This window comes from Trabulsiella odontotermitis (assembly GCF_001297775.1).
GTDB classification, from domain to species: Bacteria; Pseudomonadota; Gammaproteobacteria; order Enterobacterales; family Enterobacteriaceae; genus Trabulsiella; species Trabulsiella odontotermitis.
The window spans coordinates 1-57,671 of the sequence record NZ_LIFX01000011.1 but is presented as its reverse complement, the minus strand read 5'-3'; the positions used below and the strand labels follow the sequence as shown (position 1 = coordinate 57,671).

Below are 57,671 nucleotides of genomic sequence, written 5' to 3'. Positions count from 1 at the left end.
CGCCTCTTTCAATGAATATTCAAAGATATTATTGATTTGCGTACCGTAGCCGCGCGCGCGGGTGACCACGCCTTCGTCTTCCAGCGTCTGCATCGCCTTGCGCACGGTAATGCGCGATACCCCGGTCAACTGGCTGAGATCACGCTCGCCAGGCAGGATATTGCCGTGTTCAAGCCAGCCGCTGCGAACCGCATTTTTCACCGTTTCGGCAAACTTCAGATACAACGGCATATTGTCGGCAGCGGCGATGCGCTCATTCAGTTGCTCAATAAGACGGGTATGCGCTTGTTCCATCGACTCTTTTCCTGGCAGTGGTCTCCTGCCAGTATACTACCACCACGCATGAAAGTGATGCACTGGACCAATTCCATGCCCCACTTCCAGCGAATCCGCCTGCGCCAGCGCGGCTGACAGCCACGCTTTCGCCTCCGGCACGGTCTCCAGCCAGTTATTATGACGCGGGCGCAGCGCCGCCAGCGCCGCCGACAACGTGCAGCCGGTGCCGTGAGTATTTTTCGTCGGAACGCGCGGGGTGGTAAACCGCTGCTCGCCTGCGGCGGTAAACAACCAGTCCGGGCTTTCGGCGTCATCCAGATGCCCGCCCTTCATCAGTACCGCCTCGCAGCCCAGCGCCCGGAGCGCGCGTCCCTGTTCGAGCATTTCCCGCTCGTTCTGCGCATGCGGCGCATCCAGCAGCGCAGCCGCTTCCGGCAGATTCGGCGTGATCAGCGACACCTGCGGAAGAAGATGTTTGCGCAGGCTCTCGACCGCCGACGGCGACAGCAGTGGATCGCCACTTTTCGCCAGCATGACGGTATCGAGCACCACATTCTGAATGCGGTAGCGTTGCAGTCGCTCCGCCACCGCTTCGACGATATCCGTCTCCGCCAGCATGCCAATTTTGGTGGTGTCGATGCGCACATCGCTGAACACTGAATCGAGTTGTGCGGCGACAAAATCCGGTTCAATACGATAAACCGACTGCACGCCGAGAGTATTTTGCGCCACCAGTGCGGTGATCACCGCGCAGCCATACGCGCCGAGCGCCGAAAAGGTTTTCAGATCAGCCTGAATACCTGCACCGCCCGTCGGGTCTGTTCCGGCAATGGTCAGAGCATTAATACGTTTCATTTCTGTGCCTCCCCGCTAAGCGCGTACAGCGCATCAAGGAATGCGGGTTCGAATGCCCCCGGCCCGTTGCCGTTTCGCGCAGCCATCTCGCCTGCCTGTTTCATGACGCCACAAGCAGCAGCGACGTTGACCAGCCGATCGCCCGGCAAGGAACAGAACGCAGCGACCACCGCCGACAGCGCGCAACCGGTGCCGACCACGCGAGTCATCAACGGAGAACCACCCGCCACCGCAAGGGTTCGCTCGCCGTCGGTGACATAATCCGTTTCCCCGGTTACAGCAACAATCGCCCCACTCTGCTGCGCCAGTTTCTGCGCGGCCGGGACAGCGGCGGTAGCCGTGTCGGTGGTATCGACGCCGCGCCCTCCCCGGCTCATTCCGGCAAGCGCCATGATTTCAGAGGCGTTACCGCGAATGGCGGCAGGTTGCAAATGTAAACTTTGCTGGCAAAAGCGGGTACGCAGCGACAACGCGCCGACGGCGACCGGATCCAGCGTCCAGGGTTTTCCCGCCTTCACTGCGCTACCGATCGCCGCCTGCATCGCTGTGGCGCGATCTGTCGTTAAAGTACCGACGTTTATCAACAACGCATCGGCGACAGCCGCAAACTCGGCGGCTTCATCAGGATCAATCACCATCGCCGGTGACGCACCGAGCGCCAGCAGAACGTTAGCGGTAAACGTCTGAACAACGTCGTTGGTCATGCAATGCACGAGCGGAGAACGGGTGCGGAACGAATGTAAGGACTGCGCGATGTGCGCCGGACTAAGCAGGTCAGATGGCATGGTATGCTCCTGCCAGGTTGTGAAGAAGCGATGACCGGGCAGGTCTCTGACTTCCCTACGCTGGCATTATCCAGATCAGGTGGTACGGGTCTTTCTCAGCCTTCACCGTGTGAAGGGCACCCCGAGTCATTAAAAATCCATTTCAGGATAATGCCCGCAGGCGGTCTTGTAAACGCCAAACGCGGGACAGCAAAAATAAGAAAAGGCCACCGCAGTGCCCTTTTCTCAGTTCAGTGCGCGACATTATTGCGGGAGCTTATACGCCTGACGAGCTAACAGCTTCCACGCGCCAGCGCTGTCTTTTTTCATGACCAGCATCACCCCGATTTTCACTTCACCCGGCTTACCGCTGTCGTTGGTTTTGGCTTCCAGAATATGACGGACAATCGCAACGTCGCCATCAACCTGGACGGTCTGATCGTTCAGATTCAACGTCTTAAACTGTGATTTGCCGGTGACGATAGCATCTACAAATTCAGCATTGTTTTGGATAACACCGCTGGAATGTCCATAGCTCAGGGAAGGCAAACCAACCTTTTCGAGGCTGGATTTTTGCCCACTGAGCATAGCAAGACGCATGTTTTCCACGGCATCATTCACCGCTTTCACATCCGCGCTTTGTGCAAAACAGGTGCTGCTTAACAACAGTAATGCCGTACACATTAGTTTCTTCATTGTTATCTCCTGTGATTTTCACGGGTACTTATTTTTTGTATGAATAGTCAGACTTGATAGTATTTTTATGGAATATGTTTTTACTAAAAGAGAAACGATGTTTTATTGAGGTGCATCACAGGCTGTGAAAATTCTCAGCCTGGGTCGCAGTCAATGGAGTACGTCAACCACCTGACCGTGGATACTGGCGGTGATTGTTGACGGCTCTGCGGGGTGTATACTTCGCTGGTGGCTGTCGGCGAAACTGAACAGTTTATTTCCCAACCTGCCGCCCGGGACGCTGCCGGGTTCCTCGTCATGACGGTGCTGTGATGCTGCCGGAGAAGTTCAGAGAAATCCGGTTATTCATCGCGTTTATGTTCAACCTGGTTACAATTTTTCCTGAACATATTATTCTCTGATTCCATTAAGATAATCTTTCCCCTGCTCACGCCTGTGATTTTGCGGGGCTGGTACCAGACTGATTTTGTGGAGAAATAATGGGTAAGTGTAGATTGCTGTTTCTCAGCGCATTGCTGGCAGTGGCGGGTGCAAGCTGGGCCGCACCGGCAACGGTAGCGACCTCAGGCCTGCAAAAATATGAACTCGATGGATTCATCGCCGATTTTACCCATTTCAAAATCGGTGACACCGTGCCTGAATTGTATCGCACTGATGAATACAAGATTAAACAGTGGCAGTTGCGTAACCTGCCAGCACCGGATGCGGGAACGTACTGGACTTACATGGGTGAGAACTACGTGCTGGTTTCGGAAGCGGACGGCAAAATCCTGAAAGCCTACGACGGCGATATCTTCTACCACCGCTAACAGACAGGTGCTACGCCACACGCGTAGCACCCTCTGACATTACACCGCGCGGAACGCAATCTCGCTCGGGATCACTTCGCCCATCCAGTACAGCTGCGAGGCCACACGGCCAGCCAGCTGACGATAAGATGCAGTAAATTCACTCTCCGGGCGGCTGACCACGGTCGGGGTGCCGCGATCGAGATCTTCACGCAGACTGATATGCAGCGGCATCTGGCCGAGCAATTCAGTGTGATACTGCTGCGCCAGTTTCTCTGCGCCACCGGTGCCGAAAATCGGCTCATGATGACCGCAGTTGCTGCAGATATGCATGCTCATGTTTTCGACAATCCCCAGCACCGGCAGATCCACTTTCTCGAACATCACAATGCCTTTTTTGGCGTCGATCAGCGCTACGTCCTGCGGCGTCGTTACCACGACAGCACCAGTAACCGGGATATTCTGCGCCAGCGTCAGCTGGATATCGCCGGTGCCTGGCGGCATATCCAGCACCAGATAGTCCAGATCCGGCCACAGGGTCTCCTGCAGCATCTGCAACAGCGCTTTGCTGGCCATCGGGCCGCGCCACACCATGGCGTTGTCGTCAGTGACCAGATAACCGATAGAGTTAGTCGCCAGACCAAATTTCATGATTGGTGCCATGTGAGTGCCGTCCGGCGACGTCGGGCGCTGGTCTTCCGCACCTAACATCATCGGTACCGACGGACCGTAAATGTCGGCGTCCAGAATACCAACCTTCGCCCCTTCGGCTGCCAGCGCCAGCGCCAGGTTTACCGCCGTGGAGGATTTCCCCACGCCGCCTTTACCGGAGCTGATGGCAATAATATTTTTCACGCCGTTGACGCCCGGCTGATTCTTCACGCGTTTCATCGTGGCGATGCTGTGCGACAGCTTCCAGTCGATCGCTTTCGCGCCAGTGATGCGCAGCAGTTCAGCGCTGCACTGGTCTTTCAGCGCTTCAAACGCACTCTGCCAGACAAACGGCATCTGAATTTCGATATGCACAACGTCGTCCAGCAGGGCGACATGATGCAACGCCTTCAGCGTCGTCAGGTTGTGCTTCAGGGTTGGGTGCTGAAAATTGGCCAGCGTCCCGGCGACCATTGCACGCAGGCGCTCCGGGGAAGTGGCCTGGGATTGTGAACTCATCCCGACTCCTTTGTTCTTGTGAGTAAACGCGTTAATCAACAAGTTTACCTGAAAGGCTCAGGTTTGTGCTTACTTAATAATGACCCTTTTGGTAATATCGAAAGCCCTTTTCACTATCAAAGAAGTAATATCCACTATGACTCATGTCGCGAAAAAAATTCTGGTAACGTGCGCGCTGCCGTACGCCAACGGCTCAATCCACCTCGGCCACATGCTGGAGCATATCCAGGCTGATGTCTGGGTCCGTTACCAGCGAATGCGCGGCCACGAGGTTAACTTCATCTGCGCGGACGATGCTCACGGCACGCCAATCATGCTGAAAGCGCAGCAACTGGGGATCACCCCGGAGCAGATGATTACCGAAATGAGTCAGGAGCATCAGACCGATTTTGCTGGCTTTGATATCAGCTACAACAACTATCACTCCACACACAGCGACGAAAACCGCGAGCTGTCGGAGCTGATTTACACGCGTCTGAAAGAGAACGGTTTTATTAAAAACCGCACCATTTCTCAGCTCTACGATCCGGAAAAAGGCATGTTCCTGCCGGACCGTTTTGTGAAAGGCACCTGCCCGAGATGTAAATCGCCGGATCAGTACGGCGATAACTGCGAAGTGTGCGGCGCGACTTACAGCCCGACTGAGCTTATCGATCCGAAATCGGTGGTCTCCGGCGCGACGCCAGTGATGCGTGAATCTGAACACTTCTTCTTCGACCTGCCGTCGTTCAGCGAAATGCTGCAGGCATGGACCCGCAGCGGCGCGCTGCAGGAGCAGGTGGCGAACAAAATGCAGGAGTGGTTTGAATCCGGCCTGCAACAGTGGGATATCTCCCGCGATGCGCCGTACTTCGGTTTTGAAATTCCCAACGCGCCTGGCAAATATTTCTACGTCTGGCTGGATGCGCCGATCGGCTATATGGGCTCCTTCAAGAACCTGTGCGACAAGCGCGGCGACACCACCAGCTTCGACGAATACTGGAAGAAAGATTCCGACGCCGAACTGTATCACTTCATCGGCAAAGATATCGTTTACTTCCACAGCCTGTTCTGGCCTGCGATGCTGGAAGGCAGCGGTTTCCGCAAGCCGACCAACCTGTTCGTTCACGGCTATGTGACGGTGAACGGCGCGAAGATGTCGAAATCACGCGGCACCTTCATTAAGGCCAGCACCTGGCTGAACCATTTTGATGCCGACAGTCTGCGCTATTACTACACGGCGAAACTTTCTTCTCGCATCGACGATATCGACCTGAACCTGGAAGATTTCGTGCAGCGCGTGAATGCTGACATCGTCAACAAAGTGGTTAACCTGGCGTCCCGTAACGCGGGCTTTATCGCCAAACGTTTCGACGGCGTGCTGGCGGCTGAACTGGCTGATCCGGCGCTATATCAGACTTTCGTTGACGCTGCTGACACCATCGCGGAAGCGTGGGAAAGCCGTGAATTCGGCAAAGCGATCCGTGAGATCATGGCGCTGGCCGATGTCGCCAACCGCTACGTTGATGAACAGGCACCGTGGGTGGTGGCGAAGCAGGAAGGCCGCGATGCCGATCTGCAGGCTATCTGCACCATGGGTCTGAACATGTTCCGTGTGCTGATGACCTGGCTGAAGCCGGTACTGCCGTCACTGACTGAGCGCGCCGAAGCGTTCCTCAACACCGAACTGACCTGGGACGCTATCCAGCAGCCGTTACTCAGTCACAAGGTCAACGCCTTCAAAGCGCTGTATAACCGCATTGAGATGAAGCAGGTGGAAGCACTGGTAGAAGCTTCGAAAGAAGAGGTGAAAGCCGCTGCCGCTCCGGTTACCGGCCCGCTGGCGGACGATCCGATTCAGGAAACCATCACTTTTGATGATTTCGCGAAAGTGGATATGCGTATCGCGTTGATTGAAAACGCGGAATTCGTTGACGGCTCTGACAAGCTGCTGCGTCTGACGCTGGATCTCGGCGGCGAGAAACGTAACGTCTTCTCCGGCATTCGTTCCGCGTACCCGGACCCGCAGGCGCTGATTGGTCGTCTGACGGTAATGGTCGCTAACCTGGCGCCGCGTAAAATGCGCTTTGGCATCTCTGAAGGGATGGTGATGGCCGCCGGTCCTGGCGGGAAAGACATCTTCCTGTTAAGCCCGGACAGCGGTGCGCAGCCAGGCCAGCAGGTCAAATAACCATCACACTTCGGGCAACGCAACGTTGCCCGATTTATTTCTCGTCTGCTCTCACCAGTAGCGTCAGCACTTCATAATGTGCGGTATGCGGAAACATATCGAACAACTGCACGCGCGCAACGCGATACCCCGGAAGATGGCGGAAATCACTGACCATCGTCTGCGCATTACAACTCGAATAGATGATATATGACGGTGCCATCTGGCTCAGGTAGTCGCACAGCGCTTTACCCGTGCCGCGACGCGGCGGATTGACCAGCACCAGATCGGGAATATCGCCCTGCCCGGTTGCAAAACGCGTGGAGTCGAGCGCCTGAAAATGCAGGTTTTGCAATCCCAGTTCCGCGGCAGACTGTTTCGCGCAGGCAATGGCTTCTGGCGAAATTTCAATGCCGGTTAAGGTCATTTCCGGCGTCGCGCAGTGCAGACCAAAACCGCCGACGCCGCAGAACAAATCCCACATATGCTGAACCGGCAGTTGCCGTACCCAGTCGCGGGCGGTGGCATACAATTGGCTCGCCACCGTCGGGTTGGTCTGGAAAAAGCTTTGCGGACGGATCCACAGAGGGACACCATTAAACATCTCCGCCAGCGCCTGCTGCTCCGTGAAGAAGATCTCCTGCTCTCCTTCCAGGATTGCCATATGCACCGGCTGGATATTTGCGGTGATGACCTTAAGCTGCGGTAATTGCGCCTGTAGAGACGGTAACGCCGCGCGTAATTGCTCCAGTTTGCTTTCCGAACGCAATACAAAACGCAGCATCATGCCGCCATCGCGCTGGCTTTCGGTCAGCAACAGATACTTCAGCTCGCCGCGTTTACGGGCGACGTTATAGGGCGTCAGCCCTGCGCGGGCAATAAACGGTTTGAGGGCGGCAAACACCGGGTAAAACGAGGCCGGATAGAGCGGACAGGTGGTCAGATCTTCCGGCGTGCCGTCGCGGTGCAGCATGCCGAGCAGCGGTTTTTCCACGCTGCCACTGACCACCATTTTGGCTTTATTACGAAACCCCTGCTCCGGGCCGCTGACCGGCGCGCACCACTCTGTCACCGGCATGGACGCCAGCAAATGGCGAAGATCATCCATTTTTGCCGTGAGTTGTTCACTGATCGGCTGCGCTATCCACTGACAGGAGCGACAATGACCGGCATCATAGAGTGCGCACTGCATACAAAGGCCTTAATACATTCAGGGGCGGGGATTGTATCACCGTTATTGTAAGCGGAAAAACCGACGGCTGGCGGAGGGGATAAAAAGCAGAAACAGCACCAGAATATCAGGAAGTTTTTGCATCATCAGCGAGCGTAAAATTTCCCGTTTTGAGCCACCGGCGATACTGAAAAGTTCCGGATAACCGTAACCGAGCGACGACGCCCAGAGATAACCGGTGGCGATAACTTGCGTCAGCAGATATACCCAGCGCGCCCAGTTGCGCCCTTTCACCAGCGAGAAAGCGCAGTAAATTTCGATAAATACCAGCACCAGGCTACTGAGGAAAACCAGCGTCAGGCTCCACGTCTGCACGCTGCGGTGGATAAAATCCATGATGCCGCGCACACCGAGCAGGTTAAAGATCATCAGTAAATCCAGCGCCCGGATCAGGATAATGGCGAGCGCCGCCACCTGCACAATGGCAGGGACGTTCATGCGGGCATGCGACTGACGTGTTTTGGTAAAAAATCCCACAGCTTACTTCCCTGAAAACTGTGCCGCGACAGGCGCGGCACTTTCGCGGAGGAAATAGTAAATCCTTCAGCCACGTCTTGCACGCTGGATATCGCGCACCCGCTGCTTTTCTGCGCGAGCCATTAAATACCAGGCGATTAAACCCACAATCCCCACCACACCGAGGATCAGCGTCGCCAGGGCGTTAATCTCCGGGTTAACCCCCATGCGCACGCTGGAGAACACCAGCATCGGCAATGTGGTGGCGCCCGGACCAGAAACGAAACTCGCAATCACCAGATCGTCGAGCGACAGCGTAAACGCCAGCAGCCAGCCGGAAATCACTGCGGGCATAATCATCGGCAGCGTAATGATGAAAAAGACTTTCAGCGGCGTGGCGCCAAGATCCATCGCCGCCTCTTCAATGGAGCGATCCAGTTCACGCAGGCGCGAGGAGATCACCACCGCGACATACGCCGTACAGAACGTGACGTGCGCCAGCCAGATGGTCAGCATACCGCGCTCTGACGGCCAGCCGATGGCGTGCCCGAGGGCGACGAACAGCAGCAACAACGACAGACCGGTGATCACGTCCGGCATGACCAGCGGCGCGGTGATCATAAAAGCAAAGCCGTTGGAGCCGCGAAAACGCCCGAAGCGCACCATAACCACGGCGGCAATGGTGCCGAGGATCGCCGCCATGGTCGCCGCCAGCGCGGCAATAGTCAGGCTCAGCCCCACCGCGCTCATCATGGCGTCGTCATGAAACAGCTCGCTGTACCAGCGCGTGGACCAGCCCGCCCACACCGTCACCAGTTTTGAACTGTTGAAGGAGTAGATCACCAGCATCAGCATCGGCGCATACAGAAAAGTAAACCCGAGCACCAGAATAAAAATACGCCACGGGGAGCGCACTACTGGCAGATTGTTCATCCGTGTTCTCCCATCTGTTTTTGCTGATGTTTGTGGAACCACATGATCGGCACAATCAGCAGCAGCAACATGATAATCGCCACTGCGGACGCTACCGGCCAGTCACGGTTATTGAAGAATTCCTGCCACAGCACGCGACCAATCATGATGCTGTCCGGCCCCCCGAGCAGTTCCGGGATCACGAATTCCCCGACCGCCGGAATGAACACCAGCATCGAACCGGCAATGATGCCGCCCTTCGTTAGCGGCACAATCACGCTGAAGAAGGTTTTCAGCGGCCGCGCGCCGAGATCGAGCGACGCTTCCACCAGTGAGTAGTCGATACGGGTCAGCGCGGTGTAAATCGGCAGCACCATAAACGGTAGATAGGCATAGACAATCCCGATATACACCGCGAGGTTGGTGTGCAGGATCGTCAACGGCTGGTCGATAATGCCTGCCCACATCAGGAAATTATTCAGCACACCGTTGTTTTTCAGGATCCCCATCCAGGCATACACGCGGATCAAAAATGAGGTCCACGACGGTAAAATCACCAGTAGCAGCAGGATATTGCGCGTGGATGGTCTGCTGTGCGCTACCGCCCAGGCCAGCGGATAACCCAGCAGCAGGCAGCAGAACGTAGAGATCGCCGCCACCTGCAACGACTGCAGGTACGCTTCAAAATAGAGCGGGTCATCGGTCAGTTGCAGGAAGTTGCCGATATTCAGCGTCAGCGAGAGCTGATCGTCCGCCCACTCAATAAGATCGGTGTACGGCGGAATCGCCCGCGCCATCTCGGCGAGGCTGATTTTGAACACGATCAGGAATGGCAGTAAAAACAGTAGAATAAGCCAGATGTACGGCAGCGCAATCACCAGTTTGCGGCCATGCCGCATCTGCATACGCGCCAGCCACGGTGCAAAGCCCGTCGGTTTTACGGCGCTAACGGGTGGTTCTAATGTACTCATCGCCCCTCCTTACACCGTCAGGACCACACAGCTGTCGGCATCCCAGCACAGCCGCACTTCATCGCCCCATGTCGGCAGACCTTTACGGTAGCGATGGGCATTCTGCAGCTGGGCGCTGAGCATCTGACCACTTTTGAGGCGCACGTGATAAATGGAGAGATCGCCGAGATAGGCGATGTGCACCACTTCGCCGACGGCAAAGTTGTAGCCGTCCGCGGGCGGCTCTTCGCAGAGCATGATTTTTTCCGGGCGCAACGCGACGTACACCGGTACGTTGTCGACCACGGAAGCATCCGGGTCGACCTTCAGCGGATGTACCAGCCCCGGCGAGTCAATCACCAGACCATCGTCCTGGCGATCTTTCAGCAGCCCTTCAAAGACATTCACCGAGCCAATAAACTCTGCGCTGTAGCGGGTGGTCGGATGCTCATAAATCTCTTCCGGCTCACCAATCTGCACAAACTTGCCACGGTTCATGATGGCGATACGCCCGGCCATGGTCATCGCCTCTTCCTGGTCGTGAGTCACCATGACGCAGGTCACACCAACGCGCTCAAGAATATCCACCACTTCGAGTTGCATCCGGTCACGCAGTTTTTTATCCAGTGCGCCCATCGGTTCGTCGAGCAGCAGCAGTTTTGGCCGTTTCGCCAGGCTGCGCGCCAGCGCCACGCGCTGACGTTGCCCGCCAGAAAGCTGGTGCGGTTTGCGTCTGGCAAACTCCTGCATATGCACCAGCGTGAGCATCTCCTGCACCCGACTGGTGATTTCCGCTTTCGGCAGTTTGTCCTGCTTCAGGCCAAACGCGATGTTTTGCTCCACCGTCATGTGCGGAAACAGCGCGTAGGACTGAAACATCATGTTGATCGGTCGCTGGTAAGGCGGCACGCTGGAGAGATCGACACCGTCGAGCACAATCTGCCCGGCAGTAGGATGTTCAAACCCGGCCAGCATACGCAGCAGCGTGGATTTCCCGCAGCCGGAGGGGCCGAGCAGGGCAAAAATTTCGCCTTTATAGATGGTCAGGCTGACGTCATCAACGGCATGTTGTCCGTCGAAGGATTTCGTCAGGTTGCGGATTTCCAGCAGCGGGGTCAGCGCTTTGCGGGTTTTCGCCTGTGGGCGGGGGGTCGCGTCGTTCAATCGGGTGCTCTCCGGCAAAAAAACAAGCATCAGTATGGACCGGTGCCATACAAAGTCTTTGTAGTGCAGGCGCACCGTTGTGGTGCGCCTGCTGCCGGGCAATGGAGCCTGCCCGGCGGGTAAAACTGTCGAAACGCGCTAATTACTTCCCGCTTTTGACTTTCGTCCATGCACGGGTACGTACGCGGTCAATCTTCGGATCCTGGACTTTCAGGGTGAACAGTTTGGCCTGTACATCCGCTGGCGGGTAAATGCCAGGGTTGTTACGAACCTCTTCGCTCACCAGCGCCGTCGCCTCTTTATTGACGTTGGCGTAGTAAACATGGTCAGAGATATGCGCGATCACGTCCGGACGCAGCAGGTAGTTCAGGAACTGGTAAGCTTCGTCTTTGTTTTTCGCATCCGCTGGCATCGCGAACACGTCAAAGAATGCCAGCGCCCCTTCTTTCGGGATGGAATAAGAAATATTCACACCGTTTTTCGCTTCTTTTGCACGGTTCGCCGCCTGCCATACGTCGCCCGCCCAGCCGATAGCCACGCAGATATCGCCGTTGGCCAGGTCGTTGATGTATTGCGAAGAGTGGAAGTAGCGAATATTCGGACGCAGCTTCAGCAGCAGTTCCGTCGCCGGGCCGGTGTAGTCATCCGCTTTGGTGCTGTTCGGATCTTTGCCAAGGTAGTTCAGCACAGTGGCAAACACCTCTTCTGGCGCATCGAGGAAGGAAACGCCGCAGCTTTTCAGTTTTTCCAGGTTTTCCGGTTTCAGGACCAGATCCCAGCTGTTCAGCGGGGCATCCGCGCCCAGCGCGGCTTTGACTTTATCGACGTTATAGCCAATACCGGTGGTCGCCCACATATACGGCATCGCGTATTTGTTATCCGGATCGTGACGCGCGATAAGCTTCAGCAGTTCCGGATCGAGGTTTTTCCAGTTTGGCAGTTTACTCTTGTCGAGCGGCTGGAATACACCCGCCGCAAGCTGGCGTTCAAGGAAGCTGGCAGACGGAACGACCAGGTCAAACCCGGTACTGCCCGCCATCAGTTTGCCTTCCAGTACTTCGTTGGAATCAAATACGTCGTAAACAACTTTAATTCCGGTTTCTTTTTCGAAATTCGCCACCGTATCCGGCGCGATATAGTCAGACCAGTTGTAGACATGCAGGGTTTTCTGTTCAGCCGCGAGCGAACCAGCAGACACGGCCATCAGTGCACCCGTCACCAGACCGGTTAACCATTTCTTACTAAAAGCGGTCATATCTCTTTCCTTCTCAACGATTGTTAATAAATGAACCAAAATATTTGAGCCTGGAAGCATGCAAAAACCATGCATATTTTGTCATTGTGTACAGAAAAGGAGAGACGGCGCTCCCCTGCGGTTACAGCTCGCTTTCGGCGTAATCCCACCATTATTAATGGGATAACACCGGGGCATCGCAAGAATAACTGTAGCCAGGGTTGCAGGCTATAGCTCAGATTAAAAAACGCCTTTTATCAATTTTTTTATGCAAGATCACTCTATTCGATAGAGCTAACGCGGCGGAATGGTGGTGAATAATTCTTTAATGAAAGGTTAAACGCAGAATAATCAAACAAAACAGGCAGCCGCGCTGGCAGCGACTGCGCTTATCTGAGGGGGGATCAGTGAAGAAAATGGTACTGGATCTCTTCTTTTGGCAGATCTTCTTCTTCCGGTTTGTAGAGCAACTGATGCGCTGAAGCCTCAAGGATCACCATCGAAATCTGCTCTTCGCTCTGACGGACAAACCAGGCGAATTGCTCAAGCGACACCCCGGCACCGGCGGATAAAGACTGGCAAACCACCAGTTTCGGCAGATTATCATCCTGAATATCCAGGAACGCTTTGATGGTCAGCGAACTGGCATTGATGGAAGAAAGATCGGCGGAGAGTGTCAGCAGTGCGGAAGGCTTCACTTCGGCAAGCGCGGAAAAGAGAATGACATCATCGAGAAGATCGATTTTGGCATCGAAAATGCCGTCAAAATTTTGCATATGCGGCAGGTGCAACGCCTGACAGGTATCGCATTCGAAAAAGTTTATGCCGAGTTCATCGAGCCACTGACGTAACGTGTCAAGACCCGGAACGACGAGTGAAGCCATATGCCTGAGACCTTTAGCTGAGAAATAACGGGGCACATATTACGCATAAAGTCTGACATATACTATGAAAGCCGTCGAAAATGACACTATCCGCCAGTTTTCAGACAAAATCCCGGCTGCGCGTGGCGTTCAAGCCATTGAATCATACGCCCGGCGATATCAATACCGGTGGTTTTCTCAATGCCTTCCAGCCCCGGCGATGCATTGACTTCCATCACCAGCGGTCCGCGTGATGCGCGCAGAATATCGACGCCCGCCACATCCAGACCGAGTGTCTGCGCGGCTTTGATGGCAATCTCCCGCTCGCGCGGCGTAATGTTGGCAATCGTCGCCACCCCACCACGATGCAGATTCGAGCGAAAATCACCGTCTTTTGCCCGGCGTTCAATAGCGGCGACCACATCATTGCCCACCACCAGACAGCGGATATCACGCCCTTTCGCCTCCTGGATATACTCCTGCACCAGAATATGCGCGTTAAGCCCGCGAAACGCGTCAATGACGCTTTCTGCCGCCTGGCGTGTTTCCGCCAGCACCACGCCAATTCCCTGCGTCCCTTCGACCAGTTTGACCACCAGCGGCGCGCCGCCAACCATGTCAATGAGATCGCTGGTGTCGTCCGGGGAATGGGCGATGCCGGTCACCGGCAGGTCAATTCCCTGACGCGCCAGCAGTTGCAACGAACGCAGTTTGTCGCGCGCACGCATGATCGCCACGGATTCATTCAGCGGATAGCTACCGAGCATTTCAAACTGGCGTAGCGCCGCCGTGCCGTAATAGGTAATGGCGGAACCAATACGCGGAATGACCGCATCGAAATGAGGTAGCTGGCGGCCTTTGTAATGAATAGAAGACGCCGCCGGATTGATATTCATATAGCAGGAGAGCGGATCGAGGATCTCGACCAGGTGGCCGCGCTGCATGGCGGCCTCCCGCAGGCGTTTACAGGACCAGAGCGTTCCGTCCCGGGACAATATGGCAATCTTCATCCTGCACCTCTTCTGACATCTGAAAAAGACCTGGGGAAAGTGGGCGTATCATACACTTAGTCAGGCGCAGGCTGAACGGGATTTTAGCGTATCGCCCAACCCTGTTTATGTAAGTAATCAAGGATAAACGGACGCGTTTCCTTAATGACGGTGCGGCGAATATGATCGCTCCAGGTATCCCGGCGTGCATTGCTGTCGCGCGTCAGATAGTAGCGGGCCATTTCCTCGTCATATTGCGCCAGAATCTGTTCATCGACGGGCTGATATTCATTTTCATGCACCAGCATCGCCGCAGGCATTCGCGGTTTCAGTCCGGGGTCGTCCGCGGGCCAGCCGAGGCACAGACCAAACAGCGGCAGCACATGTTTTGGCACTTTCAGCGCCTCGCCCACCGCTTCAATGTTGTTTCGAATGCCACCGATGAAAACGCCGCCCAGTCCTAACGACTCTGCCGCCGCCATCGCGTTCTGCCCCATCATCGCGGTATCCACCGCGCCAAGCAGCAACTGTTCCGCCCTCCCCAGACTGGCATCAGGGCAGATTTGCAACAGGCGATTAAAATCGGCGCAAAATACCCAAAACTCCGCCGCCTGCGCCACATGTTGCTGGCCGCCGGTGAGCGTGACGAACTGTGCGCGTAAATCCGGGTCGGTCACACGAATAATCGAACTGCACTGCAGAAAACTGGAGCTGGAAGCCGCCTGCGCGCTGGCAATTATGGCGTTGCGTTGCGCCTCGCTGATGGGCTTATCCGTAAAATGGCGGATGGATCGGTGGTTGCGCAGCAGATCAATAGTCGGCGTCATCACGTTTTTTCCTTTCAGAATGTGAAGAAGGGGTTTTGTCGCCCTGCATCAGTTGTGGCGCAATACCCTGCGCCAGTTTCCAGAACAGTGCGAAAGCCGCCGGAAGCATCAAAAAAATACCCGCGAAAATCATCACCACCGCCGCCATCTGGCTGGCAAATGGCGCAGGCAGGCTGATGTACTGATTCAGCGACAGCCACGCCAGGGCGAGTAATATCATCCCTGCCGCTTCGAGGATCAGGACGCTTTTCGGTAACGCGCCGAGCGATTTCATGGACGTTCTCCGGCAGACTCTTTTCAGATGAGAATAACAAGAGTCATTATCAATACAAACCCTAAGCAATCGAAACGACAGGTAAAACCTTCTTTCCCTCGCACGCCGCTGGCGTCATCATAAGCGCTATTCGCCGTCAGGCTTTAGGTTAAGGAGAGAAACAATGTTTGCTGTTATTTTTGGTCGTCCGGGTTGCCCTTACTGTGTTCGCGCAAAAGAACTGGCTGAAAAACTGACCACCGAGCGTGACGATTTCAACTACCGTTATGTTGATATTCATGCGGAAGGGATCACCAAAGCCGATCTGGAAAAAACCGTCGGTAAACCGGTCGAAACCGTACCGCAGATTTTTGTCGATCAGACGCACATCGGTGGTTGCACGGATTTTGAAGCGTGGGCGAAAGAGAATCTCGGTCTGTTCGCGTAACGTTTTATTGACGCCCCGCCGGGGGCGTCAACGATCACTGCGTTTGTTTCCCAGCAGACTACAGATAAACAGCCCGCACAGCGCCCCCAGCGCGCACCAGAACACCGCACTGAATAACCATGCCAGTTCCTGCCAGAAAGACCGTTGCGTCGCCAGATACAAACGCATCAGCAGTAAACATAACGGCATTGCCAGAATCGCGCCCAGCACCGGAAATACAACGCTTCCCCTGACGGAAATAATACTCGCCAGCGCCCCAGGGATGAGGAAAAAGAGTAAACCCAGTTCAGAATTTCCGGACGCAGAAAACGCGCCTTTCATATGCAAAGAAACTGAAAAGCAGACCACAATAAAAAGTAAGAAACAGCAGGCCACGCCTACCCAGCCATGTACAGACTTCAAAGAATCCTCCTGACAGCATCTCTATCAAACTCATGATTTGCCCCGAAAGGCCCCCAGTCAGATAAAGCATTCAGGCATTCCATGCCAATAAGCGCTTACACGTATAAAAACGATTGTGACTAGCCGTAGCATCGCGGAACGATTAAACTAACGGGCTTAATTTGATGGTTATTACCGCTTCAGGAAAAGCGCATTTTCCCTTTCAGATTCCAGGGAAACCTTAGCCCAAATAACCATTTCTTTCAACAACTTACTAGTAAACAAGAAGTTAGCTTCCGTGAATATAAACGTCGCAGATTTGTTAAATGGGAATTACATCCTGTTATTATTTGTGGTACTGGCGCTCGGTCTTTGTCTCGGAAAATTGCGTCTGGGCCCGGTCCAACTTGGTAATTCCATTGGCGTTTTAGTGGTCTCCCTCTTATTAGGTCAACAGCATTTCAGCATTAACACTGACGCATTAAATCTGGGCTTTATGCTGTTTATTTTTTGTGTAGGCGTGGAAGCCGGACCTAACTTTTTCTCTATTTTTTTTCGCGACGGTAAGAATTATCTGATGCTGGCGCTGGTCATGGTCGGTAGCGCGCTCATCATTGCGTTAGCGCTCGGAAAACTGTTTGGCTGGGATATTGGCCTGACGGCCGGTATGCTTGCCGGTTCGATGACCTCCACGCCGGTGCTGGTCGGCGCGGGCGATACGCTTCGTCATTCCGGCATGACCGGAACGCAACTCAACTCGGCGCTTGACCATCTGAGCCTCGGCTACGCCCTGACCTATCTGATTGGGCTGGTGAGCCTGATTGTTGGCGCGCGTTATCTGCCGAAACTGCAGCACCAGGATCTGCAAACCAGCGCGCAGCAAATCGCCCGCGAGCGCGGTCTCGATACCGACATCAACCGCAAAGTGTACCTGCCGGTCATTCGCGCCTATCGCGTCGGCCCTGAGCTGGTGGCCTGGGCTGATGGCAAAAACCTGCGCGAGCTGGGTATCTATCGCCAGACGGGTTGCTACATTGAGCGCATTCGCCGCAACGGTATTCTCGCCACGCCAGACGGCGACGCGGTATTGCAACTGGGTGATGAAATCGCGCTGGTGGGTTACCCGGACGCCCATTCCCGCCTTGATCCGAGCTTCCGTAACGGCAAAGAAGTGTTCGACCGTGACCTGCTGGACATGCGCATCGTGACGGAAGAGATTGTGGTGAAAAACCATAACGCCGTCGGTCGCCGCCTGGCGCAATTAAAACTGACTGACCACGGTTGCTTTCTCAACCGCGTGATCCGCAGCCAGATTGAAATGCCGATAGACGACAACGTGGTGCTCAACAAAGGCGACGTTTTACAGGTCAGCGGCGACACGCGTCGTGTGAAAACCATCGCCGATCGCATCGGGTTTATCTCGATTCACAGCCAGGTCACCGATCTGCTCGCCTTCTGCGCTTTCTTTATCATCGGCCTGATGATCGGCATGATCTCCTTCCAGTTCAGCACCTTTAGCTTTGGCGTCGGCAATGCCGCCGGACTGCTGTTCGCCGGGATCATGCTTGGCTTCCTGCGAGCCAACCATCCGACCTTTGGCTATATTCCACAGGGCGCGCTGAACATGGTGAAAGAGTTCGGTCTGATGGTATTTATGGCAGGCGTGGGCCTGAGCGCGGGCAGCGGCCTGACCCACAGCCTCGGCGCGGTCGGCGGGCAAATGCTGATCGCCGGATTGATCGTCAGCCTGGTGCCAGTGGTGATTTGCTTCCTGTTCGGGGCATACGTTTTACGAATGAACCGCGCACTGTTGTTCGGCGCGATGATGGGCGCCCGCACCTGTGCTCCGGCGATGGAAATCATCAGTGATACGGCACGCAGCAACATCCCGGCGCTGGGCTATGCAGGCACCTACGCAATAGCCAACGTACTGCTGACGCTGGCGGGCACGCTCATCATCATTATCTGGCCGGCATTAGGATAAAACTGAAGTTTGCAAGCAGAAGAAAAAATTTATGTGAACTACAGAACTTTTTTATCGGACATCAGTCATAAGTAATGCCACTGCTTTTCTTTGATGTCCCCATTTTGTGGAGCCCATCAACCCCGCCGTTTCGGTTCAAGGTTGATGGGTTTTTTCTTTTCTGCCCCCCTTCTGAACCACGACAGCCCTGCCCGCTTTCTGCTACTGTGTCGGGTATCTTTTTTATCAGGCGTTATGGGATGACGACACAACACTCGCGCAAAGCCCTGCGGTTACGCATGTGGGCACTGTTTACTTTGTTTTTCCTTCCTGGCTTATTGATGGCCTCCTGGGCAACCCGCACTCCGGCGATTCGCGACGTGTTATCCGTTTCCACGGCTGAAATGGGCGTTGTGCTGTTTGGCCTTTCGGTCGGGTCAATGAGCGGTATTCTCTGTTCCGCATGGCTGGTCAAACGCTACGGCACACGCAACGTCATTCGTGCCACCATGTCCTGCGCTGTGCTGGGCATTATTATTCTGAGCGTTGCGCTGTGGCTTGCCTCGCCACTGGTGTTTGCTCTCGGTCTGTGCGTTTTTGGCGGCAGTTTTGGCGCGGCGGAAGTGGCGATTAACGTTGAAGGCGCTACCGTTGAGCGTGAAATGAATAAAACCGTGCTGCCGATGATGCACGGGTTTTACAGTTTCGGCACCCTGGTCGGCGCCGGGATCGGCATGATGGTGACCGGTTTTGGCGTTCCGGCCAGCATCCATATTTTACTGGCGGGGCTGGTAGGAATTGCGCCGATTGTCATCGCCATCCGCGCGATCCCTGACGGCAACGGCCGCAACTCCACAGAAGAAGCGCATCAGCAGCAAAAAGGCGTGCCGTTTTATCGCGATGTCCAGTTGATGCTGATCGGCGTGGTAGTGCTGGCGATGGCGTTTGCCGAAGGCTCCGCCAACGACTGGCTGCCGCTGCTGATGGTCGATGGTCACGGTTTCAGCCCCACCTCCGGCTCCCTGATTTACGCGGGTTTTACGCTCGGCATGACGGTCGGGCGCTTCACCGGCGGCTGGTTTATTGACCGCTACAGTCGCGTGGCGGTGGTTCGCGCCAGCGCCATGATGGGCGCGCTGGGCATTGCATTGATTATTTTCGTCGACAGCGCCTGGGTGGCCGGGGTTTCCGTGGTGCTCTGGGGGCTCGGCGCCTCGCTGGGCTTCCCGCTCACCATTTCTGCGGCCAGCGACACCGGCCCGGATGCCCCGACGCGCGTCAGCGTGGTGGCGACCACTGGCTACCTGGCGTTTCTGGTCGGCCCGCCGCTGCTCGGCTTCCTCGGCGAACACTACGGCCTGCGCAGCGCCATGCTGGTCGTCCTGATGCTGGTACTGATTGCCGCACTGGTGGCGCGTGCGGTGGCGAAACCTGATGCTGAACCTGTCATGGAGAAAAATTGATGAGCGTAAAACTGATTGCGGTCGATATGGACGGCACCTTTCTGAACGATGCAAAAACCTATAACCGTGAGCGGTTTCTGCAGCAGTACCAGCGCATGAAGCAACAGGGCATTCGCTTTGTCGTCGCCAGCGGCAACCAGTATTACCAGTTAAAATCGTTCTTTCCGGAGATTGCCGCAGAGATTGCCTTTGTCGCCGAAAATGGCGGCTGGGTGGTGAATGCCGGAGAAGATGTCTACAACAGTGACCTGCCGAAAGCCCATTTCGATCAGGTGGTGCGCTACCTGCAAACGCTGTCAGATATTGAAATCATCGCCTGCGGGAAAAACAGCGCTTATACCCTGCGTAAATACGATGATGATTTCGTCACCATGGCCGCGCGCTATTACCATCGTCTGGAGCGGGTGGACGATTTCAGCAACATCGACGATACCTTCCTCAAGTTCGGTCTGAACATCAATGACAGTATGGTGCCTGAAATGCAGGCGCTTCTGCACGAGGAGCTGGGCGATGTCATGACCGCAGTCACCACCGGCCACGGCAGCATTGATTTGATCATCCCAGGTATTCATAAAGCCAACGGGTTGCGGCTGTTGCAGGCGCAATGGGGCATTGAGGATAAACACGTGCTGGCGTTCGGCGACAGCGGTAACGATCTCGAAATGCTGCGTCAGGCGGGTTACGGTTTTGCAATGGCCAACGCCTCGCCTGCGGTGAAAGCGGTCGCCCGTTTCGAAGCGCCGCATAACAACGATGAAGGCGTGCTGAACGTCATTGAAAAGGCGCTCAATCAGGACGCGCCGTTTCGTTAAATATCACCCCTCGCGTGAGGCGCCGACGGTTTTATCTTTCAGGAAATAAACCGTCAGCGCCAGCCACAGCACACCGTTCAGCAGGTTGAAAACGCTGAACAGACCGTTGCCCCCCCACAGATACGCGTATTTGCTGACTTCAATGCCGACGGTAAAAATCAGCATCTGCAACATCCCCATCGCCGCGGAAACCGTGCCTTTACTGATGTCGCTGGCAAACAGCGTCAGACGTACCAGACCGGCGTTCGCAATGCCGATGCCAAACGCGTAGAAACTGAGCCCGGCCGTCATCCACAAATACGCATGGCTGGACACCACCGTCGCAGCCGCCGCCAGCACCAGTCCCGCCATAATCGGCCAGGTGCCCATCAGGATCAGCGCCCGCACGGTTCTGCGCGACGTCAACCGCGCCAGCACCAGGTTGCCGATAATCAGCGCGCCAAAAATCGGCACCTGCAACAGACCATATTCATAGGTGCTGGCCTTCTCGCCGCTGATAATAATGATCGGCGACTGGGCGATCCACGCCAGCAACGGCAGGCTGACAAACCCTATCGCCAGCGACCCGGCAACAAAGCGCCGGTTTTTCAGCACCGCTCCGTAATCCTGCCCCAGATCCTTCAGTGAGAGTTTTTCACCGAGCCGCGTGGCGGTTTCCGGCATCGCTCGCTGTAAGCCAACGAAAGCGATACCGGCCAGCAGCGCAAAGAGCACAAACATGGTCTCCCACGGCGCGACATGAACCCACGCCGCGCCCACCAGCGGCCCCAGCAGTGGCGCAATCAGTGCGACGTTCGCCATCAGGGCGGTGATTTTGATACACACCGCCTCCTCAAACGACTCCTGTATCGCGGCATACCCTACCGCGCCAATAAAGCACAGACTGATCCCCTGCAGAAAGCGCAGGAAAGTGAATTGTTCAATATTCTGCGCCAGCAAGGTGGCGAGGCAGGTGATGACAAACCACACTACGCCGGTCAGCATCACCGGACGGCGGCCAACCCGGTCCGACAGCGGCCCTAACAGCCATTGTAAAAACATGCCTCCTGCCAGATAGGCGGTCATCGACGTCGGCACCCATTCGATACCCGCCTGATACTGCTCCACCACCGCGAGCATGCCCGGTTGGATCATGTCATTGCCGATATAGGTGGAGAATTCATAGAGCACGAGACAGAGAGGAAACAGTAATGCCTGGCGACCCAGACGCTTACCGGAAAGCGAATGATTTTGCATACCTACTCTTATTCAATAAAAATCGCGCAAAGTGTAATGAAATCCCTGGCAAGGGGATACTACATTGTGGTCGACGGAGACGATTTTTACCTTTTTTCATTCGTTTAAGGTTTGCTTAAGTATCGATTCATATACTTCCAGCTACAGGTCAACCAGTCTCGGATTGTTCGTAAACTGCGGACAACTAAGACAATGTGAATTTACCGCTACGGTCACCGCTTTTAAGGTGAAAGCGTATGACATCCGTCTGGCGCGGCATAATTTGCCCCACTGCAATGAGTCTGGAAAGTATGCTGGAAAATATCAACTACACCTTGTTTTCACTTATTAACGCCACGCCCGCTTCACCGTCATGGTTAATTTCGCTGGCGATTTTTGTCGCTAAAGATCTGATCAGCATCGTGCCGCTGATGGCGGTCGCGCTCTGGTTATGGGGACCGCGCGCTCAGGTCAGCGAACAGCGCAAACTGGTGATCAAAATCGCGCTGGCGATGCTATTCAGCATGACGCTCTCCTGGCTTGTCGGCCATCTCTTCCCCCATGAAAGACCGTTTGTCGAGGGCGTTGGCTACAACTTCCTGCATCATGCGCCGGATGACTCTTTCCCGAGCGATCACGGTACGGTGATCTTTACGTTTGCGCTGGCCTTCCTGTTCTGGCATCGCCTGTGGTCTGGCGTCATCCTGATGCTCACCGCCATCGCGATCGCATGGTCGCGCGTTTACCTCGGCGTACACTGGCCGATGGATATGCTGGGCGGCTTGCTGACCGGCATGATCGGTTGTCTGATGGCGCAAATGCTCTGGCAGCGTGTCGGACACGCGATCTATCAGCGGCTGCAACAGCTCTACCGCTTATGTTTTTCTGTGCCCATCCGCAAAGGCTGGGTGCGTGACTAACCCCCGTCACACAGGTAATATTATCCCCGACGCCCTGCCGATGCAGGGCGCGTTTTATCTGGCGGGGACATATGGAAACACGGCGGGACGAGCGGGTTGGCCAACTGATTCAGGCGTTAAAGCGTAGCGATAAGCTTCATCTCAAAGAAGCGGCGGCATTGCTTGGCGTTTCAGAAATGACGATTCGTCGCGATCTCAACAGCCACAGCGGGCCGGTTGTGCTGCTCGGCGGCTACATTGTGCTGGAGCCCCGCAGCGCCAGCCATTATCTGCTGAGCGATCAAAAATCCCGTCTGGTGGAGGAAAAACGCCGCGCCGCCCGCCATGCTGCCACACTGCTGGAGGCGCATCAGATGGCGTTTTTCGACTGCGGCACCACCACGCCGTGGGTGATTGAAGCCATCGATAACGACCTTCCCTTCACCGGCGTCTGCTACTCGCTGAATACCTTTCTGGCGTTACAGGAAAAACCGCACTGCCGGGTGATTCTCTGCGGCGGTGAATTTCACGCCAGCAACGCCATTTTCAAACCGCTCGATGTTCACGACACTCTCACCCATCTCTGCCCGGATATCGCGTTTTATTCGGCGGCGGGTGTGCATGCGGTTCAGGGGGCGACCTGTTTTAATCTGGAAGAGCTGGCGGTAAAACACTGGGCGATGCGCCAGTCACGCCGTCATGTACTGGTGGTTGATCACAGTAAATTTGGCAAAGTGCGCCCGGCACGAATGGGCGATGTGAAGACTTTCGATACGATTGCCAGCGACACCCGTCCTGATGACGATCTGGTGGCGCTGGCGAAAACGCACAACATTACGTTGCTGTACTGACCACGATGATCAGAACCAGCCGCCAAACCATTGGTGGAATTTCAGCAGTACGAAATCCACGATGCGGCTGAAGAACCCGCCCTCTTTCACTTCTTCCATCACAATCAGCGGACGCTGCTCAATGGTTTTATCGTTGAGTTTAAAGTCGATGGTGCCGACGACCTGTCCTTTGCTCAGCGGTGCAGTCAGTTGCGGTTGCGTCAGCGTATAGCTGGCCTTCAGGTTTTTCAGTTGCCCTTTCGGAATGGTGATCGAGCCTGCTTCACCGGCGCCGAGTCTGGCCTCGTTGCTGTCGCCATACCAGACGCGCTGTTCGATAAACGTGGCGTCGGGTTTAATCGGCGTCACGGTTTCATAGAAGCGGAATCCCCACGTCAGCAGTTTTTCGGATTCATTAAAACGGATCCGGTCGGTTTTGGTGCCAAGCACGACGGCAATCAGGCGCATATCCCCTTGTGTGGCTGAGGACACCAGATTATATCCCGCCCCGGCGGTGGTACCGGTTTTTACGCCATCAGCGTTCAGGCTGGCGTTCCATAGCAGGCGGTTACGGTTCGGCTGGCGGATTTTATTGAACGTGAACTCTTTTTCTTTGTGGATGGCATACTCGTCCGGCACGTCATGGATCATCGCTTTGGTCAGCAGCGCCATGTCACGGGCGGTACTGAACTGACCCGGCGCGTCAAGGCCGTGCACGGTTTTAAAGGTAGTTTTGGTCAGTCCAAGCTTCTGCGCGTAGCTGTTCATCAGGCCGACGAAGGAGTCCTGACTACCGGCGACGTAATCAGCAATCGCAATACTGGCGTCGTTACCGGACTGAATAATCACCCCTTTATTCAAATCTTCTACCGAGACCTGATCGCCCGGTTTGAGGAACATCACCGACGATCCGCGCAACGCCGGATTGCCCGTCGCCCAGGCATCTCTGCCTACCGTCACGCTGTCCGTGAGTTTGATTTTGCCTGCCTTCAGCGCCTGACCCACCACATAGCTGGTCATGATTTTTGTCAGGCTGGCGGGATCGAGTTGTTCATCCGCGTTCCCTTCCGTCAGCACTTTACCGCTGGCGTAATCCATCAGGATCCACGCTCGCGCATCAACAGTGGGTGCGGCGGGCGCTTGTTCCGCCGCCTGCAGAGAAGGCACAACGAGGAGTAAAAGTGCAGAGCCTGCTGCCAGGCCGCGAAGAGAAAATGCATCACGTGTCATAAGAGCCACCCAAGTATCCATTCCAAAAAAGCGCCAATACGCACCAAATGGTGAGTAATAACGTAGAAATGACCGCAAAGAAACAGTGAGTTGGTAAAGTTTTTAAAGTTTACGCAATAACTCGCCACCGTGCCGAAAACTCAGTGTTTTTTTTGATCACGATTGCTTACCGCCTGACTTTCGCTCAACATGTCTGACCATCATCACCTGAATGCAACATCACGAAAGCAGGAGTTTTTTATGATAACGCTGTGGGGCAGAAACAACTCGACGAACGTCAAAAAAGTTCGCTGGACGCTGGAAGAACTCGGGCTACCTTACGATCAGATCCTGGCAGGGATGGAGTTCGGTATTAACCATGATGCGAGCTACCTGGCAATGAACCCGAACGGTCTGGTGCCGCTGTTGCGTGATGACAGCACCGATCTGCTGCTGTGGGAATCCAATACCATCGTGCGTTACCTGCTGGCGCAATATGGTCAGGGAACGCTGTGGGTGGAATCGCCGGTGCAGCGCGCGCAGGGTGAAAAATGGATGGACTGGGCGAACGGCACGCTCTCTCCGGCGCATCGCGTGATCCTGATGGGGCTGGTGAGAACACCGCCAGAACAACGGAATATGGCGGCGATCAACGCGGGTATCGCTGATTGCGAGCCGCTGTTCGCCATGCTGGATAACGAACTGGCGACGCATCGCTGGCTCTCGGGCGATGCATTTGGCGCAGGTGACATCGCCGTCGCGCCGTTTGTCTATAACCTGCTGCAGACGGTGGAAACCTGGCAGCCGCGCCCTCACCTGCAACGCTGGTACAAACAACTGACTGAGCGCCCGGCCTTCCAGAATGTTATCGCCATTCCGGTCACCTGATTAACGCTGCGGGCTGACTTTCAGCAACTCGCCGTCGGACTCATCGGTTAAGACATACAGATAACCATCGGGTCCGACGCGCACGTCACGAATACGCTGCTGGCGATCCCCCAGAATACGCCCGTCTTCGGTAACCTTTTTACCGTCAACGCTCAGCACAATCACATCTTCGTCCTTCAGGGCGCCAATAAACAGTTTCCGCTGCCACTGCGGGAAGGTCTTCGCGTTGTAGAACGCCATTCCACTCACCGCCGGGGATTTTTCCCACCAGAACAGCGGCTGTTCCGTACCAGCCACCTGCTTGCCCTTCGCTTCCGGGATGGGCAATCCGCTGTAGTTAATGCCGTACGTCGCCAGCGGCCAGCCATAGTTTTTGCCCTTCTCCGGGATATTAATTTCATCACCGCCGCGCGGCCCGTGCTCGTTAAGCCAGACGGTATTACTCCACGGATTCAGCGCCATGCCCTGCGGATTGCGGATCCCATACGACCAGATTTCCGGCCGCGCCCCCGCCTTGCCAATAAAGGGATTATCTGTTGGGACTTTGCCCTGATCCGTCAGACGCACGACTTTACCCTGGAGTTTGTCCAGATCCTGCGCTGTCGGACGCTGATTATTTTCACCGAGGCCGATAAACAGATAGCCTTTGCCATCAAACACCAGCCGCCCGCCAAAATGGTTGCCGGTGGAGAGTTTTGGCATCTGGCGGAACACCACCTGAAACCCCTCCAGCCGTTTGAGGTCGTCACTGAGGCGGCCATACCCCACGGCAGTTCCCGCTTTTCCATCATCACCCACCTCGGCGTAACTCAACCAGACCCGGCGCGATGTGGCGAAATCCGGCGCCAGTACCACATCAAACAGCCCGCCCTGCCCGTTATTCCAGACCCGCGGCACACCGGTGATGGGATCAGACAGCCCCTTATCCGGTTGCCAGTGACGTAACTGCCCACCACGCAGCGTGATAAGCATGCCGTTATTATCCGGCAAAAACACCAGCGACCAGGGGTGATCGAGCTTGCGCTGCAATACCTCTACGTTCACCTCCGCGGCATGCGCAGAAGCCATCAGCATCGCAGACAGTAATAGCGTGGGAACAGTAAGGCGCATGGCAGGCTCCTTTAATCGACTCTGAAATAAGGGTAGCCAGCACGAACAGGCATGACGGGATTTTTACAAAAACTTAAGCTGGTTGTGCGATCGGACACTCATAGACACGAATAAAAAACCCTCGCCTTTATTAATATGGTGGGGATCACATTTTAATTTATCGCAAATTTATACGGTATTTTCTAAACAGAGAGTCATTATTTTTATTAAAAAACCACTAATAATCACAGGAGTGAAATCATTCTATGTCTGTCTATGATTTGCGTCGTGAATATCTTAACCCAAAAGAATTTGAAAATATTACCTCTCCAAATATAACTCATAGAATTATTGATAGAGATTATCAAATAATTGAAGAGCACGGCCCAACAAACCATATTGACAATTTTCATTTTGCATTTAAAAACCCCTTATACAGCCCTCCTCCTCATTCGCTATTCCACCAACATAGAATGGATGGTATCTACAAACTTGTGAGATATGGTGATATTGTAATGACAACAAGAGAGAAAAGAACTCGTATTACGCATCCTTTTTTTATAGCAGAAAACTCAGAATTATTTTGCGTTGATGATTTCATGTATGACCGATTATATATAGATAAAATCCTTCATTATTTTAGGATATCCGTCTTAAGATCGGGAAAACCCAAACCAACAAGGAGTTCTTATATCCCTGTAACGAAGGAATATGGTCCAGGTTACTGGAAAACCATAGATAATGACTACCTTTTCTTTCATAATCTTGGCGTTATGGCAATAAACAGAGCGACAAGTATGGGTGATGAAGGTAGACTTTTCATGTCTGAGGGTAAAGACTTCGCTAATACTCTCAGGAGTAAAATTCAGGTATGGTCACCTTTTCCTCAGTATTTAACTGACGATAATATAAAAATCGTCTCAGAGAGATCTGTGATTCGACGCTATGGCGAAGAACGAAGCACTATGCAACGATACCTGGAAAGTGATGATGCATGGACCGTATCAGGTTCTTCATGGCAATGGATTCCTGGAGTAAAAGATGAAGATTATGAATTCAAAAAATAAACAATTTCTGTTCTGGGGCGTTATGGATGCCCTGGCTTTTCTGTCGTATTGCTTCTTTTCACTGGCGAGACACAGGATCCCTTTTATTTCTGACATCCGTGAGGTCATCGCTACCGTTGACATGGTTACTGGAGGTGATAGCGCCAGCACTCTGCTTATCGGTTATTTTATCTGCGAACTGCTGATGCTCGTTTCTTTGCTTGCCTCTGCGTATTTATTCTTATCTAAAAAATCAGCAGCAATTCCTTTTGCTTTTGTTCAGGAAATTCTGCGATTCATCACGATGAAATGTTCCATCGCCATTTTCCCGATAGTGTTAACCGTGACGGGGTTTTCGGTGCTCGCCGTTAATGTGGGCCTGTTCTTACTGTCAGAAGCGATAAAAATCGGTTCGTTGATTTATTGCAGGAAAAAACAGTCTGCAGAACACACAGCGTCATAAGGCAGGGGGAGCCTCGCTCCCCCTGATTTCAGACATGTGCGTGTGAAGATACGGCATCCAGTTTCTGGATACTTGATGTCAGTGTTTCAAGACAGCGTTCAAGCGTCTCTACGTTAACAGTGATGTATAACGGGCAATCCCGGTGCCCGGTCATCAGGCAAATCGCGGCGGACGCGACCGCCTCCCCCGCCTGACGCAGCGCGTCTCGCTCTTCTCGCGTCAGGGACTTCCTGAGTGGTACGACTTCGTTGATCATTTCCTTACACAGTTCGAACAGATTTTCACGTAGATGATCATTTTCGCTGACTGACATGTATCCTTTCGCCTTTCTCAATTGCAGATAGGCATCGAGGTCGATACGCGCATTGATGAGTTTTTTCATCATGTTACGTTTCAGTCTGCCAACGCTCATGCTCTTTTCCTCCTCTGTTGCCCCCTGATACCGTTATAGTATGGTCATTTTTTGTACAGAATGATGAGCGAAGTCAATGTTTGCGGTTTTTCTTAACATCCTTTACAAAGTTACAACACCCGGAGGATTCCCCCGGGCGAAGCAGAATGGTTACGATTTCAGCGCATGGTGGATGGAATCGAGGATCGGCTGATAACCGGTGCAACGGCAGATATTCCCTTCCAGCACATCGTTGAGTTGTTCATCCGTCGGCTGTGGTGTTTTCTCCAGCAGGGCCGTCGCGCTGACCAGCACGCCGGGCGTACAAAACCCACACTGAACGCCGCCTTTTTCGACAAAGGCAGTCTGGAGTTTTTGCGTGATGGGGTTATCGTTCAGCCCTTCGAGGGTGGTGATTTCCGCGTCATCGCACTGGGCGGCCAGTACGAGGCAGGAGCAGACCGCGTTACCATTCATGATCACGGTACAGGCACCGCATTCTCCGATGGAGCAGCCCTCTTTGGTCGCCGTCAGCCGGAAGGTATCGCGGACCAGATCCAACAGCCGCATGTTCCCTTCTACTTTCGCTTCGACTAGTTTGCCGTTGACCTTCACTTTAATTGTGCTCATAGCTTTGTCCCTTCTGCAGGGCGCCCCGCGCCCTGTTTCCTGTGATAACGTTATTTGCTCAGCGATGTTTGTACTTCCGCCATCATGTCGCGGAACATATTGATAAAGACCGGCTGTTTGTAGGCCGCCGACCAGCGTTTGCCGATGGCGGCATCGATCAGTTTTTCCAGCACCTCGCAGGCGCTGTCGATGGTTTCGCTGTCCAGACGATGTCCCAGCAGACACCGTTCCACATCCAGCAGTCGCTGCGGTTTGCTGAACAACGCGCCATCCACCAGACGGCAGTAGTTCACCACACCGTTGTCGTCGTACTGCATCAGCGCGCTCAGGCTCTGGCGGGTAATGTTCAGGGCATTGCGTCGCCCAAGCTGATGATAAAAGCCACGTGCATCCGGCCTGGCGGGTGGCGGCAGGATCACCTTCGTCAGCAGCTCGTCAGGCTGGCGCTGGGTTTTATATCCCGACAGCAAAAATTCCCCCAGTGACAGGTTGCGCACAGCATAGCGGGAGCGCAGTTCGATGCGCGCATCGTAGAGAATGGCGGGTGGAATGGAGTCTCCGCACGGTGCGGCGTTGACGATGTTGCCGCCAATGGTGGCGCGGTTACGAATTTGGTGCGAGCCCACGGTGTGGCATGCTTCAACCAGCAATGGATAACGCGAGCGCAGCAGCGGATGCTCCGTGATGCGGTTGAAAGTCACTGCCGCGCCGATCGTCACTTCATGGGTGAGTGGATCTTCGCTGATGGCGGTCAGTTCCTCCAGATGCGAAATATCCACCAGCTTCATCGGTCGGGTCTGCAACCGCCCCTGCACGATGACATCCGTCCCGCCCGCAATGGCGCTGACACCATCGTCAGCCAGCAACGTCAGTGCGTCTTCCAGACTCTGTGGGCGACTTACCGTTACGTCGGTCAGGCGCAATACCTGTTTTTTATTCTCGTGCTCAATCATCAGCTCACTCTGGCGCGCCGGTTTTTTCAGGTTATAGCTGAGAATGACCTGCTCCAGCGTCAGGGGTAGTTTATTGAAGCGGGTTTCAAGGGCGAAACTCACTGCGTTGTTGATGGCGGCGGCAGCCAGTTCGGTGGCCGGTTCGCCGATCCCTTTCGCGCCCAGCGGCCCGGCAATATCCGGGTTTTCGACACCGATGACTGTAATTCGTGGGATATCTTTGATGGTCGGCAGCAGATAGCTGTCGAAGTTTTCTGATTTGACCTGGCCGTGCTCAATGTTGAAATCTTCCAGCAGTGCATAGCCAAACCCTTGCGCAACCCCGCCGCAGACCTGGCCTTCAAAGCCGACCGGGTTCAGCACATGCCCGACATCGTGGGCGGCTGTCACGTGCAGGAGATCGGTTTTTCCGGTACTGGTGTTCACTCTCACTTCCGCCACCTGGCAGCCATACACCCAGGTGAAATACGGGCTGCCGCAGCCTTTTTCTTCATCCCAGTGGATTGGCGGCGGCACGTACCAGCCATATTCGGTCAGGCTGACGCTCGCCCATTTGGTCTGATTGACCGCGGCTTTGAAATCCAGACGGCGGCTCTGATCATGCTTATTGATGATAAAACCGTCCTGCCAGAGGGTATCGGCAAGCACGGTCGTGCCGATGCTCTCACCGGTAACATTCAGAATGCGCTGCTTAATTTTCTCCGCCGCGTCGAGGATCGCCCCGCCGCCAACCATGGTGCCGCGTGTGGCCGCCGTCGAACCACCATCGCCGATCACTGACGTCGGTGGTTCGCTGAAATGGATTTCCTCCATGGCGATGCCAAACGCCTCCGCCGCAATCAGCGACATGGTGGTCTGTAGCCCCTGGCCGTTTTCCGACACAGAGGTGGAGATATTCACGCTGCCGTCTTCGTTGACCTGAATCAGCGCCGTGGAGGTGTCGACGCCTTCCGCGCCAATGGAGCAGCCGCGATAGCTCAGCGCGAGGCCGATACCGTAGCGATACACACCGCCCTGTTGATTGAGTTCGCGATAATGCTGGCGTTTTGCCATGAATTCTGAGGAAGCGGTAGCTTTTTCCAGCACTTCCAGCGCTGATACGGTGTGCTTATCGAACACCTGCCCGGTCACCGAGGCGTCGCCCTGCCGCAGAGCGTTTATTTCCCGTAGCGCCACCGGCGACAGGTTCAGTTGTTCGGCAATGTCATCCATAAAAGATTCATGGGCGTAGACCACCTGCGGCGAACCAAAGCCACGCATCGCCGAGGTATAGCTGTTATTGGTATACACCGCCGTCACGTCGATATGGACGTTGGGGATATTGTACGGCCCGGCGGCCTGCACGGAGGAACGCCAGGTGACGAACGGCGACGAGGCCGCGTAACCGCCGCTGTCGGCCAGAATGTCGATTTTCATCGCCACAATCCGCCCGGCGTCATCCAGCCCCGCTTTGTACTTCATTTTATAAGGATGGCGCTTGCAGCTCTCGATGATCGACTGCTCACGATTGTAGGTAAACTTGACCGGGCACCCGGTCAGGCGGGTCAGCAGCGCCGAGCGACAGGCGAGATGATCGATAATATCGTCCTTACCGCCAAACGATCCGCCCATGACCGCACGCTTGATGTTGATCTGGCTTTGCGGGCAGCCCATAAATTTGGCGACGAAACCGCGAACGCGATGCGGGTTCTGAATCGAACCGGAAATAATCAGGCTGCCGTCGGTCGGGTCAAGCCAGGTAAGGATCACTTCCGGTTCGATGTAGGCATGTTCCTGAAAACCGACTTCATAGTCGCGCTCAAACACGTGTGTCGCCTGCGCGAATCCCTCGTCAATATTGCCTTTGAGGGTGTGATGATGAGCGGCGATGTTATCGCTACGATCGGGATGGATAAGGCGGGCTCCGGGTGCCAGCGCCGCCTCCACATCGGTTAATGGCGCATAGGGTGTGTAGCGCACGCGAATTTTGTCCGCCGCTTCGCAGGCGGCAGCGTAGCTGGTGGCGGCAACCACCGCAATCACGTCGCCGTGGAACACCACTTCATCCTTGACGATGGGCAGGTAATCTTTAACGATAACACCCACCACCGGCGTGCCGGGGATATCCTGCCAGGTGGCGATTTTAACCACCCCGTCCACCGCCAGCGCATCGCTGAGATCGAGCTGGTCGATTTTTCCGGCCGGGATATCCGCATAGCGGCACACGCCGTATAACATGCCCGGCAGGGTGATATCATCACCGTAAATCGCCGTCCCTTTTACTTTCGCGAGTCCATCCACACGTCCTTGCGACGCTGAACGTAAGGCACACATAGTCTTCCCCTTTTCACTGTCCGTTGTTGATGTTCGGGTTACATTGATTTCGTTTGACTTTCATCTTTCTGTACTTTTCGCAGCAGCAACCACATCCGCACCGTTCTGACCGCCACGCGCCGCGCAGCTGTGCTGGAAGGTAATAAGTCGGGTTCGTGGTTGTCATGCTGATGCGTATGGAGCAGCGGCAGACCTTTTCCGTTCAGCGTCAGGTTTGCCAGAATGGCGATGACCGTGCCGATGGTAATGCCGCTGTGAAGAAACATTTTCAACATTGGCGGGAACTGATCGAACAGGTGCGGCACCAGTACCGGCATCAGCCCAAGGCCAATGGTCAGGGCCACCACCATGCCGTTATTGTTATCGCGGTAATTGACGCTCCCCAGCGTGCGAATGCCCGCCACCACTACCATGCCGAACATCACCACGCCCGCGCCGCCCAACACTGGCTTGGGGATCACCACCACCAGCGCCGCCATTTTCGAGAACATGCCCATCAGCATTAAAATCACGCCGGAGACCGCGACGACGAAGCGGCTGCGCACTCCCGTCAGACCAATCAGCCCGACGTTCTGAGCGAACGCCGCATAAGGAAACAGGTTGAAAAGCCCGGCGATAGTGGTGGTCAGACCGCAGGCGGTTAAGCCGTTACGCAGCGTTTCGGCACTGGCTTTTTTACCGACGATGTCACCGGTCGCCATAATTGAGGACATGGTTTCCAGCATCACCACCACCATCGTCACTGACAGCAGAGCGACAGGAATAAGATGAAATTCAGGTTTCGCCATCCGCATGACGTGCGGGAAGCTGAGCCACGACGTGGACGCAACGAGGTGGAAATCGATCGATTTAAACAACCACCAGATAAAGCTGCCGGAGATTAAGCCGATCAGCACAGCGATGTTTTTTATCATCCCGGAGCCGAAGGTATAGACGTTCAGAATGATGAAAAGCGTTATCGCGGCAACGGCCAGCGACGTCAGATCACCGAACGCCGCCTGCCCGCTGCCGCTTTCGCCAATCCAGTTTCCTGCCACCGGCATGATCGACAGGCCAATTAAGGTCACGATGGAGCCCATTACCACTTTCGGGAAAAAACGGACCAGGCGGCTAATCCACGGGGCGCATATCAGCGTGAAGAGACCCGCGCAGATCACCGCGCCGGAAACCCCGCCGATACCATACTCCTTGCCAATTAAAATCATCGGCACCAGTGCAGCAAAGGTGCAGCCCTGAACCAGCGGCAACCGGCAGCCCAGCCAGCGACCGATGCCCAGCGCCTGAATGATGGTGGCGGCGCCACAGATAAATAAGTCCGCGCTGATTAATAAGATGATTTGTTCCACCGGCAACCCCACGGCATTGCCGACCACCAGCGGAACGGCAACCGCACCGGCGTACATCACTAAAACATGTTGCAGGCCATAGAGGAACATTTGCCCGACAGGGAGGATTTCATCGACAGGTGAGGAAGAGGAAGCTGAGAGTCCACGACGGCTTAACGCTGATTCATTCATAAAACATCTTTCCTTTTACGGCCAGAATTGCTCATTCCAGGAGACAATCGGGGTGCCAGAATATGGCTGAAGTACGCAATAAAGATGCAAACCAGAAGAGCTATGCGTGATGTGTGCCAACATTGGCCGGGCGAGGGTTATCGATGAATTAACGTGACGGGTTTCATAAAAAAACGCACCAGACGATCTTGCAGGCTCAGAATTAACAGCCAGTAATTTGAATAAAAACGAGAGTTGATAATGATAAATTATCACATTGAGAGAATTACGCTGTCAGATGAGACAGAATGTCAGCGCCAGGCCTGATACAGAGACTGACGACAATCTCCAGTACAATTTCTCCCCCGATCTCTGTAGAATCGCTGCCCTGACCATTCCAATAATTGAATAATTTTTGAGCTATGAGCAATGTAACGCAGCAACCTAAAATTGGTTTTATCTCATTAGGCTGCCCGAAAAATCTGGTTGATTCCGAGCGCATCCTCACCGAATTGCGTACCGAAGGGTACGATGTGGTTCCCCGTTACGACGATGCCGACATGGTTATCGTGAATACCTGTGGTTTTATCGACAGCGCAGTCCAGGAGTCGCTGGAAGTCATTGGCGAAGCACTGAACGAAAACGGTAAAGTTATCGTCACCGGTTGTCTCGGGGCGAAGGAAAATCAGATCCGTGAAGTGCACCCGAAAGTGCTGGAAATTACCGGCCCGCACAGCTACGAGCAGGTGCTTGAGCATGTACATCATTATGTGCCGAAGCCGCAGCATAACCCGTTCACCAGCCTGGTGCCGGAACAGGGTGTGAAGCTGACGCCGCGTCACTATGCTTACTTAAAAATTTCCGAAGGCTGCAACCATCGCTGTACCTTCTGCATTATTCCGTCCATGCGTGGCGATCTCGACAGCCGCCCGATTGGCGATGTGCTGGCAGAAGCCAAACGCCTTGTCGATGCGGGTGTGAAAGAGCTGCTGGTGATCTCCCAGGACACTTCCGCCTATGGCGTTGACGTAAAACACCGCACCGGTTTTTACAACGGTGAGCCGGTCAAAACCAGCATGGTCAGCCTGTGTGAGCAACTGGCGAAACTGGGCGTCTGGGTGCGTCTGCACTATGTCTATCCGTACCCGCACGTTGACGATGTGATCCCGCTGATGGCGGAAGGCAAAATTCTGCCGTATCTGGATATCCCGCTGCAGCACGCCAGCCCGCGCATTCTCAAACTGATGAAGCGCCCGGGTTCGGTCGATCGCCAGTTAGCGCGCATCAAGCAGTGGCGTGAAATCTGCCCTGAGCTGACGCTGCGTTCGACCTTCATCGTGGGCTTCCCTGGCGAAACCGAAGAAGATTTCCAGATGCTGCTCGACTTCCTGAAAGAAGCGCGTCTGGATCGCGTTGGTTGCTTCAAGTACAGCCCGGTCGACGGCGCTACCGCCAACGAACTGCCGGATCAGGTACCGGAAGAGATCAAAGAGGAGCGCTGGAACCGTTTCATGCAGCTTCAGCAGCAGATTTCTGCCGACCGTCTGCAGGAGAAAGTGGGTCGCGAAATCATGGTGATGATCGATGAAGTCGATGAAGAAGGCGCGATTGGCCGCAGCATGGCGGATGCCCCGGAAATCGACGGCGCGGTCTATCTGAACGGTGAAACGAAAGTGAAGCCGGGCGATGTGGTTCGCGTGAAAGTCGAAAACGCGGACGAATATGATCTGTGGGGTAGCCGGGTTTAATTATCCTGATTGCCACACCCGCTCTTGTAGCCCCGGTAAGCGCAGCGCCACCGGGGAATTTCCCAAAGCCTACCCTTTTATTTTCGGATCCAGCGCATCGCGCAGTCCGTCACCCAGCAGGTTAAACGCCAGTACCGTCAGGAAAATCGCAATCGCCGGGAAAATCGCCACGTGCGGCGCGATCACCATATCGGCACGCGCTTCATTGAGCATCGCCCCCCATTCCGGTGTTGGCGGCTGCGCACCCAGCCCGAGGAAAGAGAGGCTGGCGGCGGAGATTATCGACACGCCAATACGCATGGTGAAAAAGACCACAATTGACGACACGGTGCCCGGCAGAATATGGCGGAACAGAATGGTGCTGTCGCTGGCGCCAATACTGCGGGCGGACTCAATAAACGTCTGCTGTTTGAGCACCAGCGTGTTACCGCGCACCAGGCGGGCAAACGCCGGGATCGAGAAGATAGCCACGGCGATAATTACATTTGCCATCCCGCTGCCCATCACCGCGACGACTGCGATCGCCAGCAGAATGCCGGGGAAAGCGAACAGCACGTCACAGATGCGCATGATGATGCGATCCCACCAGCCTTCGTAATACCCGGCCAGCAGCCCCAGCACAATGCCAATTACCGCACCCGCCAGCACCGCAAACACCCCGGCGGCGAGCGAGATCCGCGCGCCAAGCAGCACCCGGCTGAAAATATCACGGCCGAGCGAGTCAACGCCAAGCCAGTGGATCATCGACGGTCCCTCGTTCAGCCGGTCATAGTCAAAGTAGTTTTCCGCATCAAACGGCGCTATCCACGGTGCCGCCACCGCCACGATGATCAGCAGCAGCACAAACACCCCTGCAGCCAGCGCGATGGGCTGACGGCGGAAGCGTCGCCAGAACTCAAGCCACGGTGTACGCACCTGACCGGGTTTGACCGTCGGCATGGCGTCTAATACGGCCTGTCGTCGCCAGTTTAACAATCTCACCTTATTTGTACCTGATCGCCGGGTTAATGGCCGCGTAGAGCACATCCACCACTAAGTTGATAAGAATAAACTCCAGGGAAAACAGCAGCACTTCGGCCTGAATGACCGGATAATCACGCATTTCAACGGAATCCACCAGCAAACGCCCCAGCCCCGGCCAGTTAAAGACTTTCTCCACCACGATAGAGCCGCCGAGCAGGAAACCAAACTGCAGGCCCATCATCGTCACCACCGGGATCATGGCGTTACGCAAACCGTGTTTGAGCACCACCAGCGTTTCACTCACCCCTTTAGCCCGCGCCGTGCGCATGTAATCTTCGTTAAGCACATCCACAAACGACGCGCGGGTGAAACGCGCCATCACCGAAGCCACTGCCGCGCCAAGGGTGATGGAAGGCAGAATGTAGTGTCGCCAGCTGTCTGCACCGACGGTGGGCAACCAGCCCAGCTCGACGGAGAAGACTTGCATCAGCAGCATGCCCAGCGCAAACGCCGGAAACGAAATGCCGGTCACCGCCAGCGCCATGCCGAGCCGGTCAGGCCAGCGATTGCGCCACACCGCCGCCGCGATGCCCATCGCCATACCGAAGATCACCGCCCACACCATGCTGGCGATGGTCAGCCACAGCGTCGGCAGAAAGCGGCTGGCGATCTCTTCCGACACCGGACGCCGCGACACCATCGAGTGGCCGAAATCGCCCTGCAATACGTTAACGATGTAATCGAAGAACTGAATATGCAGCGGCTGATCGAGCCCCAGTTGTTGCCGCACCAGCGCGATAACCTCCGCGTCCGCCTCGGGACCGGCGATTAACCGCGCCGGGTCTCCGGGTAGCAGGTGGACGAACAGGAACACCAGCACGGCCACAATCAGCAGCGTGGGGATCAGTCCGAACAACCGTTTGATCACATAATTGAGCATTACTTCAGGTCGGCCTCGTCAAAGCTGAATCCGGTATCCGGCATGATGTAAAACCCGGTCAGATTTTTGCTGTGCGCGGAGACCAGTTTTTCGACCACCAGCGGCACCCACGGCGACTCTTTCCAGACGATATCCTGCGCGTCTTTGTACAGACGGGCTTTCTCTTTCGCGTCGTTGGTTTTCAGCGCGTCGGTCAGATCGCTGTCCACCTGCTTGTTGCTGTAAAACGCGGTGTTGAACAGCGTCGGCGGCCAGTTCTGCGAGGCGAACAGCGGTGACAGCGCCCAGTCGGCTTCACCGGTCGAGGCCGACCAGCCGGTGTAGAACATCCTCACTCCGCTCTCTTTCTGCCCTTTGCCTTCCACTTCCGCCGCGCGCTGCCCGGCGTCCATCGCTGTCACCTGCGCTTTGATACCGACTTGCGCCAGTTGCTGCTGGGTAAACTGCAACACCTTCTGCGCCGTGCTGTGATTGTGCGACGACCACAGCGTGGTGCTGAAACCGTCAGGATATCCGGCTTCCTTCAGCAGTGCTTTTGCTTTAGCTGGATCGTACGGCCATGGCTGATAATGCTGAGCGTAAGCAATCGACGGCGGCACGATGCCGGTCGCCGGGGTGGCGTATCCGGCAAACGCCACTTTCACCAGCGCCTGACGGTTAATGGCGTAGTTGATCGCCTCACGCACTTTCGGGTTGTCGAACGGCTTCTGCGTGACGTTCATGCTGATGTAGCGCTGCATGATGGACGGGCTGGCGACCAGCTCCAGCTTGCTGTTTTTCCCGAGGATCGCCGCCTGCTCATAAGGGATCGGGAAGGCGAACTGCGCTTCTCCGGTCTGCAACATCGCCGCGCGGGTATTGTTATCCACCACCGGACGCCAGGTGATGGTGTCGAGTTTCGGCAACCCCTGTTGCCAGTAACCGGCGAATTTCTTCACTTTCACGAAATCGGTCTGGTTCCAGGTGTCCAGTTGATACGGGCCGGTCCCCACCGGGTGGAAACCAATCTCTTTGCCGTATTTTTTCAGCGCTGCCGGGGAGATCATCGCCGTCGCCGGATGCGCCAGGATATTGATAAACGCAGAGAACGGCGACTTGAGGGTGATTTTCACCGTGGTGGGATCAACCACTTCCGTCTTGTCGATATTTTTGTACAGGTTATAGCGCTTCAGATGGTTGGCCGGGTCGCTGGCACGGTCGAGGTTTGCTTTCACGGCGTCAGCGTTAAAGTCGGTGCCGTCCTGAAACTTCACCCCCTGACGGAGTTTGAGGGTATAGACCAGACCATCATCGGAAACGGTATAACTCTCCGCCAGCACGTTCTGCAGTTTCATGTCCTTATCAAGGCCAAACAGCCCCTGATAGAAGGATTTCGCCACGGCCTGAGACAGGGTGTCGTTGGCATCGTAGGGATCTAACGTGGTGAAATTAGAGCCTACCGCCACCACGACATCTTTCTGTGCAAAGGCGGGCGCGGCTGCCAGGGCAGAGACAACACCCAGCGCCAGCAGCCACTTACCTGAAATTCGTTGTGTCATCTCACTCTCCTGATAATCCCTGCTTAATTAACGCGCCAGGGCGTTTGCCGCCGGATCGCGGGCGACAAAATGGCCCGGTGCGACCTGTTGCAGCGGTACGCTGACGCTCTGTTCTCCCCGCTTGTAAATGTTCCCCGGCATCTCATCCGACAGCAGCACGCGCTGCGGAGGACGATGTGCCGGATCGGCCACCGGAACGGCGGCCATCAGTTTGCGGGTGTAAGGGTGTTGCGGGTTTTCAAAGACGGCGCGCCGGGGACCCATCTCAACGATCCGCCCCCTGTACATCACCGCCACGCGATGGCTGATACGTTCGACCACCGCCATATCATGGGTAATAAATAAAAACGCGATGCCCATTTCACGCTGCAGGTCGAGCAACAGATTGATGATCTGCGCGCGAATGGAAACGTCGAGTGCGGAAACCGACTCATCGGCCACCACCACTTTCGGGTTCAGCGCCAGCGCGCGGGCAATGCAGATACGTTGCCGCTGCCCGCCGGAAAACTCATGAGGATAGCGCCAGGCATGTTCCGCCTTCAGCCCGACGCGCTCCAGCAGCCAGGTGACACGGCGTCGCGCGGCGTCACCGTCCAGCAGACCATGCACCAGCAAAGGCTCCATAATCGAATACCCGACCGTCTGGCGCGGATCGAGCGACGCGTAGGGGTCCTGAAAAATGAACTGGATGTCGCGGCGCAGCGCCTGCAGTTTGCCGGGAGAGAGCTTATCCACACGCTGCCCCTGGAAGGTGATGGTGCCGCTCTGCGCCTCAACCAGCCGCAACAGCGCGCGCCCGGTGGTCGATTTCCCGCAGCCGGATTCGCCCACCAGTGACAGCGTCTCACCCGGCCATAAATCAAAACTGACTTTTTCCACCGCATGCACTTCGCGGGTCACACGGTTGAGAATGCCGCTACGCAGCGGGAAGCGCGCGACCAGATCACGCACCTGCAAAATGGGCTCACCGGCCACTACCGTGTCCTGCTCCGGTTCAGGACGGGTAAACGGCGTGACTTCTGCCACCAGCGGGAAACGTCGCGGCAAATCGCTGCCGCGCATCTCGCCAAGCCGCGGTACGGCAGCCAGCAGTGACTGCGTGTACGGGTGCTGCGGCGCACTGAAAATCTGCGTCACGCTGCCCGTTTCCACCGCCTCGCCGTCGTGCATCACCAGCACCCGATCGGCGATATCGGCCACTACGCCCATATCGTGGGTGATAAAAATCACCCCCATCGCCATCTCTTTTTGCAGCACGGCGATCAACTGTAAGATCTGCGCCTGGATGGTGACATCAAGCGCCGTGGTCGGTTCATCGGCGATCAGCACCGCCGGGCGACAGGAGAGCGCCATGGCGATCATCACCCGCTGGCGCATGCCGCCGGAAAGCTGATGCGGGTAGCGCGACAGCATCGATTGCGCTTCCGGAATGCGCACCCGGTCGAGCATTTTTCGCGCTTCCGCCATCGCCTTGTCGCGGCTGAGTCCCTGATGCAAACGGATCGATTCGGCAATCTGCTCACCGATGGTAAATACCGGGTTGAGCGAGGTCATGGGCTCCTGAAAAATCATCGCGATATCGGCACCACGCACGTGACGCATCTGCGCCGCACTCTGCCCGCCCAGTTCAATCACCCGCTGATTACGACGGCGCAACAGCAGACGGTCGCTGTGCATCTCACCGCCCGCCTGTTCTATCAGCCGCAACAACGACAGCGCGGTAACCGATTTGCCCGAGCCGGATTCACCGACGATCGCCAGCGTCTCGCCGCGCCCGAGCGTAAACGACAGGTTTCGGACGGCAGGCACCGGTTGCTGTTCATGGGTAAACGCGACATTAAGGTTGTCGACCACCAGCACATCGTTGGGATCTATCTCTCGACTGTGAGGCAAACTGGCTCCTTACTCACTGTAGATACCGACATTCGGCGCATCACCGGCAAACGCAAACGCGCGATACATACCCTCGCTGTTGAAGGGCAGCGCAACGTTGCCTTCGCGATCGATAGCGATCAACCCACCGCTGCCACCGAGCGCCGGTAATTTTTCGCAGATCACCCGTTCGCAGGCTTCCTGCAGGCTCAGCCCGGCGTACTCCATCAGCGCCGAAATATCGTAGGCCGCCAGGGTGCGCATAAACACTTCACCGGTACCGGTGCAGGAGACCGCGACACTGGCGTTATTGGCGTAACATCCGGCGCCGACAATGGGCGTATCGCCCACGCGGCCCGGCAGTTTGTTGGTCATTCCACCGGTGGAAGTAGCCGCCGCCAGATTGCCCATTGCATCGAGCGCCACGGCACCAACAGTGCCCATTTTGCTGCGTTCATCAAGCGGGGCCACGTCATGGTCGAGCCGGGTTTCGCCCACTTCACGCGCCTGTAAAAGCTGTTCGTAACGTTCCGGGGTCGAAAACAGGCTGTTTTCCACCTGTTCCATCCCCTGCGACGCGGCAAACTGCTCGGCGCCATCGCCAATCAGCAGCACATGCGGGCTGCGCTCCAGCACCAGTCGCGCCGCCAGAATCGGGTTGCGCAGATGTTTTACCCCCGCCACCGCGCCCGCCTGCAACAAATTACCGTCCATAATGCAGGCATCCATTTCGTGCTGTTCAGCCGAGGTAAATACCGCGCCGGTGCCGGCATTAAATAACGGGCACTCCTCCAGCAAACGGACGGCTTCAGTGACCACATCCAGCGCGCTGGCACCCGACTCCAGCATCTGCTGCCCTTTTTCAACAATGGCCGACAGCGCTGCAACGTACTGCAGCTCCCGCTCCGGAGAAAGTTGCCCACGAGAAATTGCGCCTGCGCCACCGTGAATGGCGATCACCGCTTTACTCATTTCTTCGCCTTGTGATGAATTGAACTGCTTTTCCTATACATATCATTAGACTGTCGTCTTGCTTATCTCTTTTTTGAATATAGAAAGCGCTGCCGATGCTGTAAAGGCTACACCTCATGTGGCATACAGCGCATTGCCCTTTTCTGCCATAATGGACGCCATCGAAATTTCAGCAGGAGTTACCCATGGATTTTACCGCCGGACTGATGCCGCTTGAAACTGCCCTGTCGCAAATGCTTTCCCCCCTCACGCCGCTCACCGCGTCGGAATCTGTGCCGCTGGTACAGGCGTTTGGCCGGGTGATGGCAAGCGACGTGGTGTCGCCGCTGGACGTACCGGGCTTTGATAACTCCGCGATGGACGGGTATGCGGTCAGGCTGGCGGATGTGCAACGTGGTGTGCCGTTACCCGTCGCCGGAAAAGCCTTTGCCGGGCAGCCGTTGCAGGGTGAATGGCCTGCGGGCACCTGCATTCGCATTATGACCGGCGCACCGGTGCCTGTTGGTTGCGATGCGGTGGTGATGCAGGAAGAGACCGAACACACCGATGCGGGCGTGCGGTTTACAGCGCCAGTCAAAGCCGGGCAGAACATTCGCTATCGTGGTGAGGATATCGCGATGGGCGCGACGGTGTTCCCGGCGGGCACCAGACTCAGCGTGGCGGAACTGCCGGTACTGTCGTCACTGGGGATCCCGGAGGTCAGTGTCGTACGCAAAATCCGCGTGGCGCTGTTTTCTACAGGCGATGAATTGCAGTTACCGGGCCAGCCGCTGGGCGACGGGCAAATCTATGACACCAACCGCCTGGCGGTACATCTGATGCTGGAGCAGCTTGGTTGCGAGGTGATTAACCTCGGCATTGTGCGCGACGATCCTGAGCAGTTGCGCCAGACGTTTATCACGGCCGACAGCCAGGCTGACGTGGTGATAAGCTCCGGCGGCGTGTCAGTGGGCGAAGCGGATTACACCAAAGCCATCCTTGAAGAACTGGGCGAAATCAGCTTCTGGAAACTGGCGATCAAGCCGGGCAAACCGTTCGCTTTCGGCAAGCTGAAAAGCAGCTGGTTCTGCGGCCTGCCGGGCAACCCGGTCTCTGCCGCGCTCACCTTTTACCAGTTAGTGCAGCCGTTACTGGCGGCGCTGAGCGGCAGCCATGCCCCGGCCTTCCCGCCACGTCAGCGCGTGCGCACCACCACGCGGCTGAAAAAAACGCCGGGTCGCCTCGATTTTCAGCGCGGCGTGCTTAGCGTAAACGCGAACGGCGAACCGGAAGTCACCACTACCGGGCATCAGGGCTCGCATATTTTCAGCTCCTTCAGTCAGGGAAACTGCTTTATTGTGCTCGAACGTGAACGCGGTAATGTGGACGCTGGCGAATGGGTTGAGGTGGAACCCTTTAATCATCTGCTGGGAGGGTTGTGATGGCCGTCGAACTGAGCGATGCGGAGATGCTGCGCTACAATCGCCAGATTGTGCTGCGTGGTTTCGATTTTGATGGTCAGGAAGCGCTGAAAGCCGCGCGGGTGCTGGTCGTCGGGCTGGGCGGTCTCGGCTGTGCCGCCGCACAGTATCTGGCCGCCAGCGGCGTCGGTAACATGACGCTGCTCGATTTTGACACCGTATCGCTCTCCAATCTGCAGCGCCAGACGCTGCACAGCGACGCGACCATCGGCCAGGCGAAAGTGGATTCCGCGCGCGCGTCGCTGGCGCGGATTAACCCGCATGTGCAGTTCACCACGCTTAACGCCCTGCTGGACGACGACGCGCTACAGGCGCAGATCGCGCAGCATGATCTGGTGCTCGACTGCACCGACAACGTCACCATTCGCAATCAACTGAACGCGGGGTGCTTTGTGCATAAAACGCCGCTGGTCTCGGGCGCGGCGATTCGTATGGAAGGCCAGATCAGCGTCTTTACTTATCAACCTGAAGAACCCTGCTACCGCTGCCTGAGCCGCCTGTTTGGCGAAAATGCGCTGACCTGCGTGGAAGCGGGCGTGATGTCGCCGCTCGTTGGCGTGATTGGCTCCCTGCAGGCGATGGAAGCGATCAAGCTGCTGACTCACTACGGTACGCCCGCTGTCGGCAAAATCGTGATGTATGACGCGATGACCTGTCAGTTCCGTGAAATGAAGCTGATGCGTAACCCTGGCTGCGAGGTGTGCGGGTAAGTCACGCCCCCCGCCGCGTGTCATAGTTCTCTCTGCGTCACAGAGTAAGAAAGTCTCTTCGGGCAATGTGTCCCCTTTTTGATTTGCGTCAAATCAACTTTCATTCGAAAGTAATTTAATTTTCATATGCAAATCTCAAAGGTGATGTATGATCTTCAACATTCAGCGTTACTCGACCCATGACGGCCCCGGTATTCGTACCGTGGTGTTCCTCAAAGGGTGCTCGCTCGGATGCCGCTGGTGCCAGAATCCGGAGAGCCGCTCGCGCTCCCGCGACTTGCTATTTGATGCCCGCTTATGCCTCGATGGCTGCCAGCTCTGCCAGCAGGCGGCGCCGGAAGTCATTGAGCGCGCGCTGAATGGTTTGCTGATCCACCGCGAAAAACTGACCGAAGACCATCTTACCGCGCTCGACAACTGCTGTCCGACGCAGGCGCTGACGGTGTGTGGCGAAACGAAAAACGTTGATGAGATCATGTCCACCGTTTTGCGCGATAAACCGTTTTATGATCGCAGCGGCGGCGGCATTACCCTCTCCGGCGGCGAACCGTTTATGAACCCGGAAATAGCGCTGGCTCTACTGAAACAGAGCCATCAACAGGGTATTCACACCGCCGTGGAAACCTGTTTGCATGTACCGTGGAAATATATCGAACCGGCGCTGCCGTTTGTTGATCTCTTTCTGGCGGATCTGAAACACGTTGACGACGCGGTATTTAACGCCTGGACCGACGGCTCGGCGAAACGGGTGCTGGATAACCTCAAACGCCTCGCCGCTGCCGGGAAAACGCTGACCATTCGCGTCCCGCTGATCCCCGGTTTCAACGCCGATAAGGCCTCGATTACCGCTATCACCGCTTTTGCCGCCGATGAACTGCACGTCAGCGATATCCACTTTTTGCCGTATCACACGCTGGGCATGAATAAATACACCCTGCTCGGCCAACCCTACTCTGCCCCTGACAAGCCGCTGGATGACCCGGAATTACTGGCCTTTGCGCAAGACATTGCCCGCCAGAAAGGGTTAACGGCGACCCTACGAGGATAACCCGATGACCACTCTGACACTCAACACGCTCTCCGCCCGCATTCAGGCGCACAAAAAAGCACTGGTCCACATCGTGAAGCCGCCGGTCTGTACCGAGCGCGCTCGTCACTACACCGAAATGTACCAGCAGAACATGGATAAACCGATCCCGGTTCGCCGTGCGCTGGCGCTGGCGCACCACCTGGCGGAGCGGACTATCTGGATCAAACATGACGAACTGATCATCGGCAACCAGGCGAGCGAAGTGCGTGCCGCGCCGATTTTCCCGGAATACACCGTCAGCTGGATTGAAAAAGAGATCGACGATCTGGCTGACCGCCCCGGCGCTGGCTTTGCGGTCAGTGAAGAGAACAAACGCGTACTGCATGAAATTTGCCCGTGGTGGCGCGGCCAGACGGTGCAGGATCGCTGCTACGGCATGTTCACCGACGAGCAAAAAGCGCTGCTGGAAACCGGCATCATCAAAGCCGAAGGCAACATGACCTCCGGCGACGCGCACCTGGCGGTGAATTTCCCGCTGCTGCTGGAAAAAGGGCTCGACGGCCTGCGCGAGAAAGTGGCGGAACGCCGTTCACGCCTGAATCTGACCGTACTGGATGACCTCCACGGCGAGCAGTTTCTGAAAGCCATCGACATTGTGCTGGCGGCCGTCAGCTCACATATCGAACGCTACGCCGCGCTGGCGCGTGACATGGCGCGCGATGAGATCCGCGCCAGCCGTCGCGATGAGTTACTGACGATAGCGGAAAACTGCGACCGCATCGCCCACCAGCCGCCGGAAACTTTCTGGCAGGCGCTGCAATTGTGCTGGTTCATCCAGTTGATGTTGCAGATCGAATCCAACGGTCACTCTGTATCGTTTGGCCGCATGGACCAGTATCTCTACCCGTGGTATCGCCGCGATGTTGAACTGAATCAGACCCTGACCCGCGAGCAGGCGATTGAGCTGTTCCACAGCTGCTGGCTGAAATTGCTGGAAGTGAACAAGATCCGTTCCGGCTCGCACTCGAAAGCCTCTGCCGGTAGCCCGCTGTATCAGAACGTCACCATCGGCGGTCAGACGCTGGTGAATGGCAAACCGCAGGACGCGGTCAACCCGCTGTCATACGCCATTCTGGAATCCTGTGGTCGTCTGCGCTCCACGCAGCCGAACCTCAGCGTGCGCTATCACGCCGGAATGAGTAACGATTTCCTCGATGCCTGCGTGCAGGTGATCCGCTGCAGTTTCGGCATGCCCGCGTTCAACAATGACGAAATCGTGATCCCGGAATTCATCAAACTTGGCATCGAGCCGCAGGATGCCTACGACTACGCCGCGATCGGCTGCATCGAAACCGCCGTCGGCGGCAAATGGGGCTATCGCTGCACGGGCATGAGCTTTATTAACTTCGCCCGCGTGATGCTGGCGGCGCTCGAAGGTGGCCGCGACGCCACCAGCGGCAAAGTGTTCCTGCCGCAGGAACTGGCGCTGTCGAAAGGCAACTTCAGTGATTTCGACGAGGTGATGACGGCCTGGGATCGCCAGATTCGCTATTACACCCGTAAGTCGATTGAAATCGAGTACGTTGTCGACACGATGCTCGAAGAAAACGTTCACGATATTCTCTGTTCGGCACTGGTCGATGACTGTATCGAACGTGCGAAGAGCATCAAACAGGGTGGCGCGAAATATGACTGGGTTTCCGGGTTGCAGGTCGGTATCGCCAACCTCGGCAACAGCCTGGCGGCGGTGAAAAAACTGGTATTCGATCAGGGCGCGATTGGCCAGCAACAGCTGGCGGAAGCGCTGGCGGATGATTTCGACGGTCTGACCCACGAACAGTTGCGTCAGCGTTTGATTAACGGCGCGCCGAAGTACGGCAACGACGACGACAGCGTTGATGACCTGCTGGTTCGCGCTTACCAGACCTATATCGACGAGTTAAAACAGTACCATAACCCGCGCTACGGTCGCGGCCCGATCGGCGGCAACTACTACGCCGGGACATCGTCAATTTCCGCTAACGTGCCATTTGGCGCAGCAACGATGGCAACCCCGGACGGACGCAAAGCCAGAACGCCGCTGGCGGAAGGCGCAAGCCCGGCTTCCGGTACCGACCACCTCGGCCCGACAGCGGTTATCGGTTCCGTCGGTAAACTGCAGACCGGTTCAATTCTCGGTGGCGTGCTGCTCAACCAGAAACTGAACCCGGCGACGCTGGATAACGACAGCGATCGACAGAAACTGATGATCCTGCTGCGCACCTTCTTTGAGGCGCATAAAGGCTGGCACATTCAGTACAACATCGTGTCGCGCGAAACGCTGCTGGATGCAAAAAAACATCCGGATCAGTATCGTGATCTGGTGGTGCGTGTCGCGGGTTACTCGGCGTTCTTTACCGCCCTGTCGCCGGATGCGCAGGACGATATCATCGCCCGTACCGAACACACATTGTAAGAACCTGCCGGGTGGCACTGCCGCTACCCGGCATTTCCTTTCATTTGAAATAAATTTGTGGTTTATCTCACATTATCATTAGAATGCTTCTGGTCGCAGTTACCCCAGGAGCACAGGTATGACTGTAAAAGTAATCGTCACTGATATGGACGGGACTTTTCTCAATGATTCCAAAACATACGATCGTGAACGTTTTCAGGCGCAGTTCCGGGCGCTGAAAGCGCGTGATATCGAATTTGTCGTCGCCAGCGGTAACCAGTACTACCAGTTGATCTCCTTCTTTCCCGAGTTGAAAGATGAAATGTCGTTCGTCGCGGAGAATGGCGCGCTGGTCTATGCCCATGGCGAGGAACTGTTTCATGGCGAGCTGACGCAGCATGAGTCGCAGATTGTCATTGGTGAACTGCTGAAAGATGAGCAACTGAATTTTGTCGCCTGCGGTCTGGAGAGCGCGTACGTCAGTGACAAAGCGCCCGATGATTTCGTGGCCCTGATGGCGAAACACTACCACCGCCTGAAGCGCGTCGCCGACTATCGTGAGATCAACGACAAGTTGTTCAAGTTTTCGCTCAACCTGCCGGACAGCGATATCCCGCAACTGGTGGATAAACTCCACGTCTCTCTCGACGGCATTATGAAGCCGGTGACCAGCGGATTCGGTTTTGTCGATTTGATCATCCCTGGCCTGCACAAAGCCAACGGTATCAGCCGCCTGCTGAAACGCTGGAAACTGTCGCCGCAAAACTGCGTGACGATTGGCGACAGCGGCAACGACGCGGAAATGCTGGCGATGGCGCAATATTCGTTTGCCATGGACAACGCCGGGCAGAGTATTAAAGACATTGCCCGCTACCGTACCGACGACAACAATCACGACGGTGCGCTGAATGTGATTCAGGCCGTGCTGGACAACGCCTCGCCGTTCGACCACTGATCCCCCACCGGAGCGCCCTGCTCCGGTTTTTTTGTTCTCCCCCTCTCACTTTCACTCTGTAGCAAGTTATTTAACTTGCATTAACTTATTTATAACCTAAAGTACCATCTGTAAGTTAAATCACTTTCGAATGAAAGAATGAGAGGTCATCATGACGCTTACCTTTACCCACGATACGCTCCCTGCCGATCACAAAGCGGCGATCCGGCAGATGAAGAAAGTGCTGCGCGAGCAAATGGGCGACGTTCAGCAGGTGTTCGCCGCATTATCGGCGCGAATCGAAGCACGCGTGGCAGAGATCGAGGCGCTGAAAGTAAAAGGGGATCCGGTCTGGCCGGTCATCGATTATCGTCGTCTCGCCGCCGGTGAGGTGAGCGATGCGGAGCGCGAGGCCGTCAAACGCCGCGGCTGCGCAGTGATCAAAGGCCATTTCCCGCGCGAGCAGGCGCTGGGCTGGGATCGCTCAATGCTGGAATATCTCGACCGCAACCATTTCGACGAACAGTACAAAGGTCCGGGCGATACCTTTTTTGGATCACTTGACGCCTCGCGCCCGGAAATCTATCCGATTTACTGGTCGCAGGCGCAAATGCAGGCACGCCAGAGCGATGAAATGGCCACCGTGCAGTCGTTCCTGAACCGGCTGTGGACGTTTGAAACAGACGGTAAGACGTGGTTTAACCCGGACGTCAGCGTGATTTACCCTGACCGCATTCGCCGTCGACCGCCAGGCACCACGTCGAAAGGTCTCGGCGCGCATACCGATTCCGGCGCGCTGGAGCACTGGCTGCTACCGGCTTACCAACAGGCATTCGCCAGTGTGTTCCGCGGGGACATCGACAACTACGATCCGTGGAATGCGGCACACCGCACTGAGGTGGAAGAATACACTGTCGATAACACCACCAAATGCTCGGTATTCCGCACCTTCCAGGGCTGGACGGCGCTGTCGGATATGATCCCGCATCAGGGGTTGTTGCATGTGGTGCCGATCCCGGAAGCGATGGCGTACGTTCTGCTGCGCCCGCTGCTGGACGATGTGCCAGACGATGAACTGTGCGGCGTGGCGCCAGGAAAAGTGCTGCCGGTATCAGAGAAGTGGCACCCGCTGTTGATCCGCGCGCTGACCTCGATTCCGGCGCTGGAGGCAGGCGATTCCGTGTGGTGGCATTGCGATGTGATTCATTCTGTCGCGCCGGTGGAAAATCAGCAGGGCTGGGGCAACGTGATGTATATCCCCGCCGCCCCACTGTGCGAAAAAAACCTCGCCTATGCGCAGAAAGTGAAAGCTGCCCTGGAGCACGGCACGTCACCGGGGGATTTCCCGCGCGAAGATTACGAGGTCGAATGGCAGGATCGCTTCACGCTGGCTGATCTCAACATTCACGGTAAACGCGCGTTGGGCATGGCGCCTTAATCATCGTACAGCCCTTCCCGTGAAACGGGGGTACGCCTGCTGCCCTGGCGTACCCGCCGTACTGATTCCCGCACGGCCAGCGTGCCGTTGAGCAACAATGTTCCCACCGGCGTATCAGGGCGGATCAACCGCTGCTGGAGCATATGTACCGCTTCCGTCCCCAGTTCATCGCGCGGGACGTGTACCGCTGGAAAAACTGCCGCTGCTGGTTCGCGCCGGGGCGGGTCTGCCGCTCAGCGAACGCATCACCTATGTGAATGCCGCGAAGGAGGATCGTCGAGAACTGCGCCTGTTCCCGCTGAAAGGCGTGGGCGCCACCCGCGGGGATTACATTCCGGCATGGAAAACGCTGAAGGTGACGTTACCGGAGGGGGAGAAACGTAAGTTGCTGATTGACGGCGTTGAAGGAAGTGAGTGGGTGTTTTAAGTCATTGCCCGGTGGCGCTACGCTTACCGGGCCTACAGTTCAGACTGGTAGGCCGGGTAAGGCGAAGCCGCCACCCGGCATTTTTTCTACCCGTCTATCCCTTTACTACGCAGATAATCTTCGTAATTCCCGCTGAAATCCACCACGCGCTGCGGGGTAATTTCGATCACCCGGGTCGCCAGCGAGGAAACAAACTCGCGGTCGTGTGAAACGAAGATCAGCGTGCCCTGGTAAAGTTCCAGCGCCATGTTCAGCGATTCGATCGATTCCATGTCCAGGTGGTTGGTCGGTTCGTCCATCACCAGGATATTCGGTTTTTCCATCATCAGCTTACCGAACAGCATGCGGCCTTTTTCGCCACCGGAAAGCACTTTCGCTGGCTTTTTGATGTCGTCCTGGCTGAATAACAGACGCCCCAGAATGCTGCGTACCGCCTGCTCGTCGTCGCCTTCCTGCTTCCACTGGCTCATCCAGTCGAATACCGTCAGGTCGTTTTCGAACTCGTATTCGTGATCCTGCGCGTAGTAGCCAATCTGCGCGTTCTCAGACCACTTCACTGTGCCGTTATCCGGCGGCAGAACGCCAACCAGCGTTTTCAGCAGGGTGGATTTACCGACGCCGTTGGTGCCGAGCACCGCGACCTTCTCGCCCACTTCCAGCAGCAGATTAACGCCCTTAAACAGCGGGCCGTTATCAAAACCTTTGCTGAGCGCTTCCACTTCCAGCGCGTTACGGAACAGTTTCTTGTCCTGCTCGAAACGGATGAACGGGTTCTGACGGCTGGAGGCTTTGACTTCATCCAGTTTGATTTTGTCGATCTGCCGGGCGCGGGACGTCGCCTGACGGGATTTCGAGGCGTTGGCGCTGAAGCGACTGACGAACGACTGCAGTTCGGCAATCTGCGCTTTCTTCTTGGCATTATCCGCCAGCAGACGTTCACGCGCCTGGGTGGCTGCCGTCATGTATTCGTCGTAGTTACCCGGATAAACCCGCAGCTCGCCGTAGTCGAGATCCGCCATATGCGTGCAGACCATGTTGAGGAAGTGACGGTCGTGCGAAATGATGATCATGGTGCTGTCGCGCTCGTTCAGCACCTGTTCCAGCCAGCGAATGGTGTCGATATCCAGGTTGTTGGTCGGTTCGTCGAGCAGCAGGATATCCGGATTGGCAAACAGCGCCTGCGCCAGCAGCACACGCAGTTTCCAGCCTGGCGCCACTTCGCTCATCGGACCGTAATGTTGCTCGACAGGAATGCCCACGCCCAGCAGCAGTTCACCGGCGCGGGATTCGGCGGAATAACCGTCCATCTCGCCGTATTTCACTTCCAGATCGGCCACTTTGTAGCCGTCTTCTTCGCTCATTTCGGCGAGCGCGTAAATGCGGTCACGTTCCTGTTTCACTTCCCACAGTTCCGCGTGGCCCATGATAACGGTGTCGAGCACGGTAAAGTTTTCGAAAGCGAACTGGTCCTGACGCAGCTTACCGATGCGCTCGTTCGGATCGAGCGACACGTTGCCCAGCGTCGGTTCTAAATCGCCGCCGAGGATTTTCATAAAGGTGGATTTACCGCTACCGTTGGCGCCAATCAGGCCGTAACGGTTGCCGCCGCCAAATTTGACGGAGATATTTTCGAACAGCGGCTTACTGCCAAACTGCATGGTGACGTTGCTGGTGACTAACACGGAGATATCCTGAAAGATGTGACAAACCGCTAATTATGCCACTGTCTGGCCTTTTTTTCACGGTTACAAAGCATTTCGTTGTCTGCCGCTTCCATTGTTCCGAATTTGTCGCCAGCCTGTACAGTAACGGCTACAGTAGCAAACAGGATGAAAAATACTGATTTCGTACACATCTGAATTCCCTGTTTGCGGGAATGCACATATAATGCGCTCCCATCTGAGGTTCTCATTCTTAACAACGCCAGTGTGGCAAACTATTTCGCACAACATGAATATGAAATTATCGACAGTTTTTGCGGCTGCTCTGGCCGTTGCAGGCTTTTGTAATAGCGCGTCCGCGGTGACGTATCCCCTTCCTACCGACGGCAGCCGTCTGGTAGGGCAAAACCAGGTCATCACTGTGCCGGAAGGCAACAGCCAGCCGCTGGAGTATTTCGCCGCGGAATACCAGATGGGCCTGTCTAACATGCTGGAAGCCAACCCGGGCGTCGACACCTTCCTGCCAAAAGCCGGTACGGTACTGAACGTTCCGCAACAGCTGATCCTGCCGGACACCGTGCATGAAGGTATCGTGATCAACAGCGCCGAAATGCGTCTGTACTACTACCCGAAAGGCACCAACACCGTTATCGTGCTGCCGATTGGTATCGGCCAGTTAGGCAAAGATACGCCGATCAACTGGACCACCAAGGTAGAGCGTAAGAAAGCGGGCCCGACCTGGACCCCAACCGCGAAGATGCACGCAGAATACCGTGCTGCCGGTGAGCCGCTGCCTGCCGTTGTTCCGGCGGGCCCGGATAACCCGATGGGCCTGTACGCGCTGTACATCGGTCGTCTGTATGCCATCCACGGCACCAACGCCAACTTTGGTATCGGTCTGCGCGTGAGCCACGGCTGCGTACGTCTGCGTAACGACGACATCAAGTTCCTGTTCCAGAACGTGCCGGTCGGCACCCGTGTTCAGTTTATTGATGAGCCAGTAAAAGCCACCACCGAACCGGATGGCAGCCGTTACATCGAAGTTCACAACCCATTGTCCACCACCGAAGCCCAGTTCGAAGACGGCGAAATTGTGCCGATCACGCTGAACAAATCGGTACAGCAGGTGACGGGTCAGTCTGACGTTGATCAGAACGTACTGAACCAGTCAATTCAGGCGCGCTCCGGGATGCCGGTTCGTCTGAACTAATTACCCGACACAGCAAAAAAGGCGGATTATCACATCCGCCTTTTTTATTATCCGTTATTCACGATAACCATGGCGCCGTGGTCGTAGCGATAATGACACCGGGCATACTCCAGCGGCGTACCGTCCTCAAGATAGATAACCTGTTCCACTTCCAGCACCGGATCGGTCATGTCGCAATGCAGATACTGCCGGTCCAGTTCATCAGGTTTGAGCGCCCGCACCACCCGCCGGGAGCCCATCAGCTTCAACCCTAACGTCTCCTGAATGTAGCGAAAAACCGAACTTTCCAGATGCGATTTATTCAGACCCGGTACCAGTGACACCGGCATAACGGTTTCATCGAGCGACACCGGCTCCCCCTTCAGTAACCGCAGGCGGGCAAAGTCGTACACTGACGCGTCGGCATCAATCAGCAGCGAACTCTGCTCGATTTCACTGGGGAAACGCAGTTCAAAGCGGAGTACCTGACTTTCCACCGGGCCGACATGTTCCCAGGTTTTGGTCGCGCCAAAGTAGTCGCTCCCTGCCAGCTCCCACTGCGACAGCTGATTGTAATTTTTGCGGATAAACGTTCCCTGCCCCTGGCGGGTATAGATCAGTCCTTCGACAATCAGCTGGCGCATCGCCTGCTGGATGGTCATCCGGCTGGTGCCAAACTCCGCCGCCAGCGCGTGCTGGTCCGGCAATGGCGCATTCGCCGCATACTGCTGGCTGTCAATGCGCTGTTTAATTTCCCGCGCGATGGCGAGGTATCTGGCGGTCATCGTTATATCTCTTCGCCGTTGCTGTGAATGGCCCGCTTCAGCCAGGCATAGCTTTTCTTCGGCACGCGTTTGAGATCTTTAAGATCATGATTATCGCGGTTCACATACACCACGCCGTAGCGTTTGCGCATGTCACCCTGCGAACTGAGGATATCAATCAGTCCCCAGCCAAGATAGCCAATCACCTCAGCGCCGTCCTCAAAAATCGCCGCTTTCATGGCGTTGATATGATCGCGATGATAATCAATGCGGTAGTCGTCCTCGACCGGGTTTATGCCGTCCCAGGCTTCAATCACGCCAATACCGTTTTCAATCGGGAATACCGGCAGTCGCCAGTCGTTGTAGTAGCGGGTGATGATGGTGCGAAAGCCCAGCGGATCAATCTGCCAGTTCCATTCGGTGGCTTTCAGGAACGGGTTATCTTTCATGCCATAAGTCAGATAATTATTTACTGCCGTTCCCGCCGGGATTGCGTCGCTGTCGAGCGTGCGGCTGGCGTAGTAGCTGAACGCCAGATAGTCGCATTTCGTGGTGGTGAGCAGCGCCAGATCGGCAGGTTGATAAATATCGGTAAACCCTTCACGTTCCACCACCGCCAGCACTTCCGGGCTGTAGCCTTCCCCGGCGTAGACGCGCAGCAGGTTCTGGTTGGTGAATTCGTCGTACTGTTGTGCGCAAAAGACATCCTGCGGTTTGCAGGTTGCCGGGTAAACCAGCTGATGCGCCAGCATACCGCCCATTAAGGCCGCAGGTTGGGTCTCGTGCAGATAACGGGTCAGATGCACGTGCGCCATCATCACATGATGCTGGATCTGATACAGCTCGCGCAGCGTGCGGTCACCACGCATATAGCCGGAAATCAGGAACGCATCCGGCATGTGGTAGAGGTTTTGCTCGTTAAAGGTCAGCCACCATTTCACGCGGTCGCCAAAACAGTCGATCATCTTCTGGCCGTAGCGAATAAAGGCCTCCATCACCCGGCGGTCGGTGAAACCGTTGTAGGTTTCCGCCAGCGCCAGCGGCATGTCGAAGTGATAAAGGCAGATCATCGGCTCAATGCCGCGGGCGATGAGATCATTGATAAAGCGATCATAAAAGGCGATGCCTTCGTCATTAAACTCGCCGTCACCCGTCGGGCAGACGCGGCTCCAGGCAATCTGAAAACGGTAGCAGTTCATCCCCAGATCTTTCATCAGATCGAAATCTTCCGGGTAGCGGTGGTATGAGTCGGTGGCGACTTTCCAGTCGGAGGCAAATTCGCGCGGCTCGCGTATGTCATACACCGACATCCCTTTCCCGCCCTCGTTCCATGCACCTTCTGTCTGCATACTGGATACCGAGTTTCCCCACAAAAAATTGGCTGGCAGTCGATTCATCTCTCGCACCTCTTAATATGACTAGTCATTTAAAATTTAATGACTAGTCATATTAAACGTGATGAGAATTCGGGCAAATGAAAAGCGCGCTTTTTGTGATCAGAAATAAAAAAAACCGGGCACCCACGAAGGTGTACCCGGTTCAGAAAGGAAATTACCCGGCAAGCTCCCTGCCACCGGGATGACTACATTAAAACATCTTCTTATAATTCAGCATCATCCCCTTATCGCTGATGCCGTCCTCCTTCCAGTGGAACGCGTCAAGCTGCAGGGCACTGCTTTCGCCGCTGTACTTCACGCCCACCGTCGCGAGACTGTTAACGCCGCCGCCGCTCTGGCCGTCGTCCACCGCAAAGCGCTGGCTTCCGGCACCCGCCAGTGTCGCACTGCGCTGGCTCTTCGAATAGCTCAGGTTCGGGCCGCCTTCCAGGGTGGCGCTCGCTCCCCAGCCATCTTTCCCGGCATAATCCAGCTTCATCCCGACGATACTGTCCACCGCCGTTTCACTGCCGCTGTTCATGTTCAGGTTGAAGTCTCCGGCGTTACGCTCCTGATAACCGTCTTCCAGCGTATGGCGCAGTTTGACACCCGCATACGGGGTGACGGTCAGCGCCTCGCTCAGTTCAAACGTCTTCGCCCCTTCGCTGCGGAACTCCAGATACTGCTGTTTCGCGCTGCTGTCAGCGGTCTTGTTGGTGTCGCCGTAGGAAACAGAGCGGTTGCTGTCGAGGTTATGCACGTCATAACGCAGGGCGTTGTTCCAGCTCAGGCCGTTGTCAAACGCCATCTGATGCTTCAGACCGAAGAACTGGCTGTAGCCGCCGGTGATGCCGTTGTTACCGGCACTCTGGCTGCCGCTGCCATCAAGGCGCGCGATACCGTACTCCATCGTCAGGTTCTGGCTGTCCGTGAGGGCGAGTTTCTGACGCAGGGCCATCATGTCGTAGTCGGTGTTTTTACCGAGTTCGGCACGCGGGTCGCCTTTCGCCACCACGTTGAATGCCAGACCGCTGCTCACCTGCGGTGCCGCGTCGGCCAGCATGTCAAAGCGGTTGCCCAGCATCCGTGCTTCACGGAACACGTTCGTTGCCTGGCTGCCGCTCACCTGTTTCAGGGCGCTGTTGAGCTCTGCGGTGCTGCCGACGTTGAGGCTGCTGTACAGTTCATTGCTGGTGTAACCCGCGTCCAGCGCGGTCGCCACGCTGCTGACCGAACTGTCGGTTGCCACATCGGCATAGGCGTTTTTGGTCATGGTGACGTCCACGTTGCCCTGGGCATCAGTGCTGCCCTGCGCGTTCCACACCACCGAGGTGGAGGTGATGGCGTCCGCGTCGGTCAGGTTGCTGCCCTGCACCACGTTGTCGAAAGTCATGGTGGTGGCCGACGTGCCGGAGGTGAAACCGGTGTTGACGCTGACGCCGTCCATGCTGGCATTGCTGACCATCAGTTGCCCGGCACTGCCGTCAGCGTTGGTGCCGACCACGTAACCGTTCAGGCTGTTGCTGTTGTCGTGGCTGTAGTAGTGCACTTCGCTGGCGTTGCCGTCATTGCCGTTCAGCCCTTCGATGGTGGCGGAGTCCTGGGCAATCAGGCCGGAGCCGGTGACATCATCAGCGATATACACGGTGCCGTTGTTGACCACATGGCCGTTCGCACCGGCCTTGCTGAAGGCATACGAGTTGTCGGCATAAATATTGATGGTGCCGTTGTTCTCAATCACCGCGTCTTCGGTGGCGTCAGCCCCCAGCTGCATACCGATAAGCCCGGAGTCACTGCCGCCCTCGGTGCCGAGGTTAATGGTGCCGTTGTTGACTGCCTGGTTACTGCCGCCCACGTACATCGCCACGGATTTGTTGCCGCTGATGTTAATGGTGCCGTCGTTCTGCGCTGAGTAGCCGCTGCCCCCCATTTTGACGCCCCAGCCGTTGTTGCCGCTGAAGTTGAGCGTGGCGCCCTGCTGGTTCCAGAAGAAGGCATCAGTGGCTGAGCCTTCTGACACAATACCGTCAGCCACCCCGGTGACATTCATGGTTCCGGCGTTAATCACCTGGGCATTGCCGTTGAACCGCAGTGGCTTGCTGCTCTGTGCGGCGGTGAACTCCAGGGTCCCGGTGTTAATCAGCGAGGC

Annotated in this window: 51 protein-coding genes, 3 pseudogenes and 1 riboswitch (1 of these 55 running past the window's edge); of the genes and pseudogenes, 21 read left to right on the top strand and 33 right to left on the bottom strand. The window is 55.9% G+C overall.

Going from position 1 to position 57,671, the window contains the following annotated elements:
- From AOY23_RS15450 to AOY23_RS15435, 4 genes are all read right to left on the bottom strand, one after another.
- Nucleotides 1-294: the beginning of a GntR family transcriptional regulator gene (locus AOY23_RS15450; RefSeq protein WP_054180244.1), read on the bottom strand. Its footprint begins 453 nt before the window's first position; only the first 294 of its 747 coding nucleotides appear in the window; it begins with the start codon at nucleotides 292-294; its stop codon lies off the left edge, out of view.
- Nucleotides 295-330: 36 nt separating this feature from the next.
- A complete protein-coding gene (thiD, locus tag AOY23_RS15445; protein WP_054180243.1) occupies nucleotides 331-1,131 on the bottom strand; it encodes a bifunctional hydroxymethylpyrimidine kinase/phosphomethylpyrimidine kinase in 801 nt (266 codons plus the stop codon).
- A complete protein-coding gene (gene thiM / locus AOY23_RS15440) occupies nucleotides 1,128-1,916 on the bottom strand; it encodes a hydroxyethylthiazole kinase (RefSeq protein WP_054180242.1) in 789 nt (262 codons plus the stop codon). The genes thiD and thiM overlap by 4 nt, the downstream gene beginning before the upstream one ends.
- A gap of 35 nt (nucleotides 1,917-1,951) precedes the next feature.
- Nucleotides 1,952-2,050, bottom strand: a riboswitch (TPP riboswitch).
- A 109-nt stretch (nucleotides 2,051-2,159) separates the two neighbouring features.
- Nucleotides 2,160-2,591 carry a nuclear transport factor 2 family protein gene (locus AOY23_RS15435; RefSeq protein ID WP_054180241.1) on the bottom strand — a complete coding sequence of 144 codons (432 nt, stop codon included), beginning with the start codon at nucleotides 2,589-2,591 and terminating at the stop codon, nucleotides 2,160-2,162.
- A gap of 181 nt (nucleotides 2,592-2,772) precedes the next feature.
- Here AOY23_RS15435 and AOY23_RS23035 point away from each other — a divergent pair.
- Together AOY23_RS23035 and AOY23_RS15430 are read left to right on the top strand one after the other, a co-directional pair.
- A pseudogene (locus AOY23_RS23035) lies at nucleotides 2,773-2,874 on the top strand (fluoride efflux transporter CrcB); the annotation flags it as partial.
- A gap of 196 nt (nucleotides 2,875-3,070) precedes the next feature.
- Nucleotides 3,071-3,400, top strand: a complete 330-nt coding sequence (locus tag AOY23_RS15430; protein WP_054180240.1) for an RcnB family protein — start codon at nucleotides 3,071-3,073, stop codon at nucleotides 3,398-3,400.
- 39 nt (nucleotides 3,401-3,439) lie between these two features.
- Here AOY23_RS15430 and apbC read toward each other — a convergent pair whose 3' ends face one another.
- Entirely contained in the window at nucleotides 3,440-4,549 is a 1,110-nt protein-coding gene (apbC, locus tag AOY23_RS15425; protein WP_054180239.1) for an iron-sulfur cluster carrier protein ApbC, read from the bottom strand.
- Nucleotides 4,550-4,685: 136 nt separating this feature from the next.
- Between apbC and metG the strand changes: the two genes are divergently transcribed.
- Nucleotides 4,686-6,719, top strand: a complete 2,034-nt coding sequence (gene metG / locus AOY23_RS15420; protein ID WP_054180238.1) for a methionine--tRNA ligase — start codon at nucleotides 4,686-4,688, stop codon at nucleotides 6,717-6,719.
- Nucleotides 6,720-6,753: 34 nt separating this feature from the next.
- Here the strand turns inward: metG and rlmC are convergent, their stop codons facing one another.
- The 10 genes from rlmC to AOY23_RS15370 form a co-directional block, all read right to left on the bottom strand.
- Nucleotides 6,754-7,890 (bottom strand): 23S rRNA (uracil(747)-C(5))-methyltransferase RlmC, encoded by a 1,137-nt coding sequence (rlmC, locus tag AOY23_RS15415; RefSeq protein WP_054180237.1) that lies wholly within the window; start codon nucleotides 7,888-7,890, stop codon nucleotides 6,754-6,756.
- 42 nt (nucleotides 7,891-7,932) lie between these two features.
- A complete protein-coding gene (locus tag AOY23_RS15410) occupies nucleotides 7,933-8,367 on the bottom strand; it encodes a YbjO family protein (protein WP_054180364.1) in 435 nt (144 codons plus the stop codon).
- A gap of 105 nt (nucleotides 8,368-8,472) precedes the next feature.
- Nucleotides 8,473-9,318 carry a putrescine ABC transporter permease PotI gene (gene potI / locus AOY23_RS15405; protein WP_054180236.1) on the bottom strand — a complete coding sequence of 282 codons (846 nt, stop codon included), beginning with the start codon at nucleotides 9,316-9,318 and terminating at the stop codon, nucleotides 8,473-8,475.
- Nucleotides 9,315-10,268, bottom strand: coding sequence for a putrescine ABC transporter permease PotH (potH, locus tag AOY23_RS15400; protein WP_054180235.1), 954 nt, complete (start codon nucleotides 10,266-10,268; stop codon nucleotides 9,315-9,317). The genes potI and potH overlap by 4 nt, the downstream gene beginning before the upstream one ends.
- 9 nt (nucleotides 10,269-10,277) lie before the next feature.
- Entirely contained in the window at nucleotides 10,278-11,411 is a 1,134-nt protein-coding gene (gene potG, locus AOY23_RS15395) for a putrescine ABC transporter ATP-binding subunit PotG (protein ID WP_152958577.1), read from the bottom strand.
- Nucleotides 11,412-11,553: 142 nt separating this feature from the next.
- The gene (potF, locus tag AOY23_RS15390) at nucleotides 11,554-12,666 is read right to left on the bottom strand and encodes a spermidine/putrescine ABC transporter substrate-binding protein PotF (RefSeq protein ID WP_054180234.1); all 1,113 of its coding nucleotides are present in this window, start codon (nucleotides 12,664-12,666) and stop codon (nucleotides 11,554-11,556) included.
- A gap of 383 nt (nucleotides 12,667-13,049) precedes the next feature.
- Complete coding sequence (locus AOY23_RS15385) at nucleotides 13,050-13,529, bottom strand: type III secretion system chaperone family protein (RefSeq protein ID WP_054180233.1); 480 nt, start codon at nucleotides 13,527-13,529, stop codon at nucleotides 13,050-13,052.
- Nucleotides 13,530-13,615: 86 nt separating this feature from the next.
- On the bottom strand, nucleotides 13,616-14,518 hold the full coding sequence (gene rimK / locus AOY23_RS15380; protein ID WP_054180232.1) for a 30S ribosomal protein S6--L-glutamate ligase: 903 nt from the start codon (nucleotides 14,516-14,518) through the stop codon (nucleotides 13,616-13,618).
- A gap of 83 nt (nucleotides 14,519-14,601) precedes the next feature.
- A complete protein-coding gene (gene nfsA, locus AOY23_RS15375) occupies nucleotides 14,602-15,324 on the bottom strand; it encodes an oxygen-insensitive NADPH nitroreductase (protein ID WP_054180231.1) in 723 nt (240 codons plus the stop codon).
- On the bottom strand, nucleotides 15,308-15,598 hold the full coding sequence (locus AOY23_RS15370; RefSeq protein ID WP_054180230.1) for a YbjC family protein: 291 nt from the start codon (nucleotides 15,596-15,598) through the stop codon (nucleotides 15,308-15,310). The genes nfsA and AOY23_RS15370 overlap by 17 nt, the downstream gene beginning before the upstream one ends.
- A gap of 163 nt (nucleotides 15,599-15,761) precedes the next feature.
- Between AOY23_RS15370 and AOY23_RS15365 the strand changes: the two genes are divergently transcribed.
- On the top strand, nucleotides 15,762-16,025 hold the full coding sequence (locus AOY23_RS15365; protein ID WP_038159980.1) for a GrxA family glutaredoxin: 264 nt from the start codon (nucleotides 15,762-15,764) through the stop codon (nucleotides 16,023-16,025).
- Between the two features lie 27 nt (nucleotides 16,026-16,052).
- Here AOY23_RS15365 and ybjM read toward each other — a convergent pair whose 3' ends face one another.
- Nucleotides 16,053-16,427 (bottom strand): inner membrane protein YbjM, encoded by a 375-nt coding sequence (ybjM, locus tag AOY23_RS15360; RefSeq protein ID WP_054180229.1) that lies wholly within the window; start codon nucleotides 16,425-16,427, stop codon nucleotides 16,053-16,055.
- Between the two features lie 277 nt (nucleotides 16,428-16,704).
- Here ybjM and AOY23_RS15355 point away from each other — a divergent pair, with 277 nt between their 5' ends.
- The 3 genes from AOY23_RS15355 (at nucleotide 16,705) to AOY23_RS15345 (ending at nucleotide 20,644) form a co-directional block, all read left to right on the top strand.
- Complete coding sequence (locus tag AOY23_RS15355; RefSeq protein WP_054180228.1) at nucleotides 16,705-18,390, top strand: aspartate:alanine antiporter; 1,686 nt, start codon at nucleotides 16,705-16,707, stop codon at nucleotides 18,388-18,390.
- A gap of 239 nt (nucleotides 18,391-18,629) precedes the next feature.
- On the top strand, nucleotides 18,630-19,832 hold the full coding sequence (locus tag AOY23_RS15350; RefSeq protein ID WP_054180227.1) for an MFS transporter: 1,203 nt from the start codon (nucleotides 18,630-18,632) through the stop codon (nucleotides 19,830-19,832).
- Nucleotides 19,832-20,644 carry a Cof-type HAD-IIB family hydrolase gene (locus tag AOY23_RS15345; RefSeq protein ID WP_054180226.1) on the top strand — a complete coding sequence of 271 codons (813 nt, stop codon included), beginning with the start codon at nucleotides 19,832-19,834 and terminating at the stop codon, nucleotides 20,642-20,644. Before AOY23_RS15350 ends, AOY23_RS15345 begins: the two co-directional genes overlap by 1 nt.
- Before the next feature lie 3 nt (nucleotides 20,645-20,647).
- Here AOY23_RS15345 and AOY23_RS15340 read toward each other — a convergent pair whose 3' ends face one another.
- A complete protein-coding gene (locus AOY23_RS15340; protein ID WP_054180225.1) occupies nucleotides 20,648-21,880 on the bottom strand; it encodes an MFS transporter in 1,233 nt (410 codons plus the stop codon).
- A 290-nt stretch (nucleotides 21,881-22,170) separates the two neighbouring features.
- Between AOY23_RS15340 and ybjG the strand changes: the two genes are divergently transcribed.
- Nucleotides 22,171-22,779: an undecaprenyl-diphosphate phosphatase gene (gene ybjG / locus AOY23_RS15335; RefSeq protein ID WP_054180224.1), complete on the top strand. Its 609-nt coding sequence runs from the start codon at nucleotides 22,171-22,173 to the stop codon at nucleotides 22,777-22,779.
- A gap of 71 nt (nucleotides 22,780-22,850) precedes the next feature.
- On the top strand, nucleotides 22,851-23,609 hold the full coding sequence (gene deoR, locus AOY23_RS15330) for a DNA-binding transcriptional repressor DeoR (protein WP_054180223.1): 759 nt from the start codon (nucleotides 22,851-22,853) through the stop codon (nucleotides 23,607-23,609).
- 9 nt (nucleotides 23,610-23,618) lie between these two features.
- Here deoR and dacC read toward each other — a convergent pair whose 3' ends face one another.
- Nucleotides 23,619-24,818, bottom strand: a complete 1,200-nt coding sequence (gene dacC, locus AOY23_RS15325) for a serine-type D-Ala-D-Ala carboxypeptidase (RefSeq protein ID WP_054180222.1) — start codon at nucleotides 24,816-24,818, stop codon at nucleotides 23,619-23,621.
- A gap of 240 nt (nucleotides 24,819-25,058) precedes the next feature.
- Between dacC and AOY23_RS15320 the strand changes: the two genes are divergently transcribed.
- The gene (locus AOY23_RS15320; protein ID WP_054180221.1) at nucleotides 25,059-25,685 is read left to right on the top strand and encodes a glutathione S-transferase family protein; all 627 of its coding nucleotides are present in this window, start codon (nucleotides 25,059-25,061) and stop codon (nucleotides 25,683-25,685) included.
- Here the strand turns inward: AOY23_RS15320 and AOY23_RS15315 are convergent, their stop codons facing one another.
- Nucleotides 25,686-26,795 carry a PQQ-dependent sugar dehydrogenase gene (locus tag AOY23_RS15315; protein WP_054180220.1) on the bottom strand — a complete coding sequence of 370 codons (1,110 nt, stop codon included), beginning with the start codon at nucleotides 26,793-26,795 and terminating at the stop codon, nucleotides 25,686-25,688.
- Between the two features lie 245 nt (nucleotides 26,796-27,040).
- On the opposite strand from AOY23_RS15315, the gene AOY23_RS21945 reads away from it, so the two are divergent.
- Together AOY23_RS21945 and AOY23_RS15310 are read left to right on the top strand one after the other, a co-directional pair.
- Entirely contained in the window at nucleotides 27,041-27,841 is an 801-nt protein-coding gene (locus tag AOY23_RS21945; protein WP_072171023.1) for a DUF8093 domain-containing protein, read from the top strand.
- Nucleotides 27,816-28,283 (top strand): hypothetical protein, encoded by a 468-nt coding sequence (locus tag AOY23_RS15310; RefSeq protein WP_054180219.1) that lies wholly within the window; start codon nucleotides 27,816-27,818, stop codon nucleotides 28,281-28,283. The genes AOY23_RS21945 and AOY23_RS15310 overlap by 26 nt, the downstream gene beginning before the upstream one ends.
- Before the next feature lie 28 nt (nucleotides 28,284-28,311).
- On the opposite strand, the gene AOY23_RS15305 is transcribed toward AOY23_RS15310, so the two are convergent.
- From AOY23_RS15305 to AOY23_RS15290, 4 genes are all read right to left on the bottom strand, one after another.
- Complete coding sequence (locus AOY23_RS15305; RefSeq protein ID WP_054180218.1) at nucleotides 28,312-28,695, bottom strand: biofilm formation regulator BssR; 384 nt, start codon at nucleotides 28,693-28,695, stop codon at nucleotides 28,312-28,314.
- A 150-nt stretch (nucleotides 28,696-28,845) separates the two neighbouring features.
- Nucleotides 28,846-29,304, bottom strand: coding sequence for a (2Fe-2S)-binding protein (locus AOY23_RS15300; RefSeq protein WP_054180217.1), 459 nt, complete (start codon nucleotides 29,302-29,304; stop codon nucleotides 28,846-28,848).
- A 50-nt stretch (nucleotides 29,305-29,354) separates the two neighbouring features.
- Nucleotides 29,355-32,570, bottom strand: a complete 3,216-nt coding sequence (locus AOY23_RS15295; RefSeq protein WP_054180216.1) for a molybdopterin cofactor-binding domain-containing protein — start codon at nucleotides 32,568-32,570, stop codon at nucleotides 29,355-29,357.
- A gap of 38 nt (nucleotides 32,571-32,608) precedes the next feature.
- The gene (locus AOY23_RS15290; RefSeq protein WP_054180215.1) at nucleotides 32,609-34,087 is read right to left on the bottom strand and encodes a nucleobase:cation symporter-2 family protein; all 1,479 of its coding nucleotides are present in this window, start codon (nucleotides 34,085-34,087) and stop codon (nucleotides 32,609-32,611) included.
- 401 nt (nucleotides 34,088-34,488) lie between these two features.
- On the opposite strand from AOY23_RS15290, the gene rimO reads away from it, so the two are divergent.
- Nucleotides 34,489-35,814 (top strand): 30S ribosomal protein S12 methylthiotransferase RimO, encoded by a 1,326-nt coding sequence (rimO, locus tag AOY23_RS15285; protein WP_054180214.1) that lies wholly within the window; start codon nucleotides 34,489-34,491, stop codon nucleotides 35,812-35,814.
- Between the two features lie 69 nt (nucleotides 35,815-35,883).
- On the opposite strand, the gene gsiD is transcribed toward rimO, so the two are convergent.
- From gsiD to iaaA, 5 genes are read right to left on the bottom strand one after another with little or no spacing between them, the layout of a single operon-like run.
- Nucleotides 35,884-36,795 (bottom strand): glutathione ABC transporter permease GsiD, encoded by a 912-nt coding sequence (gsiD, locus tag AOY23_RS15280; RefSeq protein WP_054180213.1) that lies wholly within the window; start codon nucleotides 36,793-36,795, stop codon nucleotides 35,884-35,886.
- Nucleotide 36,796: 1 nt separating this feature from the next.
- Nucleotides 36,797-37,717: a glutathione ABC transporter permease GsiC gene (gene gsiC, locus AOY23_RS15275; RefSeq protein WP_054180212.1), complete on the bottom strand. Its 921-nt coding sequence runs from the start codon at nucleotides 37,715-37,717 to the stop codon at nucleotides 36,797-36,799.
- Nucleotides 37,717-39,255, bottom strand: coding sequence for a glutathione ABC transporter substrate-binding protein GsiB (gsiB, locus tag AOY23_RS15270; protein ID WP_054180211.1), 1,539 nt, complete (start codon nucleotides 39,253-39,255; stop codon nucleotides 37,717-37,719). Before gsiB ends, gsiC begins: the two co-directional genes overlap by 1 nt.
- Nucleotides 39,256-39,282: 27 nt before the next feature.
- Nucleotides 39,283-41,148, bottom strand: coding sequence for a glutathione ABC transporter ATP-binding protein GsiA (gene gsiA, locus AOY23_RS15265; protein ID WP_054180210.1), 1,866 nt, complete (start codon nucleotides 41,146-41,148; stop codon nucleotides 39,283-39,285).
- A 9-nt stretch (nucleotides 41,149-41,157) separates the two neighbouring features.
- On the bottom strand, nucleotides 41,158-42,099 hold the full coding sequence (iaaA, locus tag AOY23_RS15260) for a beta-aspartyl-peptidase (RefSeq protein ID WP_054180209.1): 942 nt from the start codon (nucleotides 42,097-42,099) through the stop codon (nucleotides 41,158-41,160).
- 185 nt (nucleotides 42,100-42,284) lie between these two features.
- On the opposite strand from iaaA, the gene moeA reads away from it, so the two are divergent.
- From moeA to AOY23_RS15230, 6 genes are all read left to right on the top strand, one after another.
- A complete protein-coding gene (gene moeA, locus AOY23_RS15255; protein ID WP_054180208.1) occupies nucleotides 42,285-43,520 on the top strand; it encodes a molybdopterin molybdotransferase MoeA in 1,236 nt (411 codons plus the stop codon).
- Entirely contained in the window at nucleotides 43,520-44,269 is a 750-nt protein-coding gene (gene moeB, locus AOY23_RS15250; RefSeq protein ID WP_054180207.1) for a molybdopterin-synthase adenylyltransferase MoeB, read from the top strand. The genes moeA and moeB overlap by 1 nt, the downstream gene beginning before the upstream one ends.
- Before the next feature lie 148 nt (nucleotides 44,270-44,417).
- A complete protein-coding gene (locus AOY23_RS15245; protein WP_054180206.1) occupies nucleotides 44,418-45,317 on the top strand; it encodes a glycyl-radical enzyme activating protein in 900 nt (299 codons plus the stop codon).
- A gap of 4 nt (nucleotides 45,318-45,321) precedes the next feature.
- On the top strand, nucleotides 45,322-47,754 hold the full coding sequence (locus AOY23_RS15240) for a formate C-acetyltransferase/glycerol dehydratase family glycyl radical enzyme (RefSeq protein ID WP_054180205.1): 2,433 nt from the start codon (nucleotides 45,322-45,324) through the stop codon (nucleotides 47,752-47,754).
- A 118-nt stretch (nucleotides 47,755-47,872) separates the two neighbouring features.
- Nucleotides 47,873-48,688 carry a Cof-type HAD-IIB family hydrolase gene (locus tag AOY23_RS15235; RefSeq protein ID WP_054180204.1) on the top strand — a complete coding sequence of 272 codons (816 nt, stop codon included), beginning with the start codon at nucleotides 47,873-47,875 and terminating at the stop codon, nucleotides 48,686-48,688.
- Nucleotides 48,689-48,839: 151 nt separating this feature from the next.
- On the top strand, nucleotides 48,840-50,105 hold the full coding sequence (locus AOY23_RS15230) for a DUF1479 domain-containing protein (protein ID WP_054180203.1): 1,266 nt from the start codon (nucleotides 48,840-48,842) through the stop codon (nucleotides 50,103-50,105).
- Here the strand turns inward: AOY23_RS15230 and AOY23_RS21940 are convergent.
- Nucleotides 50,102-50,293, bottom strand: a pseudogene (locus tag AOY23_RS21940) (cytochrome-c peroxidase); the annotation flags it as partial. The gene AOY23_RS15230 and the pseudogene AOY23_RS21940 sit on opposite strands and share 4 nt — an antisense overlap.
- On the opposite strand from AOY23_RS21940, the pseudogene AOY23_RS15225 reads away from it, so the two are divergent.
- Nucleotides 50,290-50,532: pseudogene (locus tag AOY23_RS15225) on the top strand (alpha-glucosidase); the annotation flags it as partial. The pseudogenes AOY23_RS21940 and AOY23_RS15225 sit on opposite strands and share 4 nt — an antisense overlap.
- Before the next feature lie 86 nt (nucleotides 50,533-50,618).
- On the opposite strand, the gene AOY23_RS15220 reads toward AOY23_RS15225, so the two are convergent.
- Nucleotides 50,619-52,214, bottom strand: a complete 1,596-nt coding sequence (locus tag AOY23_RS15220) for an ABC-F family ATPase (RefSeq protein WP_054180201.1) — start codon at nucleotides 52,212-52,214, stop codon at nucleotides 50,619-50,621.
- Nucleotides 52,215-52,482: 268 nt separating this feature from the next.
- Here AOY23_RS15220 and ldtB point away from each other — a divergent pair, with 268 nt between their 5' ends.
- Nucleotides 52,483-53,403, top strand: a complete 921-nt coding sequence (gene ldtB, locus AOY23_RS15215) for a L,D-transpeptidase (RefSeq protein WP_054180200.1) — start codon at nucleotides 52,483-52,485, stop codon at nucleotides 53,401-53,403.
- Nucleotides 53,404-53,450: 47 nt separating this feature from the next.
- Here the strand turns inward: ldtB and AOY23_RS15210 are convergent, their stop codons facing one another.
- The 3 genes from AOY23_RS15210 to AOY23_RS15200 form a co-directional block, all read right to left on the bottom strand.
- A complete protein-coding gene (locus AOY23_RS15210) occupies nucleotides 53,451-54,167 on the bottom strand; it encodes a GntR family transcriptional regulator (protein ID WP_054180199.1) in 717 nt (238 codons plus the stop codon).
- 2 nt (nucleotides 54,168-54,169) lie between these two features.
- Entirely contained in the window at nucleotides 54,170-55,543 is a 1,374-nt protein-coding gene (locus tag AOY23_RS15205) for a glycoside hydrolase family 1 protein (RefSeq protein ID WP_054180198.1), read from the bottom strand.
- Between the two features lie 190 nt (nucleotides 55,544-55,733).
- A partial coding sequence (locus AOY23_RS15200) for an autotransporter outer membrane beta-barrel domain-containing protein (protein WP_152958575.1) occupies nucleotides 55,734-57,671 on the bottom strand: 1,938 nt, incomplete at its 5' end.

Coding starts and splice junctions, on each gene's coding strand:
- thiD (WP_054180243.1), bottom strand. CDS start 1,131: ATGAAACGTATTAATGCTCTGACCATTGCCGGAACAGACCCGACGGGC.
- thiM (WP_054180242.1), bottom strand. CDS start 1,916: ATGCCATCTGACCTGCTTAGTCCGGCGCACATCGCGCAGTCCTTACAT.
- AOY23_RS15435 (WP_054180241.1), bottom strand. CDS start 2,591: ATGAAGAAACTAATGTGTACGGCATTACTGTTGTTAAGCAGCACCTGT.
- AOY23_RS15430 (WP_054180240.1), top strand. CDS start 3,071: ATGGGTAAGTGTAGATTGCTGTTTCTCAGCGCATTGCTGGCAGTGGCG.
- apbC (WP_054180239.1), bottom strand. CDS start 4,549: ATGAGTTCACAATCCCAGGCCACTTCCCCGGAGCGCCTGCGTGCAATG.
- metG (WP_054180238.1), top strand. CDS start 4,686: ATGACTCATGTCGCGAAAAAAATTCTGGTAACGTGCGCGCTGCCGTAC.
- rlmC (WP_054180237.1), bottom strand. CDS start 7,890: ATGCAGTGCGCACTCTATGATGCCGGTCATTGTCGCTCCTGTCAGTGG.
- AOY23_RS15410 (WP_054180364.1), bottom strand. CDS start 8,367: ATGAACGTCCCTGCCATTGTGCAGGTGGCGGCGCTCGCCATTATCCTG.
- potI (WP_054180236.1), bottom strand. CDS start 9,318: ATGAACAATCTGCCAGTAGTGCGCTCCCCGTGGCGTATTTTTATTCTG.
- potH (WP_054180235.1), bottom strand. CDS start 10,268: ATGAGTACATTAGAACCACCCGTTAGCGCCGTAAAACCGACGGGCTTT.
- potF (WP_054180234.1), bottom strand. CDS start 12,666: ATGACCGCTTTTAGTAAGAAATGGTTAACCGGTCTGGTGACGGGTGCA.
- AOY23_RS15385 (WP_054180233.1), bottom strand. CDS start 13,529: ATGGCTTCACTCGTCGTTCCGGGTCTTGACACGTTACGTCAGTGGCTC.
- rimK (WP_054180232.1), bottom strand. CDS start 14,518: ATGAAGATTGCCATATTGTCCCGGGACGGAACGCTCTGGTCCTGTAAA.
- nfsA (WP_054180231.1), bottom strand. CDS start 15,324: ATGACGCCGACTATTGATCTGCTGCGCAACCACCGATCCATCCGCCAT.
- AOY23_RS15370 (WP_054180230.1), bottom strand. CDS start 15,598: ATGAAATCGCTCGGCGCGTTACCGAAAAGCGTCCTGATCCTCGAAGCG.
- AOY23_RS15365 (WP_038159980.1), top strand. CDS start 15,762: ATGTTTGCTGTTATTTTTGGTCGTCCGGGTTGCCCTTACTGTGTTCGC.
- AOY23_RS15350 (WP_054180227.1), top strand. CDS start 18,630: ATGACGACACAACACTCGCGCAAAGCCCTGCGGTTACGCATGTGGGCA.
- AOY23_RS15345 (WP_054180226.1), top strand. CDS start 19,832: ATGAGCGTAAAACTGATTGCGGTCGATATGGACGGCACCTTTCTGAAC.
- AOY23_RS15340 (WP_054180225.1), bottom strand. CDS start 21,880: ATGCAAAATCATTCGCTTTCCGGTAAGCGTCTGGGTCGCCAGGCATTA.
- ybjG (WP_054180224.1), top strand. CDS start 22,171: ATGCTGGAAAATATCAACTACACCTTGTTTTCACTTATTAACGCCACG.
- deoR (WP_054180223.1), top strand. CDS start 22,851: ATGGAAACACGGCGGGACGAGCGGGTTGGCCAACTGATTCAGGCGTTA.
- dacC (WP_054180222.1), bottom strand. CDS start 24,818: ATGACACGTGATGCATTTTCTCTTCGCGGCCTGGCAGCAGGCTCTGCA.
- AOY23_RS15320 (WP_054180221.1), top strand. CDS start 25,059: ATGATAACGCTGTGGGGCAGAAACAACTCGACGAACGTCAAAAAAGTT.
- AOY23_RS15315 (WP_054180220.1), bottom strand. CDS start 26,795: ATGCGCCTTACTGTTCCCACGCTATTACTGTCTGCGATGCTGATGGCT.
- AOY23_RS21945 (WP_072171023.1), top strand. CDS start 27,041: ATGTCTGTCTATGATTTGCGTCGTGAATATCTTAACCCAAAAGAATTT.
- AOY23_RS15310 (WP_054180219.1), top strand. CDS start 27,816: ATGAAGATTATGAATTCAAAAAATAAACAATTTCTGTTCTGGGGCGTT.
- AOY23_RS15305 (WP_054180218.1), bottom strand. CDS start 28,695: ATGAGCGTTGGCAGACTGAAACGTAACATGATGAAAAAACTCATCAAT.
- AOY23_RS15300 (WP_054180217.1), bottom strand. CDS start 29,304: ATGAGCACAATTAAAGTGAAGGTCAACGGCAAACTAGTCGAAGCGAAA.
- AOY23_RS15295 (WP_054180216.1), bottom strand. CDS start 32,570: ATGTGTGCCTTACGTTCAGCGTCGCAAGGACGTGTGGATGGACTCGCG.
- AOY23_RS15290 (WP_054180215.1), bottom strand. CDS start 34,087: ATGAATGAATCAGCGTTAAGCCGTCGTGGACTCTCAGCTTCCTCTTCC.
- rimO (WP_054180214.1), top strand. CDS start 34,489: ATGAGCAATGTAACGCAGCAACCTAAAATTGGTTTTATCTCATTAGGC.
- gsiC (WP_054180212.1), bottom strand. CDS start 37,717: ATGCTCAATTATGTGATCAAACGGTTGTTCGGACTGATCCCCACGCTG.
- gsiB (WP_054180211.1), bottom strand. CDS start 39,255: ATGACACAACGAATTTCAGGTAAGTGGCTGCTGGCGCTGGGTGTTGTC.
- iaaA (WP_054180209.1), bottom strand. CDS start 42,099: ATGAGTAAAGCGGTGATCGCCATTCACGGTGGCGCAGGCGCAATTTCT.
- moeA (WP_054180208.1), top strand. CDS start 42,285: ATGGATTTTACCGCCGGACTGATGCCGCTTGAAACTGCCCTGTCGCAA.
- moeB (WP_054180207.1), top strand. CDS start 43,520: ATGGCCGTCGAACTGAGCGATGCGGAGATGCTGCGCTACAATCGCCAG.
- AOY23_RS15245 (WP_054180206.1), top strand. CDS start 44,418: ATGATCTTCAACATTCAGCGTTACTCGACCCATGACGGCCCCGGTATT.
- AOY23_RS15240 (WP_054180205.1), top strand. CDS start 45,322: ATGACCACTCTGACACTCAACACGCTCTCCGCCCGCATTCAGGCGCAC.
- AOY23_RS15235 (WP_054180204.1), top strand. CDS start 47,873: ATGACTGTAAAAGTAATCGTCACTGATATGGACGGGACTTTTCTCAAT.
- AOY23_RS15230 (WP_054180203.1), top strand. CDS start 48,840: ATGACGCTTACCTTTACCCACGATACGCTCCCTGCCGATCACAAAGCG.
- ldtB (WP_054180200.1), top strand. CDS start 52,483: ATGAATATGAAATTATCGACAGTTTTTGCGGCTGCTCTGGCCGTTGCA.
- AOY23_RS15210 (WP_054180199.1), bottom strand. CDS start 54,167: ATGACCGCCAGATACCTCGCCATCGCGCGGGAAATTAAACAGCGCATT.
- AOY23_RS15205 (WP_054180198.1), bottom strand. CDS start 55,543: ATGAATCGACTGCCAGCCAATTTTTTGTGGGGAAACTCGGTATCCAGT.